Source organism: Streptomyces cyaneus, assembly GCF_004028635.1.
GTDB classification, from domain to species: Bacteria; Actinomycetota; Actinomycetes; order Streptomycetales; family Streptomycetaceae; genus Streptomyces; species Streptomyces cyaneus.
Genome location: NZ_RQJW01000012.1, coordinates 57672 through 115342, shown reverse-complemented (window position 1 = coordinate 115342; position 57671 = coordinate 57672). Strand labels below are relative to the sequence as shown.

General features: G+C 70.6%; 41 protein-coding genes, 5 tRNA genes, 1 other RNA gene and 1 pseudogene (2 of these 48 cut by a window edge). 23 read left to right on the top strand and 25 right to left on the bottom strand.

Annotated elements, in window-relative coordinates:
- The 7 genes and pseudogenes from EHO50_RS35865 to EHO50_RS35830 form a co-directional block, all read right to left on the bottom strand.
- Positions 1-2310 carry the 5' portion of a tubulin-like doman-containing protein gene (locus EHO50_RS35865; protein WP_246101734.1) on the bottom strand. The gene continues 1338 nt to the left of window position 1, outside the view, so the window shows 2310 of its 3648 coding nt (coding positions 1-2310); it begins with the start codon at positions 2308-2310; its stop codon lies off the left edge, out of view.
- Between the two features lie 201 nt (positions 2311-2511).
- Positions 2512-4773, bottom strand: coding sequence for a VWA domain-containing protein (locus EHO50_RS35860; protein ID WP_128435414.1), 2262 nt, complete (start codon positions 4771-4773; stop codon positions 2512-2514).
- A 242-nt stretch (positions 4774-5015) separates the two neighbouring features.
- A complete protein-coding gene (locus EHO50_RS35855; RefSeq protein ID WP_128435413.1) occupies positions 5016-5567 on the bottom strand; it encodes a Pycsar system effector family protein in 552 nt (183 codons plus the stop codon).
- Entirely contained in the window at positions 5564-7174 is a 1611-nt protein-coding gene (locus EHO50_RS35850) for a hypothetical protein (RefSeq protein ID WP_181449750.1), read from the bottom strand. Before EHO50_RS35850 ends, EHO50_RS35855 begins: the two co-directional genes overlap by 4 nt.
- Entirely contained in the window at positions 7167-9728 is a 2562-nt protein-coding gene (locus tag EHO50_RS35845; RefSeq protein WP_128435412.1) for a hypothetical protein, read from the bottom strand. The genes EHO50_RS35850 and EHO50_RS35845 overlap by 8 nt, the downstream gene beginning before the upstream one ends.
- Positions 9729-9859: 131 nt before the next feature.
- Positions 9860-10336: pseudogene (locus EHO50_RS46190) on the bottom strand (biotin/lipoyl-containing protein); the annotation flags it as partial.
- A gap of 715 nt (positions 10337-11051) precedes the next feature.
- On the bottom strand, positions 11052-11780 hold the full coding sequence (locus tag EHO50_RS35830) for a Crp/Fnr family transcriptional regulator (protein WP_128435411.1): 729 nt from the start codon (positions 11778-11780) through the stop codon (positions 11052-11054).
- 568 nt (positions 11781-12348) lie between these two features.
- Between EHO50_RS35830 and EHO50_RS35825 the strand changes: the two genes are divergently transcribed.
- The 6 genes from EHO50_RS35825 (at position 12349) to gap (ending at position 22197) form a co-directional block, all read left to right on the top strand.
- On the top strand, positions 12349-15621 hold the full coding sequence (locus EHO50_RS35825) for an AfsR/SARP family transcriptional regulator (protein WP_246101732.1): 3273 nt from the start codon (positions 12349-12351) through the stop codon (positions 15619-15621).
- Between the two features lie 156 nt (positions 15622-15777).
- Entirely contained in the window at positions 15778-16068 is a 291-nt protein-coding gene (locus tag EHO50_RS35820; protein ID WP_128435409.1) for a hypothetical protein, read from the top strand.
- Between the two features lie 447 nt (positions 16069-16515).
- The gene (locus EHO50_RS35810; protein ID WP_128435408.1) at positions 16516-18213 is read left to right on the top strand and encodes a stealth family protein; all 1698 of its coding nucleotides are present in this window, start codon (positions 16516-16518) and stop codon (positions 18211-18213) included.
- A 36-nt stretch (positions 18214-18249) separates the two neighbouring features.
- Positions 18250-20088, top strand: a complete 1839-nt coding sequence (locus EHO50_RS35805; RefSeq protein ID WP_128435407.1) for a stealth family protein — start codon at positions 18250-18252, stop codon at positions 20086-20088.
- 39 nt (positions 20089-20127) lie between these two features.
- A complete protein-coding gene (locus EHO50_RS35800; protein ID WP_128435406.1) occupies positions 20128-21084 on the top strand; it encodes a GlxA family transcriptional regulator in 957 nt (318 codons plus the stop codon).
- A gap of 114 nt (positions 21085-21198) precedes the next feature.
- The gene (gene gap / locus EHO50_RS35795; protein WP_128435405.1) at positions 21199-22197 is read left to right on the top strand and encodes a type I glyceraldehyde-3-phosphate dehydrogenase; all 999 of its coding nucleotides are present in this window, start codon (positions 21199-21201) and stop codon (positions 22195-22197) included.
- Positions 22198-22347: 150 nt separating this feature from the next.
- Here the strand turns inward: gap and EHO50_RS35790 are convergent, their stop codons facing one another.
- The 5 genes from EHO50_RS35790 to EHO50_RS35770 all read right to left on the bottom strand — a co-directional run bounded on the left by EHO50_RS35790 (position 22348) and on the right by EHO50_RS35770 (position 27008).
- Positions 22348-23163: an oxidoreductase gene (locus tag EHO50_RS35790; RefSeq protein ID WP_220096489.1), complete on the bottom strand. Its 816-nt coding sequence runs from the start codon at positions 23161-23163 to the stop codon at positions 22348-22350.
- Between the two features lie 221 nt (positions 23164-23384).
- Complete coding sequence (locus tag EHO50_RS35785; protein WP_128435403.1) at positions 23385-23954, bottom strand: TetR/AcrR family transcriptional regulator; 570 nt, start codon at positions 23952-23954, stop codon at positions 23385-23387.
- Positions 23955-24042: 88 nt separating this feature from the next.
- The gene (locus tag EHO50_RS35780) at positions 24043-25341 is read right to left on the bottom strand and encodes a DUF3533 domain-containing protein (protein ID WP_128435402.1); all 1299 of its coding nucleotides are present in this window, start codon (positions 25339-25341) and stop codon (positions 24043-24045) included.
- Positions 25338-26462, bottom strand: coding sequence for a 4Fe-4S binding protein (locus EHO50_RS35775; protein ID WP_128435401.1), 1125 nt, complete (start codon positions 26460-26462; stop codon positions 25338-25340). Before EHO50_RS35775 ends, EHO50_RS35780 begins: the two co-directional genes overlap by 4 nt.
- A gap of 458 nt (positions 26463-26920) precedes the next feature.
- A tRNA-Ser gene (locus tag EHO50_RS35770) sits at positions 26921-27008 on the bottom strand.
- Positions 27009-27081: 73 nt separating this feature from the next.
- Here EHO50_RS35770 and ffs point away from each other — a divergent pair.
- The 6 genes from ffs (at position 27082) to EHO50_RS35740 (ending at position 36063) form a co-directional block, all read left to right on the top strand.
- Positions 27082-27178, top strand: an RNA gene (gene ffs / locus EHO50_RS35765) — signal recognition particle sRNA small type.
- Positions 27179-27289: 111 nt separating this feature from the next.
- A complete protein-coding gene (locus EHO50_RS35760; protein WP_128435400.1) occupies positions 27290-29686 on the top strand; it encodes a DNA polymerase III subunit gamma and tau in 2397 nt (798 codons plus the stop codon).
- 142 nt (positions 29687-29828) lie between these two features.
- The gene (gene purD / locus EHO50_RS35755) at positions 29829-31082 is read left to right on the top strand and encodes a phosphoribosylamine--glycine ligase (protein WP_128435399.1); all 1254 of its coding nucleotides are present in this window, start codon (positions 29829-29831) and stop codon (positions 31080-31082) included.
- 324 nt (positions 31083-31406) lie between these two features.
- Positions 31407-33245, top strand: a complete 1839-nt coding sequence (locus EHO50_RS35750; RefSeq protein WP_164905057.1) for a M48 family metalloprotease — start codon at positions 31407-31409, stop codon at positions 33243-33245.
- Positions 33246-33513: 268 nt separating this feature from the next.
- Positions 33514-35004 carry a N,N-dimethylformamidase beta subunit family domain-containing protein gene (locus EHO50_RS35745; RefSeq protein WP_128435397.1) on the top strand — a complete coding sequence of 497 codons (1491 nt, stop codon included), beginning with the start codon at positions 33514-33516 and terminating at the stop codon, positions 35002-35004.
- 159 nt (positions 35005-35163) lie between these two features.
- Positions 35164-36063 carry a phosphoribosylaminoimidazolesuccinocarboxamide synthase gene (locus EHO50_RS35740; RefSeq protein ID WP_128435396.1) on the top strand — a complete coding sequence of 300 codons (900 nt, stop codon included), beginning with the start codon at positions 35164-35166 and terminating at the stop codon, positions 36061-36063.
- A gap of 82 nt (positions 36064-36145) precedes the next feature.
- Here EHO50_RS35740 and EHO50_RS35735 read toward each other — a convergent pair.
- The 8 genes from EHO50_RS35735 to EHO50_RS35700 form a co-directional block, all read right to left on the bottom strand.
- Positions 36146-36221 (bottom strand) — tRNA-Gly (locus EHO50_RS35735).
- A gap of 23 nt (positions 36222-36244) precedes the next feature.
- Positions 36245-36859: a response regulator transcription factor gene (locus tag EHO50_RS35730; RefSeq protein ID WP_128435395.1), complete on the bottom strand. Its 615-nt coding sequence runs from the start codon at positions 36857-36859 to the stop codon at positions 36245-36247.
- The gene (locus tag EHO50_RS35725) at positions 36856-38112 is read right to left on the bottom strand and encodes a sensor histidine kinase (protein ID WP_128435394.1); all 1257 of its coding nucleotides are present in this window, start codon (positions 38110-38112) and stop codon (positions 36856-36858) included. The genes EHO50_RS35730 and EHO50_RS35725 overlap by 4 nt, the downstream gene beginning before the upstream one ends.
- 16 nt (positions 38113-38128) lie before the next feature.
- Positions 38129-38905 carry an ABC transporter permease gene (locus EHO50_RS35720; protein ID WP_128435393.1) on the bottom strand — a complete coding sequence of 259 codons (777 nt, stop codon included), beginning with the start codon at positions 38903-38905 and terminating at the stop codon, positions 38129-38131.
- Positions 38902-39861, bottom strand: a complete 960-nt coding sequence (locus EHO50_RS35715) for an ABC transporter ATP-binding protein (RefSeq protein ID WP_128435392.1) — start codon at positions 39859-39861, stop codon at positions 38902-38904. Before EHO50_RS35715 ends, EHO50_RS35720 begins: the two co-directional genes overlap by 4 nt.
- Positions 39862-39989: 128 nt before the next feature.
- Positions 39990-40062: transfer RNA gene (locus EHO50_RS35710), tRNA-Gly, on the bottom strand.
- A gap of 80 nt (positions 40063-40142) precedes the next feature.
- Positions 40143-40214, bottom strand: a tRNA-Gly gene (locus EHO50_RS35705).
- A gap of 170 nt (positions 40215-40384) precedes the next feature.
- Positions 40385-40702, bottom strand: a complete 318-nt coding sequence (locus EHO50_RS35700) for a histone-like nucleoid-structuring protein Lsr2 (protein WP_128435391.1) — start codon at positions 40700-40702, stop codon at positions 40385-40387.
- Positions 40703-41012: 310 nt separating this feature from the next.
- Here EHO50_RS35700 and purS point away from each other — a divergent pair, with 310 nt between their 5' ends.
- The 9 genes from purS (at position 41013) to purM (ending at position 50072) form a co-directional block, all read left to right on the top strand.
- A complete protein-coding gene (gene purS, locus EHO50_RS35695) occupies positions 41013-41276 on the top strand; it encodes a phosphoribosylformylglycinamidine synthase subunit PurS (RefSeq protein ID WP_015659417.1) in 264 nt (87 codons plus the stop codon).
- Positions 41273-41953, top strand: coding sequence for a phosphoribosylformylglycinamidine synthase subunit PurQ (purQ, locus tag EHO50_RS35690; RefSeq protein WP_128435390.1), 681 nt, complete (start codon positions 41273-41275; stop codon positions 41951-41953). The genes purS and purQ overlap by 4 nt, the downstream gene beginning before the upstream one ends.
- Complete coding sequence (purL, locus tag EHO50_RS35685) at positions 41950-44208, top strand: phosphoribosylformylglycinamidine synthase subunit PurL (RefSeq protein ID WP_128435389.1); 2259 nt, start codon at positions 41950-41952, stop codon at positions 44206-44208. Before purQ ends, purL begins: the two co-directional genes overlap by 4 nt.
- 135 nt (positions 44209-44343) lie before the next feature.
- The gene (locus EHO50_RS35680) at positions 44344-44844 is read left to right on the top strand and encodes an ArsR/SmtB family transcription factor (protein WP_128435388.1); all 501 of its coding nucleotides are present in this window, start codon (positions 44344-44346) and stop codon (positions 44842-44844) included.
- A 46-nt stretch (positions 44845-44890) separates the two neighbouring features.
- Complete coding sequence (locus EHO50_RS35675) at positions 44891-45724, top strand: M23 family metallopeptidase (RefSeq protein WP_128435387.1); 834 nt, start codon at positions 44891-44893, stop codon at positions 45722-45724.
- A 9-nt stretch (positions 45725-45733) separates the two neighbouring features.
- On the top strand, positions 45734-46531 hold the full coding sequence (locus EHO50_RS35670; RefSeq protein ID WP_128435386.1) for a maleylpyruvate isomerase family mycothiol-dependent enzyme: 798 nt from the start codon (positions 45734-45736) through the stop codon (positions 46529-46531).
- 39 nt (positions 46532-46570) lie between these two features.
- A complete protein-coding gene (locus tag EHO50_RS35665) occupies positions 46571-47365 on the top strand; it encodes an META domain-containing protein (RefSeq protein WP_128435385.1) in 795 nt (264 codons plus the stop codon).
- A 61-nt stretch (positions 47366-47426) separates the two neighbouring features.
- Complete coding sequence (gene purF, locus EHO50_RS35660; protein ID WP_128435384.1) at positions 47427-48956, top strand: amidophosphoribosyltransferase; 1530 nt, start codon at positions 47427-47429, stop codon at positions 48954-48956.
- A gap of 48 nt (positions 48957-49004) precedes the next feature.
- Positions 49005-50072, top strand: coding sequence for a phosphoribosylformylglycinamidine cyclo-ligase (purM, locus tag EHO50_RS35655; protein WP_128435383.1), 1068 nt, complete (start codon positions 49005-49007; stop codon positions 50070-50072).
- Positions 50073-50157: 85 nt separating this feature from the next.
- Here the strand turns inward: purM and EHO50_RS35650 are convergent, their stop codons facing one another.
- Together EHO50_RS35650 and EHO50_RS35645 are read right to left on the bottom strand one after the other, a co-directional pair.
- Entirely contained in the window at positions 50158-50409 is a 252-nt protein-coding gene (locus tag EHO50_RS35650) for a DUF3073 domain-containing protein (protein ID WP_128435382.1), read from the bottom strand.
- Between the two features lie 306 nt (positions 50410-50715).
- A complete protein-coding gene (locus EHO50_RS35645; protein ID WP_128435381.1) occupies positions 50716-51804 on the bottom strand; it encodes a Leu/Phe/Val dehydrogenase in 1089 nt (362 codons plus the stop codon).
- A gap of 220 nt (positions 51805-52024) precedes the next feature.
- Here EHO50_RS35645 and EHO50_RS35640 point away from each other — a divergent pair, with 220 nt between their 5' ends.
- Positions 52025-52867, top strand: coding sequence for a DUF8083 family protein (locus EHO50_RS35640; protein ID WP_128435380.1), 843 nt, complete (start codon positions 52025-52027; stop codon positions 52865-52867).
- A 551-nt stretch (positions 52868-53418) separates the two neighbouring features.
- The gene (bldC, locus tag EHO50_RS35635; protein WP_003949541.1) at positions 53419-53625 is read left to right on the top strand and encodes a developmental transcriptional regulator BldC; all 207 of its coding nucleotides are present in this window, start codon (positions 53419-53421) and stop codon (positions 53623-53625) included.
- Positions 53626-54131: 506 nt separating this feature from the next.
- On the opposite strand, the gene EHO50_RS44715 is transcribed toward bldC, so the two are convergent.
- The 3 genes from EHO50_RS44715 to hrpA form a co-directional block, all read right to left on the bottom strand.
- Complete coding sequence (locus tag EHO50_RS44715) at positions 54132-54338, bottom strand: DUF6274 family protein (RefSeq protein WP_128435379.1); 207 nt, start codon at positions 54336-54338, stop codon at positions 54132-54134.
- 361 nt (positions 54339-54699) lie between these two features.
- A tRNA-Asp gene (locus tag EHO50_RS35625) sits at positions 54700-54774 on the bottom strand.
- 94 nt (positions 54775-54868) lie between these two features.
- Positions 54869-57671: the 3' portion of an ATP-dependent RNA helicase HrpA gene (gene hrpA / locus EHO50_RS35620; RefSeq protein ID WP_128435378.1), read on the bottom strand. It continues 1157 nt past the right edge of the window; the window shows 2803 of its 3960 coding nt (coding positions 1158-3960); its start codon lies beyond the right edge, outside the window — the gene reads right to left on this strand; it ends in the stop codon at positions 54869-54871.

Below are 57671 nucleotides of genomic sequence, written 5' to 3'. Positions count from 1 at the left end.
GGTGAACCCGACCGGCAGCAGCCCGGTCAGCTTCCGGCTGAACAGGTCGAGCGCCTCCTTGGCGACCTGGTCCTTGGCCTCGGCGTCACCCGCCGCCGCGGCCAGCAGCGTGCCCATGGACGGCAGCAGCGGCCGCTGCTCCAGATGCGCCCCGCTCTCGGCGAACAGCCGGGTGATCCGAGCCTCCAACTGCCCCTTGACCCGGGCCACCGCGCCCTCCGGGTCGCGCCGGCTGAGCGCGTGGACCTGGCGCCAGGTGTCGCCGTCGACGAGCTTGAGCAGCAGCGCGGCCTCGTCGTCGTTCTCCCGCAAACCCTCCCGGTGGATCAGCCGGTTGACGACGTCCTCGTAGAAGTGGTTGAGGCTGCGCTGCGGCGGCAGCAGATACGAGATGCCGGTGCGGTCCTCGTACAGCTCGTGCGCCTTCTGCTGGGCGGACTTGCGCTCCTGGTCGCTGTGCCTGCGGAAGGCGTTCACCAGGCGCCCGAGGTCGGTCCCGGCCGCGTCGGCCTGCGGCTGCCAGTGCTGTTGCTGATCGCGCCAGGCCTCGTGCCACACCATCCTGCAGCGCCACTGGTACCAGGCGTCCTGCTCCTGGATGGCCGCCTGTACGTCGTCGTCGCCCCAGCGGGCCGGCGCCAGGCCGCCCAACTGGCCCTTGATCCGCGGGATCTTGGGCGGCTGCTCGGTCACGCCGGGCGGGCGCTGCGGATTGCGGGCGCGCGCGTCCAGCATGCCGAGGAAGCCGAGCTTGGCGATCTGTTCGTCGCTGTCCGGGACGCCCCTGACGACGCGTTCGGCGAGGAAGGGGTCGACGGTCTGGAGCAGCTTGTCGATGGCGGGGCGCGGCGCGAACCGGTCGGCCATCACGGAGGCCGCGCGGTCGGCCTCGGCCCGCAGGTCGGACAGCAGCCGCTGCATGTCCGCGATGCGCTCGCCCAGCGCCTGCTCGATGTTCTTGCCGCCGCGCGGCAGCGGATCGGGCTCGGGCACCGCCAACTGCCTGCGTTCCCAAAGCTCTTCGAGGTGCGAGTCGGCGAACAGCTGCCGGATCATCGGCACCGCCCCGTCCCGCAGCACCGCACGCGGCAGCTCCACGAGGTCGGTGACCGCCAGCCGCAGCAGCCGCCCGGCCACCAGGTCGGCGAGTTGGTCCATCGGCGCGGTCATGGAGGCGACCAGGCTGGTGGACACGCCCTGCCGGCCGATCCCGGTCGGGGACACGGCGCTGCGCTGCACGCCGCGGTTGATGAAGCTGGCCGCGAAGGTCTGGAAGTCGTCGTCGGCCGCCATCTTCCGGCCCCGGGCGCGGCCGTCGCCCAGCTCGGTGCCGATCAGCGACATCACCAGGGAGACGATGGAGCGGCGCAGGTCGTCCGCGCGGATGCCGGCGGTCGGGCTGAACAGGAACGCCGTGGGCAGGATGCCGGTGCGCAACCGGATCGGCGTCGCACCGCCCGGGTAGCGGATGCCGAGCCCGAGCTCCTGGTCGAGATCGCCGATCTCGTGGCCCTCCGACGGCGCGTTCTGCGTGTCCACCAGCCGGAACAGGTCGACCAGCGACCGGGCCGCGTTGAGTTCCGCCTCGCGTCCGCCACCGGTCGCGGCGGAGAACGACGACGGCATGACGACCAGCGGGTAGATCTTCACGCCGTCGAAGCGGCGCAGCTGGAAGGCGTGGTTGATGAGGTGCAGGTAGTCCAGGAAGATCCCGGCGCCGGTGCCGCCGGCCACCGAGAACGCGACGAACACGTCACAGCCGTTGACCCTGCCGCCGCCGAGTTCGCTGAGCTCGCCCGCCGACTTGGCGATCGCGTCGATCGCCTGGATCAGCGGCTCCAGCACCGGGGCGAGGCTGTGCCGGAGGGTGGCGAACAGGGCGGCCCGGCCGACGGTCGGCAGCTGGCCCGCGCCGGCGTGCAGCGGGGTGACCTTCGGCTCGTCGATGCGCGGCGGCAGCCAGTCGGCGACCTCGTCGCGCAGCACCGCCCGGAGCATCTTGGTCACCTCCGGGGAGGCGTCGAAGTTCGGCAGCAGGTCGTGGGTGGCCCGGGAGGTGCGGGCGTACGCGGACCGCAGGGAGGGGTCGACGTTGAACTGCGGCAGCCGCTGCAGATCGCTCTCGCTGTAGTCCGCGTACACGAACTGCAGGCAGTCGGGCAGCTGGAAGGGGGCGTGGCCGTTCTGCCGGCTGAGCGCCATGCCGTCCGGGCCGCACAGCTCGGCGCGCAGTCTGCGTTCCAGCTCGGCGCCGACCAGACCGCCGGTGCCGCCCAGGCCGACGAAAAGCATCGGCTGGAAGATCTTCATGGTTTCCTCCCCGCTTCACGGCCGACGCGGCCGCCGGTTCGTGCTCGGTACGTCTGTGGTGCCGCGCGGCGGGACGGCCGCGCGGCGGTGCGGTGCGGTGCGATGTGGTGCGGTGCGATGTGGTGCTTGTGCGGTGCTTGTGCTGTGCGGTGCGCGGGGGGCCGGCCGGGCGTTGACGTGCCCGGTCCGCCCCCCCCCGCGTCACAGGAACTCGTCGTAGGGGCTGCTCTGGTTCGGGGTCGAGGTCCTTGAGTCGGTGCGACCCGCGAAGGCGTTCTGCTGCGAGCGGGGCCCCGGGCCGGGGGTTCCGCCGAGGGTGAGGCTCAGCGCATCGGTCAGCTGGACCTGGCCGCGCACGGGCAGCGGGAGCCGGCTGCCGCCCTTGCGCACCACGGCTCCGCCCTCGCGGCTGCGCCGGACGGCGTACGGGCCGTGCGCGCGCTTCTCGATACGCGGGCTGCGATGGGCCTCGGCGACGGCGAACTCGTACCACTGCTTGTTGTTGCCGTGCCCGGCCTTGTGCTCGTTGAGGACGGTGCCGTTCTCGTCGACCAGCTGCAGCACCAGCCCGAACGGGTCCCGCCGGCGCCTGCGCAGCCCCAGCCAGGCGACGACGGCCACGGCGGCCAGCGCGATCGCGACGGCGCCGGAGACGAACGCCCACCAGTACTTCTCCCAGATACCGGGCTCCGGCGTGACCCGCACCGACACCGGTTCGTTCTCGAGCCTGCGGTCGTCGTCGGTGGTGTCGACGACGGTGAAGGTGCCGGAGAGGTCGAGGCCGTCGCCGAGGCGGTCACCGAAGGCGCTCGCGGGGGAGACCTTGACCGTGACCTGCCGGGTGCCCTGCTCACCGGGCTTGAGCGTGATCTCGTTCGGCTCGACCGAGAGCAGCCCGTCCTTCACGTCGGCGACGGACAGCCGCAGGGTGTGCGCGGTGTCGGTGGTGTTGCTGACGTCCAGGGTGCCGGTGACCGTGCCGCCGGGGTGGGTGTCGCCCTTGGGCAGTTCGAGCGATGCCTTGACGGGCAGTTCGCCGGGCGCGACTTCGCCGGTCTCACTGCGCGTGTCCGCGCTCAGCCCCGACGCGGTCAGCGTGGCGCTCACCGTCAGCGCCCCGTCGGCGTCCTCGGGGATGGTCACGGTGCCGGTGAAGGAGCCGTCGCTCGCCTCGGGGTCGGACCCCTTGCCGTTGTCCGCGAGGTCGAGCGCGAGCGGGGAGAACCCGTCCCCGGTCAGCTCGCTGCGCACACGCAGCCCCTCGTAGTCGCGCGGGTCCTTGATCTCGTAGCCCTCGCGCGTCTGCAGCCGCATGGTCACCGTGACCTTCTCACCGGCCTGCGGTGAGGGCGGGTCCATGGTGATGGCGCCGCGCAGCTCGCCCTGCCACAGCACGCTGACGGCGACGGGCAGCGAGCGATGGCCCTCCGGGGCCTCGGCCTTCACCTTCCAGGTGCCGGGCAGCGGGTCGACGATCTTCAGCGCCTCGACGGTGCCGGAGCCGCCCGCCAGCTCGAAGCGGGACTTCTTGTACGTCCCGGAGGTGGTCGGGATCTTGTCGCCCGCCGGGTCGATGTAGCTGATCCTCACCTCGGGGTCGCCCTTGTCGACGACGATGCTGCCGACGGTGGCCAGCGGGGAGATGCCGATCTCCAGGGTGGCCGGGGGCCGCTTGCTGGGGCCCTCCTCGTGGCGCAGGCAGTGGGCGGCGGCGAAGATCTTCTCCAGCGTGGTGCCGACGTCCTTCGCCCCGTCGACCTTGTGGGCCTTGGGAGTTGCCGAGGGCAGTTCGACGCAGCCCTTCTGGTAGCCGCCGGCGGCGATCTGGTCGAGCTGCTTCTTGTCCGGGTCGGGTCCGAAGCCGAGCGGCCAGATCTGGACGTTCTGCTCGGCGGCTTCCTTCAGTGCCAGCTTCAACTGCCGTTCACCCTCGGCCGTGCGGTGCGCGCGGTCGCCGTACTTGAAGCTGTCCTCGACGTCCATCTTCCCGTCGGTCAGCAGGAACAGCACCCGCGGCACCGAGGCGTCGGAGCCGTCGGTCAGATCGTCCACGCCCTGTCGGACGGCGGTCGGGAGGTCGGTTCCGGTGCCCTCGTCCTTCTTGCGGCTGCGCAGCTTGTCCACGCAGCCGCCGACCTCCTCGCGGCCCGCCGCGTCCAGCGTGGTGCGCGGGCACACCGGGTCCACCACGCGCTGTCCCGCCTTCTCGGCGGCGGCGAAGCCGAACACGGTGACCTGCGAGGACGAGGAGACGTCGCCCAGCGCGATCCGCTTGGCGGCGGCCTTCTCGGCCTTCATGTCCGCTGCCGCGAGGCTGGCCGACTCGTCCACGGCCACCGCGTAGTTGACGGCCGGGAACACCGGTTCGGAGTCCGCCGCAGGCACCGGATCCTGACCGGCCGGTGCCAACAGGGACACGAACACCGCGGCGGCGCCCACCACCGGGATCGCGGCGCGGCGCACCCGGGCCCTTCCTGTCTGCCGTCTTCCCGTGACTCTTCCCACGGCCGTCCCCTAGGTCTCTGAGTTCGTGCTTGAGGTTGGTGCTGGTGGCTCGTGCTGGTGGTGCGTGCGGGTGGTTCTTGATTCGTCTTGTGACGTGTACGGACGCGTCTGCCGCGTGCCTGGTGCGCGCCGATGTCGTGTGCGGTGGTGCTTTGGAGCGTGGGCGGTGGTACGTCGGTGTCGCGTGCGCCGGTCGGGGGTCAGCCCGCGGTCAGCCCCCAGACCACGGCCAGGGCCGCCGACGGGGCGAGCGAGGCCACGCCCCAACGGATGGCCCGGTACTTGGCGGACAGGATCGAGCTGACGTCCACGGCCTGGACGAGCAGCCACCCGGCGGGATCGCGCGCCGCCTCGGCGACCCGGGCGGACAGCCTCGCGATGTCGTGGGCGGCCACCAGATCGCCGAAGTAGGTCACCCCGTTCCGGCCGCGGACCGTGCCGGTGCGCGGCATCAGCGCCGCGATCAGCGCGGTCACCGCGACGGCCCAGAGCACCCCGGAGAGGATCAGCGTCACATCGGCGAACCCGTCCCAGCCTGGCGTGCCGTGCCACCCGACCAGGAACGCGGGCAGCGCCAGCGTCCCGGAGAGGAGCACGGCCGCCTTCGAGTCGGCCCGGCCGAGGTCCTCCCGGACCGTGGTCAGCAGCCGCTCGGCGATGCGCTCCCCCGCCCGGTCGTTGCGGTGCCGACCCCCGTCCGGCACGGGCACGACCGAGGCGGGGGAGGTCCGTGCCGCCCCGTCGGTGGTCACAGGTCCTCTTCCGCCCAGGACCAGCCGTCCTCCTCGGCACGTCTGCGGCGGCGCGGCCGCCCCCGGTCGGGGTCACCGTCCGGGTAGTACGGCTCGGGCCGGTAGGTCCGGTCGCGGTCCAGGGTCCGCGGCTCGTCGTAGTCGGGGTCCGGGGCCGCGGCGAGCTCGGGCCGCTGGGGCCGACGTCGGGCTCGGGTGCGCGGGTCGTCGTAGTCGGGGTCGTCGCCCTCGTAGTAGGGCTCGGGCCGGTAGGTCCGCTGGCGGTCGCGGTCGCGGAAGCGCGGGTCGTCGTAGTCGGCGTCGGCTGCCGAAGGGTAGGGCTCGGGCTGGTGGGTCCGCTGGCGGTCGCGGTCGCGGAAGCGTGGGTCGTCGTAGTCGGCGTCGGCTGCCGGGGAGTAGGGGTCCGGCCGGTTGGGCCGGCGCCGGGCGCGGCGTGTGTATTCGTCGTCGTCCGCCGCGTAGGGCTCCCGGTGGGGCTGGCGGCGCGTGCGCGAGGGCGGCTCGTCCGGGTCGGCGTCCTGGTCGGCGTACGGTTCCCGTCGGCCGGATCCCGTCCGGTGGGGCTCGTCCCGGGAGGGCTCGTCCCGGAAGGGCTCGTCCCGGGAGGGCTCGGGACGGTGGGGGCGCCGTCGGGGCGGTTCGTCCGACACCCAGTCCGGGGTGAAAGGCCCGTCCGTGGACGGCCCGAGCTGCCGGGGCTCACGGCGGGGCGGCAGCGATCCGATCGGGCCCTGGATGGGGCGGCGCCGGTCCGGGTTGATGAGGTTCAGGACCTGTGTCTCCACATCGGTGGAGGCGAGCTCACCGCTGAGCGCCATGGTGTAGAGCCGGTCGATCCGCTCCCTGTCGTCCTGCCTGCCCTCCTGGCGGATCTTCTCCAGGAAGTCCTTGGCCCCCTCGGGATCGGCGGCCAGCATGAAGCTGAGCTGCTCCAGCTCCCCGCCCTGCAGCATGCGCCGGAACGCGTCCTGACGCTGCCGGGTCACCTCGGCCTCGGCCACCACGTCCCGCTTCTTCTTCGCGTGCTCGATGGCGTCGTCGTCCACCCCCAGGCGGACGTACAGCCGTACCCGCAGGCCGAGTTCGGCCCCCAGATCGCTCCAGCGACCCCCGACGCACTCGCGTGTGATGACCCGGTTGGCCTGTTCGGCGTCGGTCACCCGGTAGGACCGCGTGACCTCGTGCAGCCGTTCCAGGATCGGGGAGGTGAGCCGCTTGGCGACGTCCTTCACGGCCTGTACGGCGACCAGATGGGGGTCGGTCACCTCCCACTCGATGTCCACCTCGGCCTTGAAGAACGCGGTGCTGCCGGCGGCCGGGAGCTCCATCCGCAGGGGCGTCACAAAGGTGCCGACCGCGATCTCACAGACGGTGTACGGCCGGGCCAGCGTCCGCTTGTCGACGTGCCGGACACCGAAGGCGGAGACCACGCTGTAGCCGCCGTTGCGGTAGAACACCACCGAGGTCTTCTCGGCACTGACCGGCGGCAACCCGGCCGTCGGCGTGTACTCCTTCAGGAACGGACCCGTCGGGGTCGAGTCGGCGGCGGCCCGCTTCGCCTGCACCCGCTGCCTCGCCTTCGCCCTCGCGTCGTCGTTGTCAGCCATGCCTCTCCTCCTGGCCCGTCCGCCCTGCCGGTGAGACGGCGAGCCACCACAGGTCGCGCGCCTTCGGTTCGGGGAGCGGCTTCTCCGGGTCGTTCATCATTCGGCGCAACAGCCAGTCCAGCCGCCGCCGGTCGTTCTCCTCGGTGGCCAGCGCGGGCAGCAGCGCCGCCAGCCCCGGCCGGGTCCACTCGGTGCCGTCCTTGCGCACCGCCGACCGCAGCAGCGCCTCCAACGCGTCCATCGCCACGTCCTTCGAGCGCGCCGTGTTCAGCGTGGTCCACAGCAAGTCGGCCATGGGGACGACGAGTTCGGGCCGGGTGGCGGCGAGGGCCAGCGGCAGCGGCCAGTCGCCCCGGTCGCCCAGTGGGGAGGACTCGGGGTCGTCCGTGAGCACCTCGTCCACACAGGTCAGCGCCAGCCGGACGGTGGTCACCAGACCAAGGTCCTGGTACGGCTCCTTCTTGTGGTGGGTCCACTCGGCCACCCGCTCCAGCACCTGAGCGGCGTCGGGCGAGGTCAGCAGCCGGACCACGTTGAAGGAACTGACTGCCAGCTGATCACCCTCGTCCCGGATCCCGATCCGGGCCAGGGCGTCCAGGGTGTCGTCCGTCGTGGCGGCGGCGTTGCCGTAGCCCAGCGCCATCGCGGCGGTCCAGCGCAACGACTTGGTGCCGTTGCTGCTCCAGTCGCCGACGATCTTGTGCACCGTCCTGCGATGGGAGTCGTGACCGGCGGCCTGGTCCATGGTGGTGGCCGCGAAGATCCGCCGACGGGGTGTCGTCGCCTCGGCGAGCGGCCGGACCAGCTCGGTGTAGCCGTGGTCGAAGTCCCGTACGCACAGCTCACCGGCGGCGACCGCGGCGCGCATCCACACCTGGGAGCGCGGATCGTCCGCCAGCAGCCGCAGCCAGCGCACCACCGGCGCCCGCACCGGGAAGTGCCGGTCCCATAGCTCGGTCAGCACCGCGGACGGCAGGGCGGAACCCCGGTACCAGATCAGCCGCGCCGGCACGTCGTGCCCGGCCACCTCGACCTTGCCGTCGGTGAGTTCGGCGCGCGAGAGCGCCGTGTCGACCTCGGGGTCGTCGCAGAACAGGGGGCGGGCCGGTGTGTTCTCCGGGTCGCTCTGAACGGACAGTTCCCAGGTCAGCAGGTGTGCTGCGGTGGCCACGGCGCTGTACGAGGCCCCGCCCAGTACGGCCAGCGCGATACGGAACGCCACCGGGTGGAACAGCGTCGCCGTGTCCGACCGGCGGGTCTTGCCCTCCGCGTCGACCCGGGGCGCGGTGAGCGCCCGGTCCACCCCGGCGAACCACTCCTGCGCCTGCTCGGCGGCGATGCTGCGGCAGCCGGACAGCAGCGCCGCGTACGAGACGTCCCCCAGCACGTGTCCGGCCAGCAGCGACGCGAGCAACTCCGCCTCGGCGGGCCGTAGATCCTTCAGCCCGACCGCGTCCGTGACCTCGTCCCCGCCCGCGAGTTCCTCCGCGCGGGCCACCAGATCGTCCAGCGGCGTGTCGCCCTCCCGGGCCCCGGCGGCCCGCTCCTCCAGCCGTTCGCGCAGCCGGGTGGCGAGCAGCTCCTCGGTGGGCGCCGGCGGGCAGAGCATGCCGTACCGCCCGGCCAGCAGCGCGTTCGCCGCCGACCCGACGGTGACGACGATCACCGCGAAGGCCTCACGGCGGGCCAGGGCCGCGGCGAGCTCGTCGAGGTCCATCTCGTCCGGGGGCAGGGCGTCGGGCCGGGTGAGGGACAGCTCCAGCAGATAGCCGGTGCCGCGCCGGGCCTCCTCGCCCTCGTCGTCCAGCGTCTCGGCCAACTGCCGCGGCCCGCCCTCCGGACCGACCCGAAGCACCCGGGGCCCGGCGGCCGGCTCGGCGCCGGAGTCGTCCGTCGTGCGCTGGGTGACCTCGTCCAGGAGCGACAGCGCCGTACTCGTACGTCCCGTGCCCGGCGCGGCGCCCAGCACCAGCAGCCGCCGGGCACGCAGCGCGCCGCGCAGCCGTACGTACCCCTGCGGCACCACATGGACCCGGCGGAGCCTGCGCAGCTCCTCCTCGGGGACGGGGCCGCTGCGCATGCCGGAGCCGAGCTGGCGCGAGCCCAGCAGCAGGTTGAAGTTGTCGCCGATGTGGGCGTTCTGGAGCCGCGAGTGGGCGAAGCTGATCAGGTCCCGGCGGACGTCGAACAGCTGCCGGGTGGCCAGGCGCGTCCGCGCGGCGGCGGCGAGATCGGTGGGACCGTCCTCGCCCTGGTCGTCGGCGAGGGGATCGCGGGTGCGCTCCTTGAACCGCCCCGCGGCGCGCTCCCGTTCCCTCTCCCGCTCCTTCTCCTTCTCCGCCTCCGCGTCCTCGGCGGCTTTGTCGTCCTCGGACCTGCCGTCGTCGCCACGAGCCCGGTCGTCCCGGTCCTGCTTCTTGTCGTCCGCGGCCTTCTTGTCGTCTGCGGACTTCCTGTCGTCCCCGCCCTTCTTGCCGTCGTCGGACGACCGTCCCGCGCCGGGCCGCTCAGGGGCGTCGACGGCCGCGCCGCCCGCCTGCTCGTCGTCGCTCACCCGGCTCAGTCCTTCCCCTGCTCGGTGACGTGGTTGCCGGCCCCGCCCATCTGCACGGTCCCGTGGTAGACGTTGTTCTCGTTATGGAACGCGTCGCGCCTGACGTTTTGATGAATGCCGACGTCACCGGGCGGGCGGCGGGGGGCACGCGGGGCGGCGGGCGTGGCAGGAGCGGTACCCCTGGCGCCGATGACGGCGAGGCTGGCGCCGATCTCGACCGTCTCGTCCTCGGCGACCAGGATCTCCAGCAGCGTGCCGGAGGTGGGGGCGGGGATCTCGGTGTCGACCTTGTCGGTGGCGACCTGGAGCAGCGGCTCGTCGGCCTCGACGCTGTCGCCGACCGCCTTCAGCCAGCAGGTGACGGTGGCCTCGGTGGCGGACTCGCCGAGCGCGGGCAGGATCACGGCCGTGAGGGTGGCGTCACGGGCCGACGCGCCGGTGGGGGCGGCCGTGGACCGGGACCTCGGCCGGATGCCGGCGAAGTCGGCGGTGATGTCCGCGGCTTCGGCCACGGCCTCCGAGAAGGGCGACGGCGGCACGGGGATCTCCGGAGCGGGCCGCCCCGGCAGGTGGAACCAGGCGGTGACCGCGCCCTCCTTGAGCTCCAGCCGGGCCGAGGAGTACTGCGCGGGCTCGATGAACTTGCCGCCGCCGCTGACCACGTCCTCGTACAGCGACTGGGAGGTCACCAGCACGAGGTCGGCCTTCTCGGCGTCGAGGAGTTGCCGGGCGACGGAGGAGTCGGCCAGTCGGCAGGCGAGGTCGACGGCGCGTCCGCTGATGCCCCGGTCGTCGTGCCGGACCGGGCCGACGTGCATGCCGATGCGCAGCCCGAGGGGGACGGCCAGGTCGCGGTTCTCGTCCCGCAGCTTCTCGTGCACCTCGACCAGCCACAGTCCGAGCAGCCGGCTCGCCGAGATCCGGCCCGGCACAGACAGCAGCACGCCGTCGCCGCGGTCCTCGATGTGGACGGCCTCCCGAGCCACCTTGGCGTGGACGAGGGCCGTCTCCAGCACCCGGTAGATCCGGTCGCGCATGCGCTGCTTGGCGACGTCGTCGTACTCACCGGAACGTCTGGCGTCGACGCTGATCACCAACTCGTAGTGCGCTTCGGTGAGTTCCGATGCGTCGTGGTTCACCTGTGCCCCCTGCATGTTCTGTTCGCTTGCCGAAGAGGTGGTTCGTCAGAGGTGGTTCGTCCTGCCGAGGAGGTGGTCCGCGGAGGCAGCCTGCACCGTGGTCCGCGGGAGGGGTCCCGCCCCTTCAGGTTCGGGCCCGGGACGGCAGACGTCTGTAGCCGTTTACACACGGCGAGGCGTGGGTCTACTCCTGATGACCGTCCGCGAGGAGGGCGAGCAGCGCGGGGTCGAGGATCTCCACCATCCGGTTGCCGGTGCGCACGATGTTCTGGCTGCGCAGCAGCCGTAGGGCCTTGGCGACGGCTTCGCGGGTGGCCCCTATCGTGGCGGCCAGTTCGTCCTGGGCCAGCTGGACGACGGGGCCGGCGGTGGCGGGGGCGGGGGCGCCCGAAGGGCTCGCTGCGGAGGGGGCGTAGGGGCCGGAGGGCTCGGCTCCCGACAGTTCGGTGAGCCGGCTGGCCAGGCGTTGCAGCACGGTGAGCGAGGCGAGCGCGGACCGTTCCTGGTCGGCGCTGCGGAGCCGGACGGTCAGCTGACGTATCACCAGTCCGCTGACCCGGGGATGCAGGGCGAGGAAACGACGAAACGCATCCCCGGATATGACCTGGGCCTCTATGGGGCCGAGTGCGCGCACGGTGGCGCTGCGGGGATGCGGGTCCAGCGCGGCCATCTCACCGAGCAGTTCGCCCGGGCCGCGCAGGCCGAGTATCAGCCGGGTGGCCCCACGGTCCGTCGCCACGGATACGGTCACCCACCCCTGAAGAATGATCACGACGTGACTGGTCCGGTCGCCCTCGGTGAGGAGATGGGCGTCGGCCGGATAGCGCTTCCGGTTGCCGAGGGCCATGACGCTCTCGTGCTCCTGGGGAGTCAGAGTGTGCGCGAACGCCAGCCCATTGCCGAGCAGCCCCATGGCCAGCCCCCCGCCGCATTCCGGACGCCTGGGATTTCGATGGGTGTTGATGGTGGCAGGGCAAAGTTCCGGGCCGAGCGGATTGCGCCATACCAGGGGTACTGGCCGGTAGTTGCGGAATGCCAGGTTGGTCGCCCTGTCACCGTGCACCCCCGCCGCCCGCCCACCCCCGACACCCAACGCGGGCCACCGACGCCACGCCCGTGCCCGAAGGGACGATCGTGAGGTCAGACACACCACTCGAACAGGGGGCCGTATCGGAGACGCGATTCGGTCAGCCGATGGAGAGTTGGCGAAAACTCGGGTTTGCGCTGTGACAAGGGTGATGACCCGGTGGTGGCGAGGTGAGAGGACGGTGAGTCGGGAGGTGGTCGTGGGCTCGGGAGAATGCGGGAACTTCAGGGCTGCCCTCCGGCGGTTGCGATGGATGTGCGCGGCGCCCCCTGCGTGATGCCGTCAGCTTTCCGAGGGGGAGAGGAGGGAATGTTGAGGAAACCTGTACGCGCAGGTCGTGCGGCATGGACCATGGCGGCTCGGTTGGCACGAGCGGCTACGGAAGGACAGGCCGGTGGAGATCCGGTTGCTGGGGCCGGTACAGGCGTGGGCGGACGGTTCGGAGGTCGACCTCGGCCGACCCCGTCAGCGGTGCGTGCTGGCCGTTCTCCTCATGGAGGCCAACCGCGTCGTACCGATCGAGACACTCATCGACCGGGTGTGGGGGGACGACCCGCCGGACACGGTGCGCAACGTGATCTACGGCTATGTCGGCCGCCTGAAGACCGCGCTCCGACAGGCCGACGCGGGAGCAACAGGCGTACGGCTGGACCGGACGCAGGGCGGCTACACGCTACGGACACCCACCGAGCTGGTGGACCTGTACCGGTTCCGTGACCTGGTCGGACAGGCCCGCGGGCAGCAGGCCGACGGCGACGACAGGGGCGGCGACGACAGGGACAGCGACGACCGCGTGGCCGAACTCCTCGCACGCGCCCTGGAGTTGTGGCGCGGCGACCCGCTGACCGGTCTGACGGGGGCATGGGCGCAGGCGACGCGGGACGGGCTGGCGAGCGAGCTGGTCGTCACCCTGCTGCAGTACCACGAGGTGCAGCTGCGCAGGGGACGCCATGAGGAGATCCTCCCCCGGCTGCGCGAACTCGCCGCCGCCCATCCGCTCGACGAACGCATCGCCGGCCAACTGCTGACCGCCCTGTACCGATGCGGATTACAGGCCGAGGCCCTCCTCCACTACGACGCGGTCCGCAAGCGTCTCGCCGAGGACCTCGGCGTCGACCCCGCACCGGATCTGCAGACCCTTTACCGCCTCATCCTCGACAACGACCCGGCGGCATCCGCACCGACACGGACACCGCGACCGCCCCTGGCGCGCACACCGTCGGTCCCGGCCGAACTCCCCCACGACGCCGCCGGTTTCGCGGGCCGCACGGACGAACTCGCCCGGCTGCACTCGTTGCTCCCGTCGGAGCCCGGTCCGGGACCGGCGAACACGGTGGTCATCTCCGCGATCGGCGGCGCCGCCGGCATCGGCAAGACCGCGCTGGCGGTGCACTGGGCCCACCAGGTCCGTGCCCGCTTCCCGGACGGCCAGCTGTATGTGAACCTGCACGGCTTCGACCACGACCGGCCACCGCTCAAGGCCGGCGAAGCCCTGGAACTGCTGCTGCGGAGCCTGGGCCTGAGGGCGTCGGAGATCCCCATGACCGACGAGGCCCAGGCGCGCACGTACCGGACCCTGCTGGCCGGCCGGCGCCTGCTCGTCCTGCTGGACAACGCGGCCTCGGCGGAGCAGGTCCGCCCGCTGCTGCCGGGCAGCCCGTCCTGCTGCGTCGTCGTCACCAGCCGCAACCGGCTCGGCGATCTCGTCGCCCGCGACGGTGCACACGCCCTGCCGCTGGACCTCCTGCTGCCGGCCGAGGCCCGCGCACTGCTGAGCCGGACACTCGGCCAGGACCGCCTCGCCGAAGACCCGTCGGCGGTCGACGAGTTGATCCGGCTGTGCGGCAGCCTGCCGCTGGCACTGCGCGTCGCCGCCGCCCGACTGACGGGCGATCCGGTCCTGCGTCCGGCCGACCTGGTCGCCGAGATGTCCGAGGGCGACCGCCTGGCCGCGCTGGCGCCCGACGATGCCGACGACTCCCCATTGCGTACGGCCTTCTCCGCGTCGTACCGAGTCCTGTCGCCCGCGGCACGCCGGCTCTTCCGGCTGCTGGGCCTGTTCCCCGGACCGGAGTTCACCGCCGAGGTCGCGGCAGCGTTCCTGGACACCACCGTGCCGCAGGCCCGACGCCCGCTCGGCGTCTTGGTCGCGGCCCACCTGATCGAACCCGCGACGGCGGGCCGGTACCGCTTCCACGATCTCCTTCGCGAGTACGCGCAGGAGCGGGCGCGGGCGGAGGAAACGGCAGCGGATCGTGACGCCGCGCTGCGGCGCGTCCTCGTCTGGTACCTGAACGCCGCTCGCGCGACCGGGGGAAGCTGGCTCTTCCCGGAGCTGCCCGCCGACCTCGCCCAGGGCGACCGACAGGGCCTTCCGTCCGCTGCCGAAGCCGGACAGTGGCTGGAGACGGAGCGGGCGAATCTGCTCGCCGTCATCAACCACGCCGGGCACCACGGCCCCCGCCCCATCACCTGGCACCTGGCCAACGCGCTCTTCGGAGACTTCTGGCTCAATCTGCCACGGGCGACCTGGCAGGCCACCACACAGACGGCGCTGGACGCCGCCACGGCCGAAGGCGACCTGTACGGCCAGGCCGCCATGCACACCTGCCTCGGACTGCTCAAGTCGGACCGGGGGTGGGGCAGCCAGGCGGTGGAACACCACACCCGCGTACGGGAGATCAGCCGGGAGATCGGTTGGCTGACGGGCGAGGCGGCGGGCCTCGGCGGCATCGCCCAGGCGGAATGGAGCATGGCGCACCTCGACAGCGCGCACGAGCACGTCACCACCGGTCTGCGGATCACCCGCACCACCGGAAACCGTTACCTCGAAGCGCTGGGGATGGTCGTCCTCGGAGTGACCTGCCGGGATCTGGGCCGACTGCGCGAGGCCGCCGAACACCTCGAAACGGCGATCCGCCGCAACCAGGAGATCGGATGGCACGACCACAGCCTGGCTCTGCAGAACCTGGGCTGGGCGTACTGGGAACTCGGCCGCCTGACCGAGGGCTTGGACATCCTCGGTCCCAAGGTGAGCCCTGACGGGAGGGGCGGACACCGCGACGACCGCGCCATGATGCTGGACTCCGTCGCGAGGATCAACATCGAGCTCGGCCGCCACGACGAGGCGCTGGAACAGGCCGAGCGGGCCCTGGCCATGAGCAAGGCCAAGGGACGCCGCTGGATTCAGGCCGGCATCCTCAACACGATCGCCGCCGCGCACCGAGAACTGGCCCGTCCCGACCGAGCGGAGCGGGCCGGCCGACAGGCCCTCGCCCTCGCCCAGCAGTCGGGGCACCCGCGCACCGAGGCGGACAGCACGCTGGGCCTCTCCCTCACACTCAGGCAGCTGGGCCGGCCCGACCAGGCCCGCAGCCATGCCGAACGGGCGCTGAGCCTGGCGCGCGACCGCTCGTTCCGGGTCGTGGAGGCGCAGGCGCTGTCCGCCCTGTGCGACATCGCGGAGTCCGATGCGGCACACGCCACCGCCGTCACCCTCGGCCACGAGGCCCTGGCCATCCACCGCGAGACCGGCCACCGCCTCGGCGAGGCCCGCACCCTCATGACCCTCAGCCGCGCCCTCCACCACAACGAGGCCGCCGCGGCCGACCTCATGAGGCAACAGGCGCTGGCCATCTTCTCCGACGTCGGAGTGCCGCCGCAGTAGAGGCCGCACCCCTGGGGTTGTCCGGGTGGTTCCGCCACGAGATCACGAACGTCGGCGCGTCGTGCGGACATATTGTGAATTTTCCTATTAACCTCCCGTAACTGTACGGAGTCGATCTGTCACGGATCGAAATCACCTCACTTCACCGGAGATGACATGCACAAGCTTCGCAAGGCCGCCGTCGTGGTCGTCGCCCTCGGCAGCGTCGGCCTCCTGAGCGCCGGCACCGCCACCGCCCAGGGCATGGACGGCCACGGCGGCAAGAGCGACAAGTTCAGCGTCCTGCAGAGCTCCAACTGCAAGTCGCACGACCTGAACGTCGACGTCCTCGGCCAGGTCGGCGTCCTCAACGGCGTGCTGGGCAACGCGCTCAACGGCGAGGGCAACAGCGGTGGGCAGGACACCCACATCGGCTCGTCCATGGGCTGCGACAACAGCGCCTTCTAGCCCGGGGTCGGGAACAGGGGTTCTTTTGGTCGGCTGGTCGTCCGCATGTCGACGGAGGCCGACCGACGGGATCCCCTGGCGAGTGCGGACCCCGGTGTCCCATGGCGAGACCTGCCGGTGGAGTACGGGCCGTCGCAGACGGCTCCTGGGAAGTTCCGCCGATGGCAGCGCACCGGTGTCCGCCTGGCCGTACTCGACCTCGGAAACCAGCCAGGGGCCTGATCCACTTTCCCGGATCAGGCCCCTGGCCTGGTATCCCACGACAAGAGGTGCCCCACGACAAGAACGGAAAGGCGGCAGCTCTCTACCACGTCCAGCTGAGGGCCAGTTATGCGTAGGGCCCTTCTGTTTGTTAATTCTCGGAGAACTCTTCTACAACCTTCCGCACCATGCGTCGGTCTCGCTAACGCAGGGATGTCTGAGGGTTCATGAAGAGGAGCTCAGAACGTGACCGTGCGTTCCTTTGCCCGGCGGATGCGACCGCGAGTCGAGCGGAAGGCCGCCGAAAGGGTGTGGCAGTTGCGCACCATGCGGCGGCGCCGCACGGCTGCGGTCACGGACCCGACGCTCCGTCCGGTGGCGGTACGCGGCCAGCAGCTCTACGGCCGGATCGTGACCCGGTTCAGCGCTGCCGAGGCGGCCGCCGCCAACCTCGGCCTGGTCGTCGCCGCGCTGGAGCAGGAAGGTATCCCCTACTTCCTGGTACCGACCTCGCGTACGCGCCACACGGTCGGTGTGAACGCCGTCGACCGGGAGCGTTTCCTCACCACCCTGGAGGCGCAGAACGCGGGGAAGGCGGTGTTCCTCGGCAGACCGCTGCCCGGCGGACAGCTCAAGAACCCGGCACTGTTCATGGACGGCGTACTGCCGACCGCACTGCGCACGGCCACCGTCCTGCGGATCGGGGAGAACCACCTCGGCCCCTCGGGTCAGCTGCTCGCCGGGCCGGAACTCGCCTGCGACGTCGAGTTCTGGGAGGACGGGGCACAGCTCCTCGCCTCCGACGACGGGCCTCGGCGACTGGCCAAGGTGCAGCCGCAGGCGTCCGAGGACATCTTCGCCGAGTCCCTGATCGCGCCGAGGAACAACGGCCTCACGGACGTACTCCCGGCGTCCGAGCAGAAGCCGGCCACGGTGCGGATCGGCGACCGGGAGCTGCCGAGCTTCGTCCCGCTCACCCTGCCGACGGTGAGGGACGTGACCTTCCCCGTCGACGTCGTCTACACCTGGGTGGACGGCGAGGAGCCCCAGATGCGGGCCAAGCGGGCCCGGTACCAGGAGCACGGCATCGCCGAGATCCTGGACAAGGAGACCAACGCCTCCCGCTACACCAGCCATGACGAGCTGAAGTACTCGCTGCGCTCACTCGCGATGTACGCCGACTTCGTCCGGCACATCTACCTCGTGACCGACGGTCAGAAGCCGCACTGGCTCGACGACTCGGCCCCGGGAATCACGGTAGTCGACCACCGCGACATCTTCCCGCAGGACGTCCTGCCGGTGTTCAACTCGCACGCGATCGAGACCCGCCTGCACCACATCCCGGGCCTGTCGGAGCACTACCTCTACTTCAACGACGACGTGTTCGTAGGCCGTCGCGTCACGCCGGAGCACTTCTTCCACGGCAGCGGCCTGATGAAGATCCCGGTGTCCCCGCTGAAGATAGGCGTCGGCAAGCCGCACGCCGAGGAGACGGCCACCAACTCCGCGAGCAAGAACGTACGCCGGCTGCTGCTGGAGAAGTTCGGGCGCATGACGACGAACAACTTCATGCACACCCCGCTGCCGCAGCAGCGAGAGACGCTCCGGGCGCTGGAGGAGCTCTTCCCGCAGGACATCAGCCGCACCACCGCCTCCCGCTTCCGCTCGCCGCAGGACATCGCCGTGACGGCGCCGCTGCTCTACCAGTACGCGCTGATGACCGGCCGCGGTGTGCCGGGGAAGTACAGCTTCCGCTACGTGAACATCAGCCGCCCGGACGCCGAAAAGCGCCTGGCCGATCTGCGCCGCAACCGCCGCTTCGACTTCTTCTGCCTCAACGACGTCGATGTGCCGCCCGAGGAGAGGGAGCAGGTCGGCGCCCGGATGGACGAGTTCCTGGAGAACTACTTCCCCTTCGCGAGCCCCTTCGAGAAGCAGAAGTAACGAGGGCTGGGGGGCCTGGACATGGGGGGCATGGACATGGGGGGAACGAACATCCGGCACCGCTTCGGATTGCCGGGGGGCATCCGGGCGGCCCGGGACTTTCTGGTGGGCCTGCGGCTCTGGCTGACGGCCCGGCTCTGGGCGCTGCGCGCGACCCGGGCCCGTCGGCACCTGCGGGCCGCGGTCCCCGGACTGCGCCGGATCACCTTCGGACCGGTACGACTCTACGGCCGTACGGTCGCCGGATACACGGCCGCCGACGCCGCCGAAGCCGATCTCGAACGGGTGTGCACCCTGCTGGAGGGGCTCGGCGTCCCGTACTTCCTGGTCCCCGCCGACCACGGGCACAGTGCGGCGCCACGGCAGGCCATCGGCATCGAGGAGCGGTACCGCGGCGCGGTTCTCTCCCGGGCCGCCCAGCGTTTCGGCGGCACCGTCGGGTACGTCGGCGCCGTCGGACCGGACGGCGCCGTGACGACCGCGGTGCTGTGGGCCGACGGGAAGCTGCCGCGGGCGCTGAGGCGAGCCATGGTGCTCCGTACCGGCGTGGTGCGCCTCGGCCCGCAAGGGCAGGTGCTCACCGGTCTCGAGACGGGGTGCGACATCGAGTTCTGGCGGCACGGCCGGGATTTCGGCACCACCGCGGCCACGGATCCCTCCTGGCTCACCGTGCCCGGCAGCCGCTTGCCCGACGTCTTCGGTCCGGCACTCGTCGCCCCGCGCCGCAACCCCGTTGCGGAGGTACTCCCGTCGGCGGCCCAGCAGCCCGCATCCGTCGCGGGACGCCACCGCAGCGTGCCGACGTTCGCCCCGTTCGCCGAGCCGGGCATCGACGAGGTGCGCTTCCCCGTCGACGTCGTCTACACCTGGGTCGACGGGAACGACCCGGCGATGGCCGCGAAGCGCCGCGCCCATCAGGCCCTGTCCTGCGACGTCATCGCCCCGCGCGAGACCGGCGCCTCCCGCTACACCAGCCACGACGAACTGAAGTACGCACTGCGCTCCCTGGAGATGTACGCGGGTTTCGTCCGGCACGTCTACCTGGTGACCGACTCCCAGATCCCCGCCTGGCTGGACCCGGACGCGGAGGGCCTGACGGTGGTGGACCACCGGGACATCCTCCCGCCCGACGCACTCCCCGTCTTCAACTCGCACGCGATAGAGAGCAGCCTGCACCACATCCCGGGCCTGTCCGACCACTACCTCTACTTCAACGACGACGTCTTCATCAACCGCCCGGTACGGGCCGAGCACTTCTTCCACGGCAACGGCATAGCCCGCATCCCGCTCTCCCCCCTGAAACTCGGACTCGGCGCCCCGCACCCCCTCGAACCGGCCCCCAACTCCGCCGGCAAGAACGCCCGCGAGGTGATCAGCCGCTTCCACGGCAGACAGATCACGCACAAATCCCTGCACACCCCGCACCCCCAACTGCTGTCGGTCATGCGCGAAATGGAGACCCTCGGAATCGAGGAACTCGAGCGCACCGCCTACTCCCGCTTCCGTTCCACCTCCGACGTCGCTCCGGCGTCCACGCTCCACCACCACTGGGCGATCGCGACCGGCCGCGCCGTCCCGGCCGAGTACCGCTTCCGCTACGTCCAACTGGGCACCCCGGACATGCAGCGCCGCCTGGCCCGCCTCGCGGCCGGCGAGGACATCGACTTCTTCTGCCTCAACGACGTGGACACCACCCCGGAGGCCAGACCGGCGGCCCAGACCGCCATCCGTACCTTCCTGGAACGCAAGTACCCGTTCCCGAGCCACTTCGAAGGCCCGCCCCGACCCGACCGCCGCCCGGCCGCACCGCTCACGGCACGCGTACCGGCCCAGCCCACCGGCCGGCTGGACCGTCGACGCCCTGCAACACCGTGACGAGAGGCCCAGCCTCGCGCTCCCTCGTACCCTGTCCCCGTGCCGTCCTCCCGCCTGCATCGCGTCGCCGTCCTTGTGCTCGTGGGTGCGAAGCCGCTCGATGTCGGCATTCCGGCGCAGGTGTTCACGACCCGCGCGAGCATGCCGTACGAGGTACGCGTGTGCGGGGCGGCACCTGGTCTGGTGACCGGCGCCGACGGCCTGTCGTACCACGTCGCCCACGGCCTCGACGCGCTCGCCTGGGCCGAGATCGTCTTCATCCCCGGCTACCGGTTCCCGGACCGCGACGACCCGCCGCAGGCCGTCGTCGACGCGCTGATCGCCGCCCACGCCCGGGGCACGCGGCTCGCCGCCATCTCGACCGGCGCCTTCGCGCTCGCCGCCACAGGCCTGCTCGACGGCAGACGGGCCACGACGCACTGGCACTACTCACGGGCGCTCGCGGCGAAGCATCCGCTCGTCCAGGTCGACGAGAACGTGCTGTTCGTCGACGAGGGCAGCGTGCTGACGTCGGCGGGCGCCGCCTCGGGCATCGACCTGTGCCTGCACATTCTGCGCGGCGACCTCGGGGTGGCTGCGTCGAACCACGCGGCCCGGCGCCTGGTCGCGGCCCCCTATCGCAGCGGCGGTCAAGCGCAGTACGTGCCGCGTAGCGTGCCCGAGCCGCTCGGCGAGCGGTTCGCCGCCACCCGCGAGTGGGCGCTGCACCGGCTCGGCGAGCCCCTCACCCTCGACCTGCTGGCGCGACAGGCCGGGGTCTCGCCGCGCACGTTCTCCCGGCGCTTCGTCGAGGAGACCGGCTACACGCCGATGCAGTGGGTGATGCGCGCCCGCATCGACGTGGCCCGCGAACTGCTCGAGCGCTCGCAGCGCAGCGTCGAACAGATCGCCGCCGACGTCGGGCTCGGCACCGGTGCGAATCTGCGGCTGCACTTCCAGCGCATTCTCGGCACCACGCCGAGCGAATACCGGCGCACCTTCACCCAGGGCGAGTAGCCCCGCCGCCACATGGCGCGATCCTTTTGAACCGTGGCGATCACGCCGCTGTCACGGCCGGATGACGCACGCGACGCTGGTGGGGAACCGAAAGGACGAAGGGACACCCCACTCATGACTCGCATCGCGATCAACGGATTCGGCCGCATCGGACGCAATGTGCTGCGCGCACTGCTCGAACGCGACAGCAACCTCGAAGTCGTCGCCGTCAACGACCTCACGGAGCCCGCCACCCTCGCCCGGCTGCTCGCCTACGACACGACGGCCGGCCGACTCGGCCGCCCGGTGACCGTCGACGGCGACGCCCTTGTCGTCGACGGCCGTCGCATCACGGTGCTCGCCGAGCGCGAACCGGCGCAGCTGCCGTGGGCCGAACTCGGCGTCGACGTCGTCCTGGAAGCCACCGGCCGCTTCACCTCGGCGAAGGCCGCCCGCGCCCACCTCGACGCGGGCGCGAAGAAGGTACTCGTCAGCGCGCCGTCGGACGGCGCCGACGTCACGCTCGCGTTCGGAGTCAACACCGACACCTACGACCCGGCCGTGCACACGATCGTCTCGAACGCCTCCTGCACCACCAACGCGCTCGCACCGCTGGCCGCGGTCCTCGACGAACTCGCCGGCATCGAGCACGGCTTCATGACGACGGTGCACGCCTACACGCAGGAGCAGAACCTCCAGGACGGCCCGCACCGCGACGCCCGCCGCGCCCGCGCCGCCGCCGAAAACATCGTGCCGACCACGACGGGCGCCGCCAAGGCGATCGGCCTGGTCCTGCCGAACCTCGACGGCAAGCTGTCGGGCGACTCGATCCGCGTACCGGTGCCGGTGGGCTCGATCGTCGAACTCAACACGACCGTCGCCCGCGACGTCACGCGCGACGACGTGCTGGCGGCGTACCGCGCCGCGGCGGAGGGCCCGCTCGCCGGCATCCTCGAGTACTCGGACGACCCGCTCGTGTCGTCCGACATCACGGGCAATCCCGCATCGTCGATCTTCGACTCAGCCCTCACCCGCGTCGACGGCCGCCACATCAAGGTGGTCGCCTGGTACGACAACGAGTGGGGCTTCTCAAACCGAGTGATCGACACCCTCGAGCTCCTCACCACCCGCTGACGGAGGGCGCAGACAACGTCGAAGGGTCCCACCGCGAACGGTGGGGCCCCCAACACGCTTTCGGGGCAGGTCAGACGGGGTGCGCGTACGGCGGTGAACGGTGGCGGCCCAGTCGCTGCGAAGTCTCGAGGCCCGGGGAGCGCCTGCGCGTCAGCCGGCCAGCTTGTTCATCTTGCGGATCTGCTTGTCGAAGACCTGGGCGGGAGCGAGGCGGCGCAGTACGCGTGCGCGTCCGGCCAGGGGACCGGCGGTATAACGCGGCTTCGGCTTCGGGTCGGTCGCCGCCGCGACGATCGCCTTGGCGACGACGGCGGGAGCGTCGCCGTCCCTGACGGCCTCCGCCATCACGCGGTCGACGGTCTGCCGCTGCTTCGCGTACGCGTGCAGGGGGGTGTCGGGCTTCGCACTGTTGGCCTCGAATCCGGTCCTGGTGTAGGCGGGTTCGACGATGAGCGCCCGGACGCCGTGGTCACGGATCTCGTGGTCCAGGGACTCGGTGTAGCCCTCGATCGCGTGCTTGGAGGCGGCGTAGGCGGCCATGTAGGGCTGGGGCAGGAACCCGAGCACGGACGAGATGTTGATGATGCGCCCGCGTCGCTGAGCGCGCATGTGCGGCAGGACCTCGTTCACCATGCGCATGACCCCGAAGACATTGGTGTCGAACATACCCTGGGTCTGCGCGAGGGAGGTTTCCTCGGCCGCACCCATCGAGCCGACGCCGGCGTTGTTGACCAGGACGTCGATCCGCCCGAACCGCTCGATCACCTCATGGACCACTGCGGTGACCGAGGTTTCGCTGACCACGTCGAGGTCGAGGAACGTCACACCGCTGAGCGGGGTGACGCGTGAGGTGTCGCGGCCTGTTCCGACCACGTCGAAACCCGCCGCGACCAGTGCGAGCGCGGTTTCCTTGCCTATGCCGGAGGACGCACCCGTTACGAGTGCCACCGGCCGATCCGTCGTCATCATGGACTCCTGCCACATCGAGAAACCGATCGGTTTCTCTCACTGTAAACCGATCGGTTTCCGTGCGCAAGCTCAGGCGGGCAGAGTGATGGCAGGGGCAGGATCAGTGCGCCGCAGAGGCGTGAGAGCGTCATTCGCGCGGCGGTCGCCGAATTCGCGACGCTTGCGGCTATTGGGCTTCCCCGCCGGGCGGTAACGGGGCGTTCTGGAAAGGTGACGGGTCAGCGCATGCCTGCTGCGTCGAGCAGGGTGGTCACCGTGGGCGCGATGAGCCCCGTCAGTTTGTCCGCTCCGATCCCCGCGCGGGCGCTGGCGCCGTCGAAGACCAGGCTGAGCTGCCGGGCCAGCAGGTCGGGATCGCTTGCCCCGCCCTGTTCGGCCTCGGCGCGGAAGAAGGCGGTCAGGTTCGCCTTGACCTGATGGGCGACCCGGCTCGCGGGGTGACTCTGATCCTTGAGCTCGATCTGGACAGCCAGATATTGGCAGCCTCGGAACTCGGGCGTACCCGCCTGCCGTTCCACCTGCTCGAAGACGTGCATGATTCGCTCGCGAGGTGAACGACGGTCGTCCGCCGCGGGCAGGAGTGTCGCCGCGTAGGCGGAGGTGCGCTGCTCCAGGCTCGCCGCCAGCAGTTCGTCCTTGCTCTCGAACAGCTGGTACATGGAGCGCTTCGACACCCCTGCCGCCTTGCACAGGGCCTCGACGCCGATACCGACACCGTCTCGGTAGGTGAGCGTGGCCGCCGCATTCAGCAGCCGCTCTCGGGGGCTGGGCTTCGCCTCGGTGGTCATGCTGCGAGGTTAACTCGATTTCAACAGATTGGAAACTGATCGGTTTTCAGTGTGGAGTCCGAGCCCTGGCGGGTGTGCGCGCCCTCCGCTAGGCCGGGACCGTGGTCTTCTCGGGCGTTGTCTCCACCGGGATGCGATGCAGCCCCTTGCGGTCGTACCACCCCAGCACGCCGAAGCCGAACAGTGCGGCCGCCACGAGGCCGGCGGCCATCATGACCCAGCCTCGGGTCAGACCCGCGTCGCCCTGGGCGTCGTAGTAGAGGATCGAGCGGATGCCGCCGGTGATCTGCCGCAGGGGCTCGAACTCGGAGAGGAAGCGGTAGAAGCCGGGCAGTGCCTCGATGGGGGTGGTGGCCCCGGCCGTGGGTACCGCCATTCCGATGAAGACCAGCGTGACCAGCAGCATGCCTGGCGTGCCGAAGACGGCGAGGAGAGTAAGCGCGCCGATCCCGGTGACGGCGATGGCGCACACCGAGTACAGCCACAGCAGGGGCAGGTGGGCGGCGTCCATGCCCATGATGCCGACCGCGCCGGCCATGACCATGGTGCCCATCAGCAGGGACAGGCCGGTCATGAGGGTGCTGCTGATGGCGAGGGTCTGTATGCGGGTGGCCCGGATCAGCGGGCGGTGCAGGCGCAGCGGGCCCATGTCGTTGTGGGTGTAGCCGAGGGCGTGGTCGACCTGGCCGCTGATGACGTTGGCGGAGAGCATGCCGACGACCACGAGGGTGAGTGCGTAGTAGAAGGCCGTCAGGCCCAGGCCGCTGTGCGGGTCGAGGGGGTGGCCGTCCTGCACCGTGACGGCGGCCGGGTCGGTGAGCAGGACGCGTGCCGCGGTGGGCAGCTTCGCCTTTGCGGTCCCGATCTGGGCGGTCAGCTCCTTGCCCACCTGGAGCGAGGCGTTCTCGGCCGCCTGGGTCGTCGCCGTCCGGGCCAGGCCGGAGCCAAGGCTGCCGGCGGACTGGTTGGTCAGCACCGTCAGTGTCGGGCGGGCCGGGGTTCCGGTGGCCGCGGTGCCGGTCAGTGCGGTGGCGGAGGAGGTGAAGTCGGCCGGGACGACGAGCGCGCCGAACAACCTGCCCTTGCCGAGTTCCTCCTTCATCTCCTTCTCGTCCAGCACCTTCCAGTCGATCTTGTCCCCGTCCGCGGCGGACTTCTTGATCGACTCGGTGATCCCTGCCCCGAGGTTGACCTGCTTGCCGCCGACGGCGGCTCCCTTGTCGGCGTTGACCAGGCCGACGGGCAGTTTGGTCAGGTGGCCGGCCGGATCGATGTTCGCGCCGACGTAGAACACGGCGAACAGCAGCGCGAGTACGCCCGTGATGACGCCGTTCGCGATCCACAGCGGCTTGGCGCGCAGGACGCGGAAGGGGGGAATGCCACTCATGACGTACGTGTCTCTCGGTCGGGGGACGCGGAACGTTTCGCCGGGGGCTGCCAGCCTCCGGTGACTTCCTTGACGGGCTTGTGGGGGAAGCGACGCCGGGCGTACTCCTGTGCGTGCGAGCCTGGCAGGACGTACAGGGTTTCCTTCTTGTCCTGGAGCGGGCGCAGCACGGTGTCCATGAACGACTTGCGGTCGTCCAGGTAGGGGCCCAACACGTCCTCGCCGGCGGGGCAGACGGCAAGGCAGTAGCCGGACTTGTAGCCGGGCGGCGAGCTGAGGCTCTGCCACATGGAGGCGCTCTCGGAATCGGTGACCCGGGAGCGGTAGTCGGCGGCGTCCTCGCTGTCGGCCACGGTCTGCGCCCAGTCGGTGAACCCGCTCATGAACTCGCGGTAGTTGTGCGTGGTGCAGGCCAGCGCGTCGAATGCCCCGTCCTTGGCGATGGCGCCGACCGGGCAGGCGGCGACGCACAACTTGCAGTCGATGCAGGGGTTGTAGTCCAGCGCCTGCCCGTACGCGCTCACCTCCGCGTCCACGAGGACGGTCACGAGCAGGACGAAGCTGCCGAACTTCGGGTGGATGACGTTGCGGTGCAGGCCCATCACGCCGAGCCCTGCGGCCACGGCGACCGTTTTGTGCGCCACCACCCAGATCCGCTCGCTGGGGAAACGGTCCATCTCCTGGGGGAAGCCGACGGAGGGATTGAGCGCGCGGTAACCGGCGTCCTGGAGCGCCTGGGTGACGCTGCGGGCGGCGTGGTTGGCCTGTTCGTCGGCCTGGTGGAACTCCTGGTTGGCCACGCTGCGGGCCGGGGAACGGCAGTTGTCGCGGTTCATCCGGACCGCCATCGCGATCAGGGTGCGGGTGCCGGGCAGCGCGGACTGTACGTGCTCGCGCTCGCCGGCCAGATCGGGGTGGTCCAGGCTGACCGCAGCCGCGTCGTCCGCGCCGGCCGCCAGACACAGCTCGCGCAGCCAGTCCGCGTCGATCACCGCCGGCGGGCTCGGGACGTCACCGGCCCCGCGCCGGGCGAGTACCGCCTGTACTGACGGGTGGGCGGCCAGCTTCGCCGGAAGCCTGGGACCCGTCGGTTGCCCCTCGGTGGTGCGCGCGGCAGTCATCGGTGCTCCTGTTGATTCGGGTTCGAGACTCGCCTTCACGGCGAGAAACCGATCAGTTTCACCACCGTAAACTGATCGGTTTCCGCATGCAAGCCCGAGCTGCGAGCCGCCCAGTCGAGGGTGAGGTCGCCTGCGATCTGGTTGGTCAAGACCCACGGCGCACCCCGGAGGGGAGCACCCGCCCCTGAACGCGGATGAACCACCGACGGCAACGCACGCAAGTACGCACCCGGTCCGTGCCTGCTGACGCTGGAAGTCAGCGGCTGGCCGACGATCCCGGCGGGGGAGTGTGCCGGCGGGCGAGCAGGGTGCGGCCTCCACCGCCCAATGGCTTCCGGCGTGCTCGCGGCGGGCCCGCCCTGTGGACCGGGGTAACTGAGACCAAAACTGAGACCACACACGTCGAAGGGCCCCACCGCGAACGGTGGGGCCCTTCGACATCGTGCCCGGTGAGGCACTGGCGGAGGATACGAGATTCGAACTCGTGAGGGGTTGCCCCCAACACGCTTTCCAAGCGTGCGCCCTAGGCCTCTAGGCGAATCCTCCGCCGGAAACATTACATGACGTCGGAGGGTGCTAGCGAACTCGTTCGGGCGCCCGGCGATCGGGTAGGCTGGGGCTCAGCCCCTCACGCGGCGCTATCTGACTGAACTCCCCCAGGGCCGGAAGGCAGCAAGGGTAGGTTGGCTCTGGCGGGTGCGTGGGGGGTCTTGTCTTGCCCGGGTGCCGCCGATGCCGCGGTCGGGAACAGGTCCCACCGATGTGCGTGGAGAACCCCCGCATCCGGGCGGTCCGCGTTGTCAGTGGGCGCCTATAACCTCGTATGCGTGTCGTCTCTCGCGCTGTACCGCCGCTATCGCCCGGAGTCGTTCGCCGAGGTCATCGGGCAGGAGCATGTCACTGACCCGCTGCAGCAGGCGCTGCGGAACAACCGGGTCAATCACGCGTACCTGTTCAGCGGGCCGCGCGGCTGCGGCAAGACGACCAGTGCGCGGATCCTCGCGCGGTGTCTGAACTGTGAGCAGGGTCCTACGCCGACCCCGTGCGGCGAGTGCCAGTCCTGCCGGGATCTCGCGCGCAACGGCCCCGGTTCCATCGACGTCATCGAGATCGACGCCGCGTCGCACGGTGGTGTGGACGACGCTCGTGAGCTGCGGGAAAAGGCCTTCTTCGGACCTGCCTCCAGCCGCTACAAGATCTACATCATCGACGAGGCCCACATGGTCACGTCGGCCGGCTTCAACGCGCTGCTGAAGGTCGTCGAGGAGCCGCCGGAGCATCTGAAGTTCATCTTCGCCACCACCGAGCCCGAGAAGGTCATCGGCACCATCCGGTCGCGGACCCACCACTATCCCTTCCGGCTGGTCCCGCCAGGCACCCTGCGCGACTACCTCGGCGAGGTGTGCGGACGGGAGAACATCCCGGTCGAGGAAGGCGTGCTGCCGCTCGTCGTGCGCGCGGGTGCGGGGTCCGTGCGTGACTCCATGTCCGTCATGGACCAGCTGCTCGCCGGAGCGAAGGAGGAGGGTGTGACGTATGCCATGGCCACCTCTCTGCTCGGGTACACCGACGGGTCGCTGCTCGATTCCGTCGTGGAGGCCTTCGCGACCGGTGACGGCGCCGCGGCCTTCGAGGTCGTGGACCATGTCATCGAGGGGGGCAACGACCCGCGGCGGTTCGTCGCCGACCTGTTGGAGCGCCTGCGAGACCTGGTGATCCTGGCCGCCGTGCCGGATGCCGTCGACAAGGGGCTCATCGACGCCCCCGCCGACGTCCTGGAGCGCATGCAGGCCCAGGCCGGCACCTTCGGCGCCGCCGAACTGAGCCGTGCCGCCGACCTCGTCAACGAGGGGCTGACCGAGATGCGGGGAGCCACCTCGCCCCGGCTCCAGCTCGAGCTGATCTGCGCGCGCGTGATGCTGCCCGCGGCGTACGGGGACGAGCGTTCCGTGATGGCCCGGCTCGACCGGCTGGAGCGCGGCGTGAACTTCTCGGCGGGTGCGGGCGGTGGCATGCCCGCCATGGGGTACGTGCCTGGTCCTGACGCCCACGCGGGCGCGGCCGCCGCGCCGGTTCCGCCGGGCGGCGGGCCTGCCGCGGCCAGGGCAGCCGTACGGGCTTCGGGGGCACCCGCGACCCCCGCGGCAGCGACCCCCGTGGCCGCGCCCCCCGCTGCCGGGGCCGGCGCGCCGACGGAGCAGGGTGCGGCCGCGGGGCAGGCCACGTCCTCGCCCCCGGCACCCGTCCAGCCGCCGACGCCGAGCGGTCAGCAGCCTCAGCCACCGCAGGCTCCGCCCACCCCGGCGCCCGCACCCGCACCCACGCCCGCTCCGGCCGCCGCGAACCCGCCGGCGCCCCCCGCTTCCGCCCCAGGGGCATGGCCCACCGCCGCGCCCGCAGGTGGTGGCCGGCGCCCCGGTGGCTGGCCCACGGCAACCCCGGCGGGCGGTGGCGCCCAGCCCCAGGCCGCGTCGAGCGGCACCCCCGTGCCCGCGCCCACACCGCAGCCCGCGGCGCCCACGCCCGCTCCCGGCGGCGCGGGCCCCGCACCGGCCTACGCGCCCCCGACCGGCGGCCTCGACCCCCGCATGCTCTGGCCGAACATCCTGGAGGCGGTCAAGAACCGCCGCCGCTTCACCTGGATCCTGCTCAGCCAGAACGCCCAGGTGACCGGCTTCGACGGCACCACCCTCCAACTCGGCTTCGTCAACGCAGGCGCGCGCGACAACTTCGTGAGCAGCGGCAGCGAGGACGTCCTGCGACAGTCGCTGGCCGAGCAGTTCAACGTCCAGTGGAAGATCGAGGCGATCGTCGACCCGTCGGGCGGAGGCTCGGCTCCCCCGTCGCCGGGCGGTTCCTCCGGCTTCGGCGGAGGCGGAGGCGGTGGCGGTGGCTTCGGTGGAGGCGGCGCCGGCGGATACGGCGGTGGCGGCAACAGCGGCTACGGCGGTGGCGGTACGGCCGCCCAGCGCCCTGCCCCTCCCCAGCCGGCGCCCTCGGCGCCCACTCCACCTCCGGCGGCCCCGGCAGCTCCGGCGCCGAACGCTGCCCCGGCCTCGGCACCCCAGCCTCTCTCCGCACCGGAGCCGCGGCCCCCGGTGTCCATCGAGGACGACATCCCGGAGGACGACGACCCCGACCTCAACGAGTCGGCCCTGTCCGGCTACGAGCTGATCGTGCGGGAGCTGGGGGCGACGGTGGTGGAGGAGTTCACGAACGAGTAGCGGGGTCCGGGGGCTTCGGGATCCGGGGGGCTGCAAGCCCGGGGACGGCCACTCCAAGACCGGGCCGCTTTGGAGGAACATACAGGTCACCAACCCCGGACCCCTCATCGTCCCGCACAAAAACCCCGTTAGGCTGACCCCCGTGAAGGTCCTCGTCATCGGTAACGGCGCCCGCGAACACGCCCTGTGCCGCTCCCTGTCCCTCGACCCCGACGTCACCGCGCTGCACTGCGCCCCCGGCAACGCCGGCATCGCCGAGGTCGCCGAGCTGCACCAGGTCGACGCGCTGGACGGCGCTGCCGTATCCGCGCTGGCCACGGAGCTAGGCGCCGACCTCGTGGTCGTAGGGCCGGAGGCCCCGCTCGTCGCCGGGGTCGCCGACGCCGTGCGCGAGGCGGGCATCCCCGTCTTCGGGCCCTCCAAGGAGGCGGCGCAGCTCGAGGGCTCCAAGGCCTTCGCGAAGGACGTGATGGCGGCGGCCGCGGTGCCCACGGCACGGTCGTACGTCTGCACCACGCCCGACGAGGTCGCCGATGCCCTCGATGCCTTCGGGGCCCCGTACGTCGTCAAGGACGACGGCCTCGCCGCCGGCAAGGGCGTCGTCGTCACCGGTGACATCGAGGCCGCCAAGGCGCACGCCGCCGGGTGTGAGCGCGTCGTCATCGAGGAGTACCTCGACGGCCCCGAGGTCTCCCTGTTCGCCATCACCGACGGCGAGACGGTCGTCCCGCTGCAGCCGGCCCAGGACTTCAAGCGCGCGCTGGACGGCGACGAGGGCCCGAACACCGGGGGCATGGGCGCGTACTCCCCGCTCCCGTGGGCCGACCCGAAGCTGGTCGACGAGGTCCTGGAGACGGTCCTGCAGCCGACCGTCGACGAGATGCGCCGCCGCGGCACCCCCTTCTCCGGGCTGCTCTACGCCGGTCTCGCGATCACCTCGCGCGGTGTCCGGGTCATCGAATTCAACGCCCGCTTCGGCGACCCCGAGACACAGGTCGTCCTGGCCCGCCTGAAGACCCCGCTGTCCGGCGTGCTGCTGGCCGCCGCCAGGGGCGAACTCGCCGACCTGGAGCCGCTGCGCTGGAGCGACGACGCCGCGGTCACCGTGGTCGTCGCCTCGCACAACTACCCCGGCACCCCGCGCACCGGCGACCCGATCACCGGTCTCGACGAGGTCGCCGCCGAGGACGCCCCGCACGCCTACGTCCTGCACGCCGGCACCAAGCGCGACGGCGACGCGATCGTCAGCGCCGGTGGCCGCGTCCTGTCCGTCACGGCGACCGGCAAGGACCTCACCAAGGCCCGCGACCGCGCGTACCAGGCCGTGGCCCGCATCGAACTCGACGGTTCCCAGCACCGTACGGACATCGCGGCGAAGGCGGCGACGGGCGCCTGAGAAGCCCGCGTCCCACCGCACGAGACAACCCCGCAGGCCCCGAATCCGTCTCAGGATTCGGGGCCTGATCCTTGCCCGGATCAGGGGCCTGATCGTCGCTGTCCGTCATCCACCTCTCCCCAAAGCCATTCCATCGAGTGACCGCTGCCCCATCCGGCTGACGTGGGCCGAAGCCCCAACTAGGGTGCGGCGCAAGCGTTCCGGCACTTGGCCCACCGGCATTGCGATGTCAGTGGTGGGTGCCACAGTGGGGGAGTGAGCAAAGCCAGGACAGTTCGGACAGCCAGGGCAACGGGGAGGGGGTGAGGTCCGGCCGTGACCGGTATGGGTGCGGAGGTGGGTGCGCAGTCCGCGCGCGCCCGGGCCCTCGCCGTGCTGCGCATCCGCAGCCGCGCGCTGGCCGTCGCCCTGCTGCCCGCGGCGGTCGCCGTGGTGCTGCTCGTCGGCGCCTCCACCGGCCACCTCGTCGGCCCGGGCTGGCACGCCGCCCGCTGGGTCGTGACCCCCGTCGCCGTCCTCGTCCTGCTCGCCGCCGCCGGCATCGCCCTGGTCGTCGCCCGCGCCCGCCCCGCCGTCAGCCCCACGGTCCCGATAGCCGAGGAGCAGGCCCCGGACCTGTACCGGATGGTGCGCGACCTCGCCGACCGCCTCGACGTGCCCGCACCGTCCGCGATAGCGCTCACCCCGGACTGCGACAGCTGGCTGGAGGACCGCACCCACCCGTCCCACGGCCCGCCCCCGCCCGAGGACCGCGACGAGCGCGAGGTCAACGGTCTGCGGGGTGGAAGCACACGCGGCACCCGCCGTACGCCCGCCGCTCCCGTGCTCGTCATCGGCTCCCCGTTCCTGTGGTGGATGCGCGTCGGCGAGCTGCGCGCGGTCCTCGCCCCGGTCGTCGCCGGTACGGGACCTTCGGCGCACCCGGACATAGCCCAGGCCCGGCGTTTCGTCCGGGGCCTGGACGCCGCCGTGGCCGTCGCCTCGACGCGCGGCCGGTGCCCGGGGTCGCGGGCCGTGTGCGCGGGCGTCGGCTGGGTCGCGCGGCTGCTGCTGCGCAGCTGCCGGGAGCACGCCACCCAGATGGAGCGGGGCGTCGCCAGCGCCGCCGCCGAGCGTGCACAGGCTGTGGATTACGGGCTGCGGATCGTCGCCCAGGAACAGGTCGGGCTGGCGTACGCCGGCTGGGACCGACTGCTCACGCGCGTGGCGCTGCCCGCCTGGCGGATGGGCCGCTGGCCGTCCCGGCTGGACGCGGGCGTCGTCGCCGCCCTCACCGAGCTGTCCCGCCGGGACCGTCTGGCCGAGGGATTCGCTTCCCGGCTCGGCGAGCGCCCCGCCTGTGACCTGCTCGAAGAGCCCGGCGTGGTCGACGAGGCCGCCTCACTCCTCGCCGCCCGCCTCTTCCACGGCGGCCCGGCCGAGTCCGGCCCGGACTGGTGCCCGGTGGACTGGCAGGAGTATCCGGAGGAGGTCGTCGACCGTAAATGGCGCACCGACGCGGCCCGCCTCCACCGCGTCCTCGACGCCCTCGGCGTTCGCCGCACCACCGACGGCACGCCCCCGGAGGCGAGCGGCCCGACCCTGGCCCGCGTCATGGACCACCTCTCGACCCCACCGGATTCCACGCCCGCCCGGCCCGCCGACGCCCACGCGTCCCCCGCCGCCCAGCCCTCACCCCCAGGGTCGCCGAAGCCCCCGACGCCCCCGAAGCCTCCCAAGGCGCCCTACGCGGCCATGTCCGAGGACGACTCCCCCGACGACCAGGAAACCGAGCGAAGCTCCGCTCTCGCCGCCGGCCTGACCGCCGAGATGGCCCGCGAGGAGGCCGCAGCGCCCGCGGAGCAGACGGCGTCCCCCGTCCCCGACAGCACCCTCCTGGACATCGGCACGCTCCCCCTCTTCCCGCTCCAACCGCCCCGCACCGCCCGCGAGCTGCTCACCGACCACGTCACGGCGATGGTGTGCTGCGCCGCGATGGACACCGCCGGTGCGGCCCCCGGTCTGGACTGGCTCGACGGCCCCACCCTCCTCATCGACGGCGAGCGGGCGGCCGACCTGACCCCCAGAGTCCTCAGCCTCATCGAGGACGGTGATCCGGTGCCGCTTCGCACCTGGCTGGTGGAGTCGGGGATACGCCCGGAGAAGCCGGTACGGCTGGTCTGACGGCTGTTTCACGCCGTATGCGGTCGGAAGCCCCGGTTCCACTTTCGGCCAATTCGCAACGAATAGTGACAGGATGCGTGCGGAATGTGATGTGCTGGGATCGATAGCGCACATGGCAAGGGCTTGCGACATACGACAGCCATACAAAGGCCCGCGTCAGCCCTGCATGGGCCCGCGTCGCACGACGGAAACCGCAAGCGCACACAGCACTCGCACCACACACAACGCTCGATGCACCACCACGGGGGAACGAGGGAGGGGTATGGCCATGGGGTCGGAGCAGATCCGCCGCTGGGAGTCGGGAGCACTCGCGCACGCCGTGACGGACCCCTTCGGCCAGGGCCCCGTCCCCTGGCTGCGCGGCAATGTGACGTACTTCGACGACACCGGCCAGGTCGTCCCCTGGTACGTCGACGGGCAGGCCCACCCCCCGACGTCGGACACCCCGAGGGTCCCGGCTCCCCGCAGCGCCGGCCCCCGCTCCGCGGACGACGTCCACCGCCAGATCAAGGGCTTCACCTCGACCGGAGCGGTCGCCCCCGGCGAGGCCGTCGACTTCCACATCACCGTCGACCCGCCGCAGGAATTCGCCGTCGACATCTACCGCATCGGCCACTACAGCGGCGACGGCGCCGCCAAGATCACCACCAGCCCCCGCCTCTCCGGCATCGTGCAACCCCCGCCGCTCACCGCCGACCGCACGGTCTCCTGCCACCACTGGTGGCTGTCCTGGCGTCTCCAGGTCCCCTCGTACTGGAGCATCGGCGCCTACGTGGCCGTTCTCACCACCGCCGACGGCTACCGCTCCCACATCCCCTTCACCGTGCGCGACAAGCACCCGGCGGACCTGCTCCTGCTGCTCCCCGACGTCACCTGGCAGGCCTACAACCTCTACCCCGAGGACGGCCGTATCGGCGCGAGCCTCTACCACGCCTGGGACGAGGACGGCCGTCTGCTCGGCGAGGCCGACGCCGCCACGACCGTCTCCTTCGACCGCCCGTACGCGGGCGCGGGCCTGCCCCTGCACGTCGGCCACGCCTACGACTTCATCCGCTGGGCCGAGCGCTACGGCTACGACATCGCCTACGCCGACGCCCGCGACCTGCACGCGGGCCATGTCGACCCCACCCGCTACCGCGGCCTGGTCTTCCCCGGCCACGACGAGTACTGGTCGTCGAACATGCGCCGCACGGTCGAGCTTGCCCGGGAGAACGGCACGTCCCTCGTCTTCCTCTCCGCCAACTCCATGTACTGGCAGGTCGAGTTGGGCCCCTCCCCGTCCGGCGTCCCCGACCGCCTGATGACCTGCCGCAAGCGCCAGGGCCCGGGCCGCCCGGTGCTCTGGCGTGAAATCGACCGTCCCGAGCAGGAGGTGATCGGTATCCAGTACGCGGGTCAGGTCCCCGAGCCGCACCCCCTGATCGTCCGCAACGCCGACCACTGGCTGTGGGAGGCGACCGGCGCCCACGAGGGCGACGAGATCGCCGGCCTGGTCGCCGGCGAGGCCGACCGCTACTTCCCGCGCACCCCGCTCCCGGACCACGAGGAGCGCATCCTGCTCGCCCACTCCCCGTACACCGACCGCGAAGGCGCCCTCCGCCACCAGGAGACGTCCCTCTACCGCGCCCCCTCCGGCGCCCTGATCTTCGCCTCCGGAACGTTCGCCTGGTCCCCGGCGCTGGACCGCCCGGGCCACGTCGACGCCCGTGTCCAGCGCGCCACCGCCAACCTCCTGGACCGCATCTGTAAACGTGACTGAGCTCACGTACGCCCACGTCACCGCCCCTTTCGAGCCCACCCCACCCCAAGGGCGATCCCCGGCATACGGGAGAATCGAGCCACTTGGCCCGCCCGTCTCCCACCACCGCCCTATTCGAGCCCTGCGGGCGCCCCTTTCGTTCAACCACGGGGAGGAACCGTGTCCGGATTCGTAGAAAAGCCCGAGCCGATCCAGGTTCCGGGCTTGGTACACCTGCACACCGGCAAGGTGCGCGAGCTGTACCAGAACGAGGCGGGCGACCTCGTGATGGTCGCCAGCGATCGCATCTCGGCGTACGACTGGGTGCTCCCCACCGAGATCCCCGACAAGGGCCGCATCCTCACCCAGCTCTCCCTGTGGTGGTTCGACCAGCTCGCCGACCTGGTCCCCAACCACGTCCTGAGCACCGACGTGCCGGCCGGCGCCCCCGCCGACTGGGCGGGCCGCACCCTCGTCTGCAAGTCGCTGCAGATGGTCCCGGTGGAGGCCGTGGCCCGCGGCTACCTCACCGGCTCCGGCCTGGTCGAGTACAACGAGTCCCGCACCGTCTGCGGCCTCGCCCTCCCCGAAGGCCTCGTCGACGGCAGCGAACTCCCCGCCCCGATCTTCACCCCGGCCACCAAGGCCGAGGTCGGCGAGCACGACGAGAACGTCTCCTACGAGGAGGTCGCCCGCCAGGTCGGCGCCGACACCGCCGCCCAGCTGCGCCAGGCGACCCTCGCCGTCTACTCCCGTGGCCGGGACATCGCCCGTGACCGCGGCATCATCCTCGCGGACACCAAGTTCGAGTTCGGCTTCGAGGGGGAGCGGCTGGTCATCGCCGACGAGGTCCTCACGCCGGACTCCTCCCGCTTCTGGCCGGCCGACCAGTGGGAGCCGGGTCGCGCGCAGCCGTCGTACGACAAGCAGTTCGTGCGCGACTGGCTGACCTCGCCGGCCTCCGGCTGGGACAGGAAGAGCGAGCAGCCCCCGCCGCCGCTGCCGCAGGAGGTCGTGGAGGCGACCCGGGCGAAGTACGTGGAGGCGTACGAGCGCCTGACGGGCACGAGCTGGTCGTAGCGCGGAAACGGCGAAGCCCCCGGCGAATCCGGAAAGCCGGGGGCAACGCAAAAGCCCCCGGCCGAAACCGGGGGCTTTCATCTGGAGCGGACGACGAGGCTCGAACTCGCGACCTCAACCTTGGCAAGGTTGCGCTCTACCAACTGAGCTACGTCCGCACTGCGCCGTGGCGCGAGAGCAACTATACCCAACCTCGCTCCCGCGCGAGACGCACTGCCGCGTGCCGATTCTCCGCCCCGAGTTTCGAGACGGCCGACGACAGATAGTTCCGCACGGTCCCCTGGGACAGCGCGGCCCGCTCCGCGATCTCCGCGACGGGCGCCCCATCGGCCGCCAGTTCCAGCACCTCGGCCTCCCGCGCGGTCAGCGGCGAGTCCCCGGCGGCGATGGCGTCGGCGGCCAACTCGGGGTCGACGTAACGGTTTCCGGCGTGCACGGTACGGATGATCTCCGCGAGCCGCTGAGCGCTCACGGTCTTCGGGACGAACCCGCGCACACCCGCCTCAAGGGCCCGCTTCAGATGCCCGGGCCGCCCGTGACTGGTCACGATCAACACCTTGCAGCCGGGCAGTTCGGCGCGCAGGGATGTGGCGACCTTCACACCGTCCGCGCCGGGCATCTGAAGATCGAGGACGGCGACATCGGGTTCGTGGGCCCGGGCCATCGCCAGTGCCTCCGGCCCGCTCGCCGCCTCGGCGACGATCACGAGGTCGTCCTCCAGGGAGAGCAGCGTGGCGAGCGCACCCCGGATCAGATGCTCGTCGTCGGCGAGCAGCAGCCGTACGGACCCGGTCATACGGCGGCCTCCCGCACGCCCGCCCCTGCCAACGGCACCTCAGCCACCAGCCGGAACATCCTCTCTCCGATGCGCCCGGCCTCCAGCGTGCCGTCCACCGCGGCCAGCCGCTCCCGCAGCCCGGCCAGCCCGGAGCCTCCACCCCCGTCACAGGCTCCGGCCGCCCCGTCGTTCTCCACCGTCTCCGCGGCGGCCCCGTCGTTCTCCACCGTCAACACCACGCGCCCCTCCGTCACCCGCACTCCCACCACGCACCGCCCGGCGTCCCCGTGCCGCAGCACATTGGTGGTCGCCTCCCGCACCACCCACGCCAGCGCCGACTGCACCTCGGCGGGCAGCCCGGCCGCCTCCCCGGTCACCTCGCACTCGATCCCGGCGGCCGTCAACACACCCTGCGCACCGGCGAGTTCGACCCCGAGGTCGGCCTCCCGGTATCCCCGTACGACGTCCCGCACCTCGCGCTGCGACTCCTGCGCGATCCGCTGCACCTCGATCATCTGCTCCACGGCCTCGGGCCGCTCACGCCGCGCCAACTGCACGGCGAGTTCGCTCTTCAGGGCGATGACCGCCAGATTCCGCCCCATCACGTCGTGCAGATCCCGCCCGAAGCGGAGCCGTTCCTCGGCCACGGCGAGCCGGGCCCGGGTCTCACGGGCTTCGTCGAGTTCGTAGACGGCGTTGAGCAGCCAGACGGAGAAGATGGCGCTGAAGGCGAGGAACCCGCCGCCGAGCAGCACCGCCAGCGCACTGACCAGTGCGGCGGGGGCCGGCTGGCCCAGCGGGAAGGCGACGACCCCCGCACCGGCCGCGAAGCCCGCGACGACGGCGTACACGCGCCGCCGGTTGCGCACGCCGAGCGCGATGATGCCCGCTCCGAAGATCAGCACGACGCCGAAGACGCCGCCCGCCGCGGAGTCGACGCCGTCACCGTCCGGACCGTGCTCGGCTACGACGAGGGCCGTGACGGCGACCGCCAAGGTGACGGCGCCGAGCGCCCACAGCAGCCGTACGGGCTGCTCACGCCGGCCCCGCACCCAGTCCAGCGCCCGCGACACGGTCAGGGCACAGACCGCCGCGTGCGCGCAGACCAGAAGCATCAGCCAGGCGCCCAGCGCGAGTCCGAGCTCACCGGTCACCGGCAGTCCGACCGCCATGATCTCGATCACCGCGAAGAAGTGGAACGACCACCTCGTGTACGTCTCCACCTTCTCCGGCGTGCTCTTCCCCCGCCACCACGTGCCCGGCCCGCGCATATGTCGTCCCCCTGCTTCAGCGCCGCGGTTCCCACCGGAACCACCGCCGTACAGCCAACACTCCCAGGACCGCCCAGGCCAGTCCGGTCATCACGGGACCGATCACCTCGTAGGCCGACAGCCCGCCGGTCCAGCCGCCGCGCACGAGCGTGATCACCGGGGTCAGCGGCAGCAGTTCGCACACCGACGCCACCCGGTCCGGCAGGACCTCCAGGGGGACGAACATCCCGGAGAAGATCATGGAGAGGAACAACACGGGCAGCGTCGTGACCTGCGCACTCTCGACGGTGCGGGTGAAGGACGAGGTCACGGCGGCCAGCGACGCACACAGTACGACCCCCAACAGCAGTCCCAGCACGGCGAGATGGGGAGCGCGGGGCGCGCCCACATCGAGCAGGACGGTGCAGCCGACCGCCAGCACCAGGCTCTGCGCGAGGCCCGTGGCCACGGCAGGCAGCGCGGCCCCCGCCAGGATCTCGGTGTCCTTCAGCTCGCCGGTGCGCAGCCGTTTGAGGACGAGTTCCTCGCGCCGGGCGGTGTAGACGGCGACGAGTGTCGCGTACACCGCGTAGAGCAGTGAGAAGCCGATCGAGGCGGGCAGGATGACCGTGCCGAGGGTGAGGCCGACCTCCGCCAGGTCCATCTCCTTCGCCGCCATCTGCGCGCTGAAGGGCAGCACCAGCGGCACGAACAGCGCCGCGAACAGCGTGCCCTTGCTGCGCCCGAGCAACGTCAGCTCGGCCCGGGCCAAGGCCGTCATCCGCCCCACCGGGGTGGTCACCGCCGTACTCATGCCGCGTACTCCTTCGTCTTGGCAGCTCCCGCCGCCTCCCGCGCGATCCCCAGGAACGCCTCCTCCAGCGAGGCCGCCCGCACATCCAGCCGCCCCAGCTCCACCCCGGCCCCCTCGGCCCACACCAGCAGCCGGGTCGCCGCCCGTTGCAGCTGATGGGTCCGCAGCCGTACGACCCGCCCGTCGACCTCGTGCCCGCTCACCCCCATCTCGGCGAGCGGCGGCAGGTCGCCCACGAAGTAGCCCTCGGGCAGCTCGAAGGAGATCCGCGCCGGCTGGGCCGCGGTCACCTCGGCCGGAGTCCCCGCGGCCGCGATGCGCCCCTCGTGCAGGATCGCGAGCCGGTCGGCGAGGCCCTCGGCCTCCTCCAGGTAGTGCGTGGTCAGCAGCACGGTCGTACCGGCGTCCCGCAGCCCCCGCACCAACTCCCAGGTGTCCCGGCGCCCTTCGGCGTCGAGGCCGGTCGTGGGCTCGTCCAGGAACAGCACCTCGGGATCCCCGAGCAGCGCGAGCGCCAGGTCCAGTCGCCGCCGCTCACCCCCGGACAGCTGCTTCACCCGCACGTCGGCCTTCCCGGCCAGCCCGACCAGCTCCAGCACGTCCCGCGGCGGCCGTGCCCCGCTCACACACCCCGCCCACATCCGCGCGGTCTCGGCCACGGTCAGCTCGGACGGAAACCCGCCCTCCTGCAACATCACCCCGGTCCGCGGCCTTACGACGGCCCGCTCGGCGTAGGGATCGCACCCGAGCACCCGCACCCGCCCGCCGGCCGGCCGGGCGAGCCCTTCCAGCAGCTCGACGGTGGACGTCTTGCCCGCGCCGTTGGTGCCGAGCAGCGCGAAGACCTCGCCGCGGCCCACGGAGAACGTGATGCCGCGCACCGCCTCGAACCCGCCCCCGTACACACGCCGCAGGTCAGTGACCTCAATCACGTGTTCGTGTTCGTCGATGTTCATGACATCAGCCTCCCGGCAAGGGGAGCCCCACAGCAGTGCGCGCTGTCACCACTCCGCATGACAAATGTCAGGAGGCCGCGCACAGCACATGAAAAACCCCGGTCCACTGGACCGGGGTTTCTATCAAGAGCGGACGACGAGGCTCGAACTCGCGACCTCAACCTTGGCAAGGTTGCGCTCTACCAACTGAGCTACGTCCGCATTGCCCCCGACCAGCTTCCACTGATCGGTGCGAGCACCAGCCTACCTGATCCACGTCAGTGGTTCGTACGGCGATGCAGAGCGGGTGACAGGAATTGCACACTGCGCCTTCCCCCTGGAAGGGGGATGTTCTACTACTGAACTACACCCGCATGCTCGGCGAGCTGGGCTTTTCTGCCCCGCCCGGCGGCGTGCTCCAGACATTAGCTGATCAGCAGGGGGGTAGCGCAAGTCGGTTGTCGCTCCGCACCAAGTCGGCCGTCCCCAGGGCCCGCTGACGGGCCCTGAGTCCACACCCTCGGGTCACCTCACCGAGCTGAGGTCACCGCGCCGAGGCGAACGCCTCGTAGACCTTCTTGGGGATGCGGCCGCGGGCCGGCACCTCCATCTTGTTGGCCTGTGCCCAGGCCCGGACGGCCGCCGGGTCCGGGGCGACCTCGGTCTGCTTGTACGCCTTGCCTGACTTCGACCGCTTGCGGCCGGCCTCCACGTACGGCGCGAGCGCCTTACGCAGTTTCTTGGCATTGGCTTCATTCAGGTCGATCTCGTACGACTTGCCGTCGAGTCCGAAGGCGATCGTTTCCGCCGCTTCTGAGCCGTCGATGTCGTCAAAGAGAGTGACCACGACCTTCTGCGCCACGAATATCGGTCCCTTCGTCCGGCATGTCATACAGCTCAGCTGGGATGACGTGCCGAGTCTCGGCTATTTACCAATTCATTTGTACAGTGCCCGGCAATGCAATGGGAAGCCCGACTAAATCTGTCCGCGTGTCCGAGCGCAATAGCTATCTGCGGCTGATCGGGGATCTTTCCCGTAACTTTTCGTGAACGCACCCCTTCGATACCGGATCGTGACGGCTGTCACGTAGCTTCCTACAACTCTACTCGCGTAGAAATTTTGTGCGGGTAGTCTGAAGGAACCTGCTCAGCACCACACACCGGGAGTGCCAGTGGCACGCGTCGTAGTCGACGTCATGCTCAAGCCGGAGATCCTCGACCCCCAGGGCCAGGCGGTGCAGCGCGCACTGCCGCGGCTGGGTTTCGAAGGCATCTCCGACGTACGTCAGGGAAAGCGATTCGAACTGGAAGTTGACGGGCCGGTCGACGAGGCCGCGCTCGCCCGCATCCACGATCTTGCGGAATCCTTCCTCGCCAACACCGTGATCGAGGACTTCACCGTCAAGGTGGAGGAAGTCGCGGAGGCCGCGAAGTGACCGCTCGTATTGGCGTCGTCACTTTCCCGGGGAGTCTCGACGACCGGGACACTCAGCGGGCGATCCGCCTCGCGGGCGCCGAACCGGTCGCTCTCTGGCACAAGGACAAGGACCTCCACCAGGTGGACGCGGTCGTCCTCCCCGGTGGTTTCTCCTACGGCGACTATCTGCGGGCCGGCGCCATCTCCCGCTTCTCGCCCGTGATGGAGACGGTCATCGAGCAGGCCAAGGCAGGCCTCCCGGTCCTCGGTATCTGCAACGGCTTCCAGATCCTCACCGAGGCGCATCTGCTGCCCGGCGGGATGCTCGGCAACGACCACCTGCACTTCATCTGCCGCGACCAGAAGCTGCGGGTGGAGAACGCGGAGACGTCCTGGACCAGCGACTACACCGCCGGTCAGGAGATCCACATCCCGCTGAAGAACATGGACGGCCGTTACGTCGCCGACCAGTACACGCTGGACAAGCTGGAGGCCGAGGGCCGGGTCGCGTTCCGCTACCTCGACTTCAACCCCAACGGCTCGCTCAACGACATCGCCGGCATCACCAACGAGGCCGGGAACGTCGTAGGCCTCATGCCGCACCCGGAGCACGCCGTCGAGCCCCTCATCGGGTCGGGCCGCACCGACGGTCTCCCCTTCTTCACCTCGATCCTCAAGAAGCTGGTCAACGCATGAGCCGGACGCCTCTGGACACGGTCGAGCACGCGGCCGCGACCCCCGACGTCGAGCTGCCCTGGGCCGAACTCGGTCTGAAGAAGGACGAGTACGAGCGGGTCGTGGAGATCCTCGGCCGCCGGCCCACCGGTGCCGAGCTCGCCATGTACTCCGTCATGTGGTCCGAGCACTGCTCGTACAAGTCCTCGAAGGTGCACCTGCGCCAGTTCGGCGAGAAGGCACCCGAGAACGACGCCCTGCTCGTCGGCATCGGTGAGAACGCCGGTGTCGTGGACGTCGGTCAGGGTTACGCCGTGACCTTCAAGGTCGAGTCGCACAACCACCCGTCGTACGTCGAGCCCTACCAGGGCGCCGCGACCGGTGTCGGCGGCATCGTCCGCGACATCATCGCGATGGGCGCGCGGCCGGTTGCCGTGGTCGACCCGCTGCGGTTCGGTGCGGCCGACCACCCGGACACCAAGCGCGTCCTGCCGGGTGTCGTCGCCGGCATCGGCGGCTACGGCAACTGCCTGGGCCTGCCGAACATCGGCGGCGAGGTCGTCTTCGACTCCTGCTACCAGGGAAACCCGCTGGTCAACGCCGGTGCCATCGGCGTCATGCGGCACGAGGACATCCACCTCGCGAAGGCGTCCGGCGCGGGCAACAAGGTCATCCTGTACGGGGCCCGGACGGGCGGTGACGGCATCGGCGGTGCGTCGATCCTCGCCTCCGAGACCTTCGACGACGCCAAGCCGAGCAAGCGCCCGGCGGTCCAGGTCGGTGACCCCTTCCAGGAGAAGCTGCTCATCGAGTGCACCCTGGAGGCCTTCCAGGAGAAGCTGGTCGTCGGTATCCAGGACCTGGGTGCCGCCGGTCTGTCCTGCGCCACGTCCGAGCTCGCCTCCAACGGCTCCGGCGGTATGCGCGTGACGCTGGACGACGTACCCCTGCGTGACTCGACGCTCTCGCCCGAGGAAATCCTCATGAGCGAGTCGCAGGAACGCATGTGCGCGGTCGTCGAGCCGGAGAAGGTCGAGCGGTTCCTGGAGATCTGCGCGAAGTGGGACGTCATCGCCACCGTCATCGGTGAGGTGACCGACGGCGACCGCCTGGAGATCTACTGGCACGGCGGCAAGATCGTCGACGTCGATCCGCGGACTGTGGCGCACGAGGGCCCGGTCTACGAGCGCCCGTACGCCCGCCCGCAGTGGCAGGACGCCCTTCAGGCGGACGACGCCAACAAGCTTGCGCGGCCCGCGAGTTCGGCAGAGCTGAAGGACCAGGTCCTGAAGCTGGTGGCCTCTCCCAACCAGGCCTCCAAGAAGTGGATCACCTCGCAGTACGACCACTTCGTGCAGGGCAACACCGTCCTCGCCCAGCCCGAGGACTCCGGCATGATCCGCATCGACGAGGCGACCGGCCTCGGCGTGGCCATCGCGACGGACGGCAACGGCCGGTACGCCAAGCTGGACCCGTACCACGGCGCCCAGTTGGCGCTGGCGGAGGCGTACCGCAACGTCGCCACGACCGGCGCCAAACCGCTCGCGGTCTCCGACTGCCTGAACTTCGGCTCGCCCGAGGACCCGGCGGTGATGTGGCAGTTCGCGGAGGCGGTGCGCGGACTCGCCGACGCCTGCCAGCAGTTGGGCACCCCGGTGACCGGCGGCAACGTCTCGCTCTACAACCAGACCGGCGAGGTCGCCATCCACCCGACCCCCGTGGTCGCGGTCCTCGGCGTCATCGACGACGTGGCCCGGCGCACCCCGGTCGCCTTCCAGGAGGAGGGCCAGCTGCTGTACCTCCTCGGCGACACGCGTGAGGAGTTCGGCGGTTCGGCCTGGTCGCAGGTCGTGCACGACCACCTCGGTGGTCTGCCGCCCAAGGTCGACCTGGAGCGCGAGCGCCTGCTCGCCGAGATCCTGATCTCCGCCTCCCGCGACGGCATGATCGACTCCGCGCACGACCTGTCCGACGGCGGTCTGATCCAGGCGGTCGTGGAGTCGGCGCTGCTCGGCGGCAAGGGCGCGCGTCTGGTCGTACCGGACGGGCTCGACGCCTTCACGCTCCTGTTCTCCGAGTCGGCGGGACGCGCGGTCGTCGCCGTGCCGCGCTCCGAGGAGGTCCGCTTCAACGACATGTGCGGTGCGCGGGGCCTGCCGGCCACCCGCATCGGTGTCGTCGACGGTGACTCCGTCGAGCTCCAGGGCGAGTTCGCGCTCTCCCTGGAGGAGCTGCGCGTGGCGCACGAGGAGACGATCCCGGCGCTGCTCAAGTAGGCAGCCAGCGGTCCTACGGCTCTGAAGCCCCCGTCCCGGTCATCGGGCGGGGGCTTCGTCGTGCGGTGACCTGACCTGACTCTCTCGCCCGACTCACGCTTGCACGTAATTACGTAGTTCCGTAATCTATGGGTCGTGGATCTCGAACAGCGGGTCGCGGACCTGGAACGCCGACTGGCAGCGCTGGAAGCGGCAGGCCGGACGGCTCCTCGCGTCGGAGACGGGGACTTCTGGGCCCTGGAGACGCTGAAGGAGCAGATGTCCGAGGCGGGTGCCGTGGACGGGGGCGTCCTGTTCACCGGCGCGGTACGGCTGCCGACCGAGGAGCAGTACGCCTGGCAGCACACCGCGTTCGTCGAGGACCTGCTCGACGACGACTGGCCGGAGGCCGCCGACGTCTTCGCCGCGCTCGGCCATCCGGTACGGCTGCGGCTGCTCCGCGAGATCATCGGCGGCCGGCGCACCGCGGCCGAGCTCGCCGAACTGGAGGAGATCGGCACGACCGGCCAGATCTACCACCATCTGCGCCAGCTCACCGCCGCGGGCTGGCTGCACACCACCGGACGCGGCCGCTACGAGGTGCCGCCGGGGCGGGTCGTCCCGCTGCTCGTGGCGCTGTCGGCGGCCAGACCGTAAGTCACCGAAACATCGCAGCACCGCAGCATCGCAACAGGGGGAAACAATGTCCGCACGCAAGCTCGCCATGATCGCCTTCCGGCTTCTGCTGGCGGCCTTCTTCGCCGTGATCATCGCCGACGCCTGGCTCGACCTCGGGTATCCGCACTGGTGGAACTTCCTGCCACTGGTCCTGGCGTACGCCCTCGTCTTCACCGTCAACCGGACGGGCCGCACACCCGACAGCCCACCCAAGGACCGCGAGCCGATCGAGGTCGAGCCGCCCGTCGCCGGCCGCTGGTCGGCGCTCAACAGCCCGGCCGACCGCACCCCGAGCCACGGCACCCACGCCTACGGCCAGACCTACGCCATCGACATCGTCGCCGAGCCCGAGCCGGGCGCCCGCCCCGGGTTCAGCGCACTGTGGCCGCTCGCCCGGCGCAACGCCGACTTCCCGGCCTTCGGTGCCCCGCTGCTCGCGGTGGCCGACGGCACGGTCGTACGGGCCGACGACCGGCAGCGTGACCATCTGAGCCGCACCTCGCTGCCAGGGCTGCTGTATCTGATGCTCGCCGAGGGGTCGATGCGTGAGATCGCCGGCGTCCGGCGGATCGTCGGCAACCACCTCGTCCTCGACCTCGGCGACGGCACCTACGCCCTCTACGCCCATCTGCGTCGAGGCTCGCTCACCGTCGCCGAGGGCGACCGGGTGCGCGCCGGCCAGGTGCTCGCCCGGTGCGGGAACTCCGGCAACTCCAGCGAGCCGCATGTGCACTTCCAGCTGATGGACGGCCCCGACCCGGACACCGCCCGCGGCATCCCCTTCACCTGGCGCGGAATCGGCGTCCCCCGCAACGGCGAGACCTTCGAGGCCCCCACGACGGAATCGCAGCCCGCATAGGCTGCCGCCATGCCGTCGGCCAAGAAGCGCACCCGCACCTATGACCCCGCCAAGATCCGCACCGCGACCCTCGCCCAGTTCGGGAACGTACGTCAGGCCGTACGCAGCCTGACCGCCGAGCAACTCGCGCTGCCCACCCGGCTGGGCGACTGGACCGTACGGGAGCTGGCGGCACACGTGACCATGGCCGTGGAGACCGTCAGCCGCAACCTCGACCGCGACGAGCCGGCCAAGCCCGAACTCACCCTCCTGGACTGGCCCTTCGCCACCGTCGACCGCGCCGGCGACATCGCCGACGGCACGCGTGAGCTGGCCGCCGCCAACCCGGACCTCGACGCCCTCTACACCCGCACCGAGGAGCGCCTCACACAGAAGCTGGCGGACGCGCCCGGCGACCGGCTCCTCGCCGCCCGCACCGGCGCCATGACCCTCGCCGACTACCTGGTCACCCGTACCGTCGAACTCGTCGTCCACACCGACGACCTGAACGCCGCCGTCCCCGGCCTCGACATCCCGTACGACCGCCAGGCCCTCGCCGCCTGCACCCGTCTCCTCGCCGACGCCCTCGCCGCGAGGGCGCCCGGCGGCTCTACCGAGGTGCGGATCCCGCCGTACGCGGTGGTGCAGTGCGTCGAGGGGCCGAGGCACACCCGGGGCACCCCGCCCAACGTCGTCGAGACCGACCCGCTGACCTGGATCCGGCTCGCGACCGGGCGGCTGGCGTGGCGGGACGCCGTGGCGGACGCCAAGGTGAGCGCGAGCGGGGAGCGGGCGGACCTGGGCGGATTGCTGCCGCTCATGGGGTGAAACGCGGAACCAGTCCCGCGCCCCTCCCGTCCCACCGGCATGAACACACTCGGCACACTCGGCATGGACAAGCAGCGACTGGCCGCCCTCGCCGCACTGACCCTTCTCCCGCTCGCCGTGGCCTGCGGCAGCGAGGACGCGGGCAGTGGCTCGGTCGATGCCGGGGCGTCGGCCTCCGTCACCGGCGCGCACTGGGCCGTCGAGGAGGTCACCGTCGACGGGAAGAAGAGCGCCGCCCCGAGCAGCGCCTGGCTGCGCATCGCCGACGGTGGCGAGGTCAAGGGCAACCTCGGCTGCAACAACTTCGGCGCCGACGCCGATTTCGCCGACAGCCACGTCACCTTCGGCAAGATGCAGGCGACCGAGATGGCCTGCGAGGGGGTCCCCGTGAACTTCGAGCAGACGCTGGCCCGCACCCTCTCCGACGGCGACCTCACCACCGAGGTCGAGGGCGACAAGCTCACCCTCACCACGGCGGACGGCGACCGCGTCGCCCTCACCAAGCAGAAGGCCGCCCCGCTCTACGGCACGAAGTGGACCCTCACCAGCCCCGACACCGGCGGCAAGGCCCACCTCACCTTCGACGAGAAGGCCCAGATGGTCAGCGGCAGCCTCGGCTGCAACAAGGTGAGGGCGACGGCGACGGTCAGCGACGGCCGTATCACGCTGGGCACGGCGTCCACCACGCGAATGATGTGCGACACCTCACTCATGAATACGGAGAAGACCCTCCTGGGCCTCTTCGACGGCACGGTGAAGTACGAACTCGATCACCGCAACCTCACCCTGACCAGCGAAAACGGCGAACACGTCAACGCGGCCGCCACAGAGTGATCCTTTACAGGCGCGTATCCCCAATTCGGACCAGTGGTCGATCTCGCCTACACTCGGAGCCGTGCCACGTGGTGACGGTCGACTCAATCATGATCTGCTCCCCGGCGAGAAAGGCCCCCAGGACGCATGCGGCGTCTTCGGTGTCTGGGCTCCCGGTGAAGAGGTCGCCAAGCTCACTTACTTCGGGCTCTACGCCCTCCAGCATCGGGGCCAGGAATCCGCGGGAATCGCGGTCAGCAACGGCTCCCAGATCCTCGTCTTCAAGGACATGGGACTGGTCTCCCAGGTCTTCGACGAGACCTCGCTCGGTTCGCTCCAGGGTCATATCGCGGTCGGTCACGCCCGCTACTCGACCACCGGCGCCTCCGTGTGGGAGAACGCCCAGCCGACCTTCCGCGCCACCGCGCACGGCTCCATCGCGCTCGGCCACAACGGCAACCTGGTCAACACGGCGCAGCTCGCCGAGATGGTCGCCGACCTGCCCAAGCAGGAGGGCGGCCGCACTCCGCGCGTCGCGGCCACCAACGACACCGACCTGCTCACCGCGCTGCTCGCGGCCCAGGTCGACGACGACGGCAAGCCGCTGACCATCGAGGAGGCCGCCCACACGGTCCTTCCGCAGGTCAAGGGCGCCTTCAGCCTCGTCTTCATGGACGAGCACACCCTGTACGCCGCCCGCGACCCGCAGGGCATCCGCCCGCTGGTCCTCGGCCGCCTGGAGCGCGGCTGGGTCGTCGCCTCCGAGTCCGCCGCCCTCGACATCTGCGGCGCCAGCTACGTCCGTGAGGTCGAGCCGGGCGAGTTCATCGCCATCGACGAGAACGGCCTGCGCACCTCCCGATTCGCGGAAGCGAAGCCCAAGGGCTGTGTCTTCGAGTACGTGTACCTGGCCCGCCCGGACACCGACATCGCCGGCCGCAACGTCTACCTCTCCCGCGTGGAGATGGGCCGCAAGCTCGCGAAGGAAGCCCCGGTCGACGCCGACCTGGTCATAGCGACCCCGGAATCCGGCACCCCGGCCGCGATCGGCTACGCGGAGGCGAGCGGCATCCCGTTCGGTGCGGGTCTGGTGAAGAACGCGTACGTCGGCCGTACGTTCATCCAGCCCTCGCAGACCATCCGCCAGCTCGGCATCCGCCTGAAGCTGAACCCGCTGAAGGAAGTCATCAAGGGCAAGCGCCTGGTCGTCGTCGACGACTCGATCGTGCGCGGCAACACCCAGCGCGCCCTGGTCCGCATGCTCCGCGAGGCGGGAGCGGCGGAGGTCCACATCCGGATCTCCTCCCCGCCCGTGAAGTGGCCCTGCTTCTTCGGCATCGACTTCGCCACCCGCGCCGAGCTCATCGCCAACGGCATGACGATCGAGGAGATCGGCACCTCGCTCGGCGCCGACTCCCTCTCGTACATCTCCATCGACGGCATGATCGAGGCGACCACCATCGCCAAGCCGAACCTCTGCCGCGCCTGCTTCGACGGCGAGTACCCGATGGATCTCCCGGACCCCGAGCTGCTCGGTAAGCAGCTGCTGGAGACGGAGCTGGCCGCCGGCCCGGCCGCCACGGCCGCCGCCGACGCGATCCGCCGCCCGTAGTTGCGGGCCCGTCACACCTGCCGTACGACACGAAGGTTCTCTACTGCCATGTCTGAGACAACTGGTGCCAGCTACGCAGCCGCGGGCGTCGACATCGAAGCGGGCGACCGCGCGGTCGAGCTGATGAAGGAGTGGGTGAAGAAGACCCAGCGGCCCGAGGTCCTCGGCGGCCTCGGCGGTTTCGCCGGCCTCTTCGACGCCTCCGCCCTCAAGCGCTACGAGCGCCCCCTGCTTGCCTCCGCCACCGACGGCGTCGGCACCAAGGTCGACATCGCGCGCCAGCTGGGCGTGTACGACACCATCGGCCACGACCTGGTCGCCATGGTCATGGACGACATCGTGGTGTGCGGTGCCGAGCCGCTGTTCATGACCGACTACATCTGCGTCGGCAAGGTCCACCCCGAGCGCGTCGCCGCCATCGTGAAGGGCATCGCCGAGGGCTGTGTGCTCGCCGGCTGCGCCCTGGTCGGCGGCGAGACGGCCGAGCACCCCGGCCTGCTGGGCCCGGACGACTTCGATGTCGCCGGCGCCGGTACGGGCGTCGTGGAGGCCGACCGGCTGCTGGGCCCCGATCGCATCCGTAAGGGTGACGCGGTGATCGCCATGGCGGCGTCCGGTCTTCACTCGAACGGGTACTCGCTGGTCCGGCACGTCCTGCTGAACCAGGCCGGTCTGGCCCTGGACGCGCAGATCGACGACCTCGGCCGCACCCTCGGCGAGGAACTGCTGGAGCCGACGAAGATCTACTCGCTGGACTGCCTGGCCCTCACCCGCACCAGCGACGTGCACGCCTTCAGCCACGTCACGGGCGGCGGTCTGGCCGCCAACCTGGCCCGGGTGATCCCGGACACGCTGCACGCGATCGTCGACCGCAGCACCTGGACCCCGGCCCCGATCTTCGACCTCGTCGGCAAGACCGGTCAGGTCGAGCGCCTGGAGCTGGAGAAGACCCTGAACATGGGCGTCGGCATGATCGCGATCGTGCCCGAGGAGTCCACGGACGCGGCCCTGGCGACGCTGGCCGACCGAGGCGTGGACGCCTGGGTCGCCGGCGAGATCACGGACAGGGGCGACCACGAGACGGGCGCTGCCCTGATCGGCACGTACTCAAAGTAAACGAGCCGCCGGCTGATACCCCGCAGGCAGCACAGAACCCGGTCGGTGACCGAGGTCACCGACCGGGTGAGTGCTCAATGCAAGGTCAAGCGCCGCGACGCTGCTCCGAGGGGTCCTCGTCCTGATCCTCGTCGTCGTCCTCATAGAGGTCGGCGTATTTCGAGTACAGGTCGTCGTCGTCCTGCTCATCGTCCTCGAAGCGATCGCCGTTCGGCGACTGGTTCGACGTCGATGCGCCCAGCTCCTCGGCCAGGCGTGAGAGGTCCGTCCCACCGCTGTTGTACTTCAGCTGGCGGGCGACCTTCGTCTGCTTGGCCTTGGCCCGGCCGCGCCCCATGGCTCGACCCCCTCAACGACGGGGCTCGACGGCCCCAGAGTCTGACACGCGTTCATGATCCGGAACGGACTCTCCGTGGAGAGGCCGGTCCGTAGGGCTTCCACGGTACCTGAGCCCGCGCCCATACGGTACGTCGCCCGCAGCACGCGCGTGTGCACAGGACCTTCGAGGCGCCCTGTCCTCGCTGGTCAACCGCGATTTTAACCACTTATTGGCGGTCGACCCGCCGGTAGAAGTGAGAGTTCTCTCCAACTGCCCACCGGCGGGTACCGCCCAAACCCCTGTCAGGGGGCCCGGCCGGTCGGATCAGTGCGCTCCGCGTGCCTCCGCCATCCGCTGCTCGGCGATCCGGTCGGCCGCGGCGGCCGGCGGAATCCCATCCGCCTTCGCACGTGCGAATATGGCCAGCGTGGTGTCGTAGATCTTCGCCGCCTTCGCCTTGCACCGGTCGAAGTCGAAGCCGTGCAGCTCGTCGGCGACCTGGATGACACCGCCGGCGTTCACCACGTAGTCGGGCGCGTAGAGGATCCCGCGGTCGGCGATGTCCTTCTCCACGCCCGGGTGGGCGAGCTGGTTGTTGGCCGCGCCGCACACCACGCTCGCGGTCAGCGCCGGCACGGTGTCGTCGTTCAGGGCGCCGCCGAGCGCGCAGGGGGCGTAGATGTCGAGGCCCTCGACGCGGATCAGCGTCGCGGTGTCGGCGACGGCCGTCACGCCCGTCGGGTGCGCCGCGAGGATCCGGCCGACGGCCTCCTCGCGCACGTCCGTGATCACGACCTCGGCGCCCTCCGCCCGCAGGTGTTCCACCAGGTGGTGGCCGACCTTGCCGACGCCCGCGATGCCGACCTTGCGGCCGCGCAGCGACGGGTCGCCCCACAGGTGCTGGGCGGAGGCGCGCATGCCCTGGTAGACACCGAAGGCGGTGAGCACGGAGGAGTCGCCCGCGCCGCCGTTCTCCGGGGAGCGTCCGGTCGTCCAGCGGCACTCACGGGCCACGACGTCCATGTCGGCGACGTACGTACCGACGTCGCACGCGGTGACGTATCGACCGCCCAGCGAAGCCACGAACCGGCCGTAGGCCAGCAGCAGCTCCTCGGTCTTGATCCGCTCCGGATCCCCGATGATCACGGCCTTGCCGCCGCCGTGGTCGAGGCCGGCCATGGCGTTCTTGTACGACATCCCGCGCGCGAGGTTCAGCGCGTCGGCGACGGCCTCTTCCTCGGTCGCGTACGGGTAGAAGCGCGTACCGCCGAGGGCGGGGCCCAGAGCGGTGGAGTGGATGGCGATGACGGCCTTGAGGCCGCTGGCGCGGTCCTGGCAGAGCACTACTTGCTCATGACCCCCCTGATCCGAGTGGAACAGGGTGTGCAGGACGCCGTGTGTTACGTCGGTCACTGTGGTGACTCCTGAGTACTGGCGGCGATTGGAGCGAGCTCCCGTACGGGTGGCGGGGGCTGTGAGCATGAGATTAGACCCGTGGGCGCCCGCCCACCCCGCAGTGCTCAGGATCACCTACTCCTGGAGTACAGCCGTGCGACGATTTGCATAGATTTCCCGCACGTTTGTAAGCGGGTTTCGCAGGTTTTCCTGGCAGACGGCGGGGGAGGGAGCAGGCGTGCCCAAGGTGTCCTCGGTGATCGTCCCGTATGCGACCTATCTGCGCGTCTACGAGCCGCTGGCCGCCTTCCCGGAGCCGGAGCGCGGCCACTGGGACCGTTACGCCCGCCGCCCCGACCGCCCCTCGTACCAGGACGAACTGCGCCGCTCCCTGGCCGACTTGCTGCCCACGCCGCCCATCGCCGTGCCGGTGCAGGAGAGCAGCGACGCCTTCGTGCTCGAGGTCGACGGGGTGCTGTGCGTGTGCCCGTGGCGCACCCGGCTGCGCGGCTGGCTGGCGCTCGGGGAGCTCGCCGACGAGCTGCCGAAGCCGGTCCTGGACGCTGCGCTGCCGGAGGTCGTACGCCGCCAGACGGCCCAGGACTACGAGCGCTGGCTGGCCCGCAACCCGGACGCCCGCCCGTGGATCCGCACCTCGACCTGGCAGGTGCCGCTGCACTGGTTCGTGCTGGTGTCGGACGAGGAGCGGCGCTTCGACAAGGGCTCGGGCGAGATCCCCGCGATGCTGCGCTACCGCACGCCCATGGTGGAGGCGCGGCGGCGGGTCGCGCGGGCCCTCAGGACGCTCAAGGACACCATCGACGAGGGGCCGCTCATCGACGGCCTGGTGGACGTCGGGCGCTGGCTGGAGGAGTTCCACCCGCGCTCGCTGGTCGAGCTGGACTACGGCGGCCTGGTGCACACCCTGCCGGCCGGCGAGCTGGAGGACGACCACTCGGCGGCCGACGTGGCCGACGGCATCGAGGCGCTGCGGCGCGGTGACGGGGCGGCCGCGGGGGCGGCTTACGGGCGGCTCGTGGAGCGGTGGCGGTCGGTGCGGGACCGGCGGTCGGCGAACTGAGACCCGGTGTGGTGTAGCGCACTGTGTGATGTAACGAACTGGCGTTTGACGACACGCCCGTTTTGGGGTTTCGTGCTCGCTCTGGGGTTCTTGATGCCTCGTCAACATCGGACGTAGGTACCGATCCGGGCGTATGCATCAAGGGTGTGTCAACGCACGCAAGCGTGACGGACCGCACGTACGCGGCCCTTGCATCCCTAACCCCTCCTCGTGCCAAAATAGGACAAGGAGTCCGGGGAGGGCTCTAGCTCGACATTGCACACTTTGGGGGGTCTTGAGACTCCTGCACGCCACTGTGACTGATCGTCACAGTGGCGTGACTGTCCGCTATGGCATGGTCCATCGGCTTCCGTCGCTGATGAACACCTGGGAGGGCAATTCCATCGGTTTGGCCGACGCGGCTGGACAGATGGTGTAGTTGTAGTGCCGAGGACAAGCCGTTCGTCCTATAACCGACTCGACTCGCGTCCGCCATTTCGGGCAACGCGGGTCAAGGTGCAGAATTTAGAGGAAAGAACCGAGAAGGTTCGGTTCTCCCGAGGAGGCCGCTCATGACCGCTCGCACCCCTGATGCCGAGCCGCTGCTGACCCCGGCTGAGGTCGCCACGATGTTCCGCGTGGACCCCAAGACGGTGACGCGGTGGGCGAAGGCCGGGAAGCTTACTTCCATCCGTACGCTCGGCGGACACCGCCGTTACCGCGAGGCTGAGGTCCGCGCTCTGCTCGCGGGCATCCCGCAGCAGCGCAGCGAGGCCTGAACAACTGCATAACCGGGCAAACCGGCAGTTCCCCCAACTTGCCGCAGCGTCCGAACTCTAGCTCCAAGCGACGCGGGTTCTGCCCCAACAGAGCCCACGCCCAAGCCGTACAGAGCTTCGCAGGCACGCAACAAGGGTGCGTCGTAGATCGCGCTGGACTCCGCCGAGTCCAGCGCGATCTTTTTTGTGTGCGCGGGGTGTGTCGACCGTGTGCCGGCCGTGGTCCTGTGGGTGGGCTTGTCGGAGTCTGGGGAGGGGTGTCGGATCTCCTGTGGACTCGCCCCGGGTGGTCGCTCGGCGCGGGCGGGGCGATCTCCGGAAGCTGGTGCAATTGCACATATTAAATTGACCAGTTGTAGGTGAGGTGTAAGTACCGCACTTCCGGAAACTCATGCGGTGACACCCGTCACAGGGCGCGGTGCTTGTTGCCTCTGGGCGATGTGCGCTAAAGGAAGGCGCGCGCTCCAGCGGCCCATGCTGGAGCGGGAGTTGACGCCCGGCGGCGATCACGCGGTGGAAGCGCTTTCGTCCTCCGTGGCCTCGCCCGGAGCCCTCTGGGTGGTGCGCGGGGCGGTGCGCGGGGCGGCGTCCATCGCCAGCCGCGCCAGGTGATGGCAGATCGGGCAGTGACGGGTGAGATGCCGGTAGGACGAGGCGGCTGCCAGATGCGCGCGGAGCAAGGCCCGCGTTTCGTGCCTAGCCGACGCCGCCATACGCCACCTCCAGGAGGCCACACGGGGAAGGTGCTCTGACTTTCTGGGTACCGAGCGAATGTGACTCCGTCAAGGTGGCGTGGCGCTCCGCCGGGGGCGCCCAGGGGGCGCCCCGGACGGGCTGATGGTGTGGACCGGCGACGTCGAGAGGCCGGCCTGCGGGCATGAGTAAGGCCCACATCCCTTGCCGGGGTGCGGGCCTCTAGCCTTCGCTGCGGTCCTGACGGGATTTGCTGTGTCTGATTGAGGCTGCGCCGCGGGCGCGGCCTCCGCCGTGACCGGGTGGGCGGTTGTGTCGTTCGCCGCGGGTATGAGGAAGGCCCGCGTCCCTTGTCGGGATGCGGGCCTCTCGTTTCTGCTGCGGTCCTGACGGGATTTGAACCCGCGGCCTCCACCTTGACAGGGTGGCGAGCACTCCAAACTGCTCCACAGGACCAGGTTTCGCGGCGCGATTCGTGCGTTGCGCTGCGAGAAGAGACTCTACAGGAGGGCGAGCCCCCGGGTCGAACTCACCCAACGTACGCGCCCCGTTACGGCGCCAACGTGTCGATCGTCTTCACGATCCGCTTGTCCGAGATCGGATACGCCGTACCGAGCGCGTGAGCGAAGTAGCTGACGCGGAGCTCCTCCAGCATCCAGCGGACGTCCAGCACCTGCTGCGGGACCGGACGCCCCTGCGGCATCTGCTCGAGAAGCCAGGCGTATTCGTCCTGCATCTCGTGGACCTTCTCCATGCGCGTCGTGTCGCGCTGGACGTTCGTCGGCATCTGCTGCAGACGACGGTCCACCGCGATCAGATACCGCATCAGATCCGGCATGCGCCCCAGCCCCGCCTCCGTCACGAAACCGGGCCTCACAAGGGCGTCCAGCTGCTTACGGACGTCCGTGAGGTTTGCCAGTAGGGCAGGGCTCCGTACAGCCTTCAGGCGGCGCTCAGCGGCCTGCCAGGCAGCGAGGACCTGCTGCACCTGGCCCACCGTACGCACGGTCGTGTCGACGATCTCCGCGCGCACCTTGTCGTACAGCTTCCGGTACGACTCCTCGTCCCACGCCGGCCCCCCGAAGTCACCGATCAGCTTGTCGGCCGCCGCCATCGCGCAGTCGTCGAAGAGAGCCTGGATCGAACCGTGCGGATTCGCGGACAGGGCGAGCTTCTGGGCGTTCGTCAGCTTCTCGGACGCGAACTTCGCCGGATTGACCGGGATGTTGCGCAGGATCAGCCGCCGCGTGCCCTTCCACATCGCCTGCTGCTGCTCCGCCTCCGTGTCGAAGAGGCGTACGGAGACCAGGTCGCCGTCGTCCACCAGCGCCGGGTACGCCTTGACCGGCTGGCCGGCGCGGCGGGTCTCGAAGACGCGGGTGAGCGAGCCGATGGACCAGTCGGTCAGGCCCTGGCGCTCCAGCGACTCGCCGCCCTCACGGGACGCCGTGGCCGCCGCGGCCTGGGAGAGGGCCTTGCGCGCCTTCGGCTTCAGCCGCAGCTTCAGCGCCTCCAGATCCTTGTCCTCCGCCAGCTTGCGGCGCCGCTCGTCGACGATCCGGAAGGTGATGCGCAGATGCTCCGGCACCTTCGACCAGTCGAAGTCGTCGGCGGTGAAGGGGACCCCGACCATGCGCTTCAGTTCGCGCGCCATGGTCACCGTCAGCGGCTCCTGCAAGGGGGCCGCCGTATCCAGGAACCGCTTCGCGAAGTTCGGCGCCGGCACGTAGTTGCGGCGGATCGGCTTGGGCAGGGAACGGATCAGTTCCGTCACCAACTCCTCGCGCAGGCCCGGGATCTGCCAGTCGAAGCCCTCGTCCATGGCCTGGTTCAGCACCTGGAGCGGGATGTGGACCGTCACACCGTCCGCGTCCGCGCCCGGCTCGAACTGGTACGTCACCCGGAACTTCAGCGCACCCTGCCGCCAGGTGTCCGGATAGTCAGCCTTGGTGACCGCCTCGGCCGACTCCCGGATGAGCATCTCGCGCTCGAAGTCCAGGAAGTCCGGCTGCTCGTGCCGCTTGCGCTTCCACCAGGAGTCGAAGTGGGCGCCCGAGACGACGTGGTCCGGGACCCTCTCGTCGTAGAAGTCGAACAGCGTCTCGTCGTCCACGACGATGTCCCGGCGCCGGGCACGGTGCTCCAACTCCTCGACCTCGCTGAGGAGTTTGCGGTTGTCGGCGAAGAACTTGTGGTGTGTGCGCCAGTCGCCCTCGACCAGGGCGTTGCGGATGAACAGCTCGCGGCTGACCTCCGGGTCGATCCGGCCGTAGTTCACCTTGCGCTGGGCGATGATCGGGACGCCGTACAGCGTGACCTTCTCGTACGCCATCACGGCCGCCTGGTCCTTCTCCCAGTGCGGTTCGCTGTACGTCCGCTTCAGCAGGTGCTCGGCGAGCGGCTCGACCCACTCCGGCTCGATCTTCGCGTTGACGCGGGCCCAGAGACGGGAGGTCTCCACGAGTTCCGCGGACATCACGAAACGCGGGGGCTTCTTGAAGAGGGCCGAGCCCGGGAAGACCGCGAACTTGGCGCTGCGCGCCCCCAGGTACTCGTTCTTCGCGCCCTCCTTCACGTCCTTCATGCCGATGTGCGAGAGCAGGCCCGCGAGGAGGGAGACGTGGATGCGATCGGCGGGGGCGTCGTCCTCGTTGAGATGGATGCCCATCTGCTTGGCGACCGTACGCAGCTGCGTGTAGATGTCCTGCCATTCGCGGATGCGCAGGAAGTTCAGGTACTCCTGCTTGCACATCCGGCGGAAGGAGCTCGATCCCCGCTCCTTCTGCTGCTCGCGGACGTACCGCCAGAGGTTGAGGTAGGCGAGGAAGTCGCTCGTCTCGTCCCGGAAGCGGGCGTGCTGCTGGTCGGCCTGGGTCTGTTTGTCGGCGGGGCGCTCGCGCGGATCCTGGATGGACAGCGCGGCGGCTATGACCATGACCTCGCGGACACAGCCGTTCTTGTCGGCCTCCAGAACCATGCGGGCCAGGCGCGGGTCGACGGGGAGCTGGGCGAGCTTGCGGCCGCTGTCCGTGAGCCGCTTGCGTACGTCCTTCTGCGTCGGGTCCAGCGCGCCGAGCTCCTGCAGGAGCTGGACGCCGTCGCGGATGTTGCGGTGGTCCGGCGGGTCGATGAAGGGGAACTTCTCGATGTCGCCGAGGCCGGCCGCGGTCATCTGGAGGATGACGGAGGCGAGGTTGGTACGGAGGATCTCCGCGTCCGTGAACTCCGGGCGGGCGACGAAGTCGTCCTCGGAGTAGAGGCGGATACAGATTCCGTCGGACGTACGACCGCAGCGGCCCTTGCGCTGGTTGGCGCTCGCCTGCGAGATCGGCTCGATCGGCAGGCGCTGCACC

Coding starts and splice junctions, on each gene's coding strand:
- EHO50_RS35850 (WP_181449750.1), bottom strand. CDS start 7,174: ATGGCTGACAACGACGACGCGAGGGCGAAGGCGAGGCAGCGGGTGCAG.
- EHO50_RS35830 (WP_128435411.1), bottom strand. CDS start 11,780: ATGGGGCTGCTCGGCAATGGGCTGGCGTTCGCGCACACTCTGACTCCC.
- EHO50_RS35820 (WP_128435409.1), top strand. CDS start 15,778: ATGCACAAGCTTCGCAAGGCCGCCGTCGTGGTCGTCGCCCTCGGCAGC.
- EHO50_RS35805 (WP_128435407.1), top strand. CDS start 18,250: ATGGGGGGAACGAACATCCGGCACCGCTTCGGATTGCCGGGGGGCATC.
- gap (WP_128435405.1), top strand. CDS start 21,199: ATGACTCGCATCGCGATCAACGGATTCGGCCGCATCGGACGCAATGTG.
- EHO50_RS35790 (WP_220096489.1), bottom strand. CDS start 23,163: ATGACGACGGATCGGCCGGTGGCACTCGTAACGGGTGCGTCCTCCGGC.
- EHO50_RS35785 (WP_128435403.1), bottom strand. CDS start 23,954: ATGACCACCGAGGCGAAGCCCAGCCCCCGAGAGCGGCTGCTGAATGCG.
- EHO50_RS35780 (WP_128435402.1), bottom strand. CDS start 25,341: ATGAGTGGCATTCCCCCCTTCCGCGTCCTGCGCGCCAAGCCGCTGTGG.
- EHO50_RS35775 (WP_128435401.1), bottom strand. CDS start 26,462: ATGACTGCCGCGCGCACCACCGAGGGGCAACCGACGGGTCCCAGGCTT.
- EHO50_RS35750 (WP_164905057.1), top strand. CDS start 31,407: ATGGGTGCGGAGGTGGGTGCGCAGTCCGCGCGCGCCCGGGCCCTCGCC.
- EHO50_RS35745 (WP_128435397.1), top strand. CDS start 33,514: ATGGGGTCGGAGCAGATCCGCCGCTGGGAGTCGGGAGCACTCGCGCAC.
- EHO50_RS35730 (WP_128435395.1), bottom strand. CDS start 36,859: ATGACCGGGTCCGTACGGCTGCTGCTCGCCGACGACGAGCATCTGATC.
- EHO50_RS35725 (WP_128435394.1), bottom strand. CDS start 38,112: ATGCGCGGGCCGGGCACGTGGTGGCGGGGGAAGAGCACGCCGGAGAAG.
- EHO50_RS35720 (WP_128435393.1), bottom strand. CDS start 38,905: ATGAGTACGGCGGTGACCACCCCGGTGGGGCGGATGACGGCCTTGGCC.
- EHO50_RS35715 (WP_128435392.1), bottom strand. CDS start 39,861: ATGAACATCGACGAACACGAACACGTGATTGAGGTCACTGACCTGCGG.
- purL (WP_128435389.1), top strand. CDS start 41,950: ATGAGCCGGACGCCTCTGGACACGGTCGAGCACGCGGCCGCGACCCCC.
- EHO50_RS35675 (WP_128435387.1), top strand. CDS start 44,891: ATGTCCGCACGCAAGCTCGCCATGATCGCCTTCCGGCTTCTGCTGGCG.
- EHO50_RS35670 (WP_128435386.1), top strand. CDS start 45,734: ATGCCGTCGGCCAAGAAGCGCACCCGCACCTATGACCCCGCCAAGATC.
- EHO50_RS35665 (WP_128435385.1), top strand. CDS start 46,571: ATGAACACACTCGGCACACTCGGCATGGACAAGCAGCGACTGGCCGCC.
- purM (WP_128435383.1), top strand. CDS start 49,005: ATGTCTGAGACAACTGGTGCCAGCTACGCAGCCGCGGGCGTCGACATC.
- EHO50_RS35650 (WP_128435382.1), bottom strand. CDS start 50,409: ATGGGGCGCGGCCGGGCCAAGGCCAAGCAGACGAAGGTCGCCCGCCAG.
- bldC (WP_003949541.1), top strand. CDS start 53,419: ATGACCGCTCGCACCCCTGATGCCGAGCCGCTGCTGACCCCGGCTGAG.
- EHO50_RS44715 (WP_128435379.1), bottom strand. CDS start 54,338: ATGGCGGCGTCGGCTAGGCACGAAACGCGGGCCTTGCTCCGCGCGCAT.